The organism is Prevotella merdae (assembly GCF_900290275.1).
Classification (GTDB): Bacteria; Bacteroidota; Bacteroidia; order Bacteroidales; family Bacteroidaceae; genus Prevotella; species Prevotella merdae.
Genome location: NZ_LT985323.1, coordinates 692,056 through 749,726 on the forward strand (window position 1 = coordinate 692,056; position 57,671 = coordinate 749,726).

Genomic DNA, 57,671 nt, shown 5'->3' on the forward strand with positions numbered 1-57,671 from the left:
TTCACCGTGGAGGACGGTGAGTTTGTAGCCATCATGGGACCGTCAGGTTGTGGCAAATCCACTTTGCTCAATATCTTTGGTTTGCTCGACAACCCTACATCGGGGAAATACTTCTTGGGCAATCATGAGGTTGCTGACTTGAAGGAAAACGAACGCACGGATGTGCGCAAGGGCGAAATAGGCTTTGTGTTCCAGAGCTTCAATCTGATTGACGAATTGACTGTTGAGGAGAACATCGAGCTTCCTCTTACTTACCTCAATATTCCGAAGGCTGAGTGCAAGGTAAAGGTGCAAGCCATCATGAAACGCATGGCCATCAGTCATCGTGCCAAACATTTCCCTCATCAGCTTTCGGGTGGTCAGCAGCAGCGAGTAGCCATTGCCCGTGCCGTGGTCTTTGGTCCGAAGCTCATCCTTGCCGATGAGCCTACTGGTAATCTTGACTCAAAGAATGGAGCTGAGGTAATGCATCTGCTTACTGAGCTAAACCACGAGGGCACCACCATCGTCATGGTAACGCATAATGAGCACGACGCCAAGATTGCCCATCGCATCATCCGATTGTTTGATGGACAAGTAGTGGAGGCGGATGGCAATCAGTAGTTATTTGACTAAGTCTAATATGGTTTTTATAAAATCGTGTGATAAGCCAATTATTTCCAGGATGTCATTCTCGGAAATTTCGTAGGCACAGTTGTAATCGGCTTTTTGCCTTAACTGGAACATACGGGCGAGGAAACTGCCATAAGAGATATCTACGATACCAGTCCTTACGAAGTGTAAACTAAATTGGGTGTTAATGCCGGCATGAGTGTGGGCGTTGACACCTTTTGCTATGAATAGAGCTTGTACGGCATGAAAACAGGCATAATAATAGCGATTGGCAGCTAAATCCCAATGCTTTAGTTCAACCATTTCATCTGCTTGGGTTAAAAAGCGCTTGGCTTTTTCTACTTGCAGACTGATTAATGTGTCTTTGTTGGCTTGATCCATAAATTTTATATTAAACTAATGCCGTCTCGATTTACATTCTCGTAAAAAGGAGTAAAATTATACGATTCCCATTCTTTCTTTGTGTAAAGAATAGGATTGATTTCTGTGCCGAGATCGCAACCTAACAAGACAAACGGGTAGCTTACTTTGTCATAATCTGTTTGCTCCAGTTTGTCTTTGTCTAAAAGGATAAGAATGTCCCAGTCTGAATCGTTGCGAGCGTCACCTCTCGCTCTTGATCCATACAATATAGCTTTGCTACCTGATGGAATAGCAGATTTAGCTATATCTTTTATCTTTAATATGGTCTTATCGTCTGTTGACATAAGCTTAATCTTTTATGATGGTAAAGATATGGTAAAAAAGCGAAAGAACAAAACTTTTCTTTGAAAAATTGGAAACTATCCTCGAAAAAGTGTAGCATTCTTTGATTTTAATCCTCGAAAATCATTACTTTTGCAACCATCTGTACCAAGCTTAATCATAAGCCCAACACAGATGACAAAACAACAAGACAAGATGAAGAAGGTTGTATTGTTTTTAGCTTTGATTTTGGCTCTGATTTATTGTCCAGTCAATGCAGCCAAAAGGATGACAAGCATAGAGCCGGTAGGTGAGATTCCTTTTACAATAGGTGACGACGGACGCATTTATGTCACAGCATTTGTGAATGGTTCCGACTCATTGAACTTCTTGGTTGACACAGGTGCTACAACCATAACTTTGAACACTAACTCCAGAAAACTGAAAGGATTAATACACGAGAAAGATACGGTTGATAATATGGGAACCACTGGCTTCAATAAAGTTACAGCGAGCCATGACAACTCGCTGACTATAGGAACCATACAATACAACAAGGCTGAATGTGTGAATATCCCTTTCTCTCAAGATATGTGGGACGGTGTGTTAGGACTTAACGGACTTAGTGCGTTCAACATCGAAATCAACTACGACAAGCATAAGATATACTGCTATCCCAAAGACAGTGCGTTGGTGTTGATGTCTGAATCCTATGTTGTTCTGCCATTCGTATATAAATATGGTGTACCGTTTATAAAGATACCTATTAAACTCAATGAATCAACATACCGACTGCAACTCGAAGTGGACATGGGTTCCGACCGCATTATCGATCTTAGCACTACGTTCGTGAATAGAAATCGTCTTCTTGGCACAAAGAAGCCGTTTGCCATATCACGCATAACAAGCTCCGACGGTGGCAGCGGTGAACTGAAGAATGCCTATTTTGACGAAGTAAGGGTTGGACAGTATGTTCTGCCCAAAATCCCAGGAGCTTTCTCCACTCTTAATTCTGGTATGCTGAACGAGAAAGATGTAGATGGAATGATAGGCAACAACTTCTTGAAACGTTTCAATATGCTGATAGATTTCAAGAGTAAAAAGATGTATCTACAGCCTAATAATTTGTTGTATACTCCTTTCTACGACTTTCTGGTGAAATAGAGTGAAGAGTAGAATTATCCTCATAAATTTATGTCAGAATGAATCTCCTAAGTATATGCTGTACTTGGGAGATTCTTGCGCTTTTTTGAGGCTTATCCTCGAAAAAGTGTTGTTTTTATTGGCTTTTATCATCGAAAAAGTGTTACTTTTGTTGGTTTTTATCCTCGAAAAAGTGTATCTTTGCAGTGTAAGTTATTAAATGTTAGACTTTTATGAAAAGAAAAATATATCAACAGCTTTTAAAGTGGAAGGAAAACAAAGATAGAAAGCCCTTGATGCTGCTTGGTGCAAGACAAGTTGGCAAGACTTGGATTATGCAACATTTTGGTGAACAAGAGTATAATAAGGTCGCATACGTCAACTGTGATGATGAGCCGAGAATGAAACAACTCTTTGATTTAGACTACGACATTAATCGAATATTGATGACTTTGCAGGCGATAACAGGTGTCAAGATTACTCCTGGCGATACTTTGATTATCTTGGATGAGATACAAGAGATTCCAAGAGGACTTCACAGTCTGAAATATTTCTGTGAAAAAGCACCTGAGTATCATGTGATGGTGGCTGGCTCTTTGCTTGGTGTAACATTGGGTAAGGGGGAGTCTTTCCCCGTGGGTAAGGTTGATATGCTTAATATGTTTCCTATGGATTATGAGGAGTTTCTTGAAGCTACAGGCAATGAGGGTTGGATAGATATCTTGCATTCCAAGGATTGGCCATTGATAGATATGATGATGCCCAAGATGGTGGAATTGTTGCGCCAATACTACTTTGTGGGAGGTATGCCAGGTGTAGTGAGCAACTTTGTGAGAAATGCAGACCTTCAACAAGTTCGCACTTTGCAGCGAGAGATATTGGATGCTTATGGGCGTGATATTTCCAAGCATACTTCGGAGAGTGAATCTGTAAGAATCCGTCAGTTGTTAAGCTCTCTTCCTGCTCAGTTGGCAAAGGAAAACAAGAAGTTTATATATGGCGCTATCCGTAAGGGAAGTAGGGCTAAGGACTTTGAGCTTGCCATTCAATGGCTTTTGGATGCAGGTATTATATATAAGGTAAACCGTATCAGGGAGCCAAAGATGCCACTTAAGTTTTATGAGGACTTTGATGCTTTTAAGCTATTTTTGTTGGATTGTGGGCTTTTGGCGTGTATGTCGGATGCCCCAATCGACCAGATGCTTGTAGGCGACAATGTGTTTACGGAGTTCAAGGGAATGTTTACGGAACAATATGTGATGCAGCAGCTCAAGGTCATTGGCTTTACTCCTTATTATTGGAGCAATAGCAAGACTCCTTCAGAAATAGATTTTGTCATTCAGAATGATAATAGAGTTATTCCAATTGAAGTAAAAGCAGAAGAGAATGTTCGTGCTCGTTCATTATCTCAGTTTGTGAAAGACAACACTGGATTGAAGGGCCTTCGTATTTCGATGAAAGGGTATGTTGACCAAGAATGGATGGAGAACATACCATTGGTTGGCATTGATGCTTACTTTGAATAAAGCAATTGTATCGTTAAGGGATGACGATGCGGAACGTGGTGATGCCTTGCGCTTTGTCTTGATGTAGCGAAAGGCTGCCTCCGCTTACTCGCATGATTTGGCGGGATAGGGAGAGACCGATGCCGCTTCCTTCGGGCTTTGTGGTGAAGAAAGGAATGAAGATGTGGGAGGCTATGTCGTCGGGGATTAGACCGGCGTTGTTGCTTACATCGATGATGACGGATTCCTGCTCGTTGGTGTAAGCGTGGAGGCGGATGAATGGTTTGGTTGTCGGGATGGATTGCAAGTCATTGAACGCCTCTACGGCATTCTTCAGAAGATTTGTCACTACGTGCGAGATAAGGCTCTCGTCGGCATAAGCCAATAGGTCCTTAGGCGTTACTTCTATTTTCACTTCATGATTGCAAAGCATTGCCATACGTTCGAGGAACGGCTCCACATAGAAGAGGGCAGGTTGAGGCTTAGGCACATGAGTGAAACGGCGATAGTTGTTGACGAAAGCCAAGAGTTCGGTTCCGGTCTTGTGAATGGTTTCCAAGCCTTGCTTCAATTTTGCTTGCTCTGCTGATAGCAATTCTACAGAAAAGTTGTTTGGAGAATGGAAATCTGCGGATGCACTATCTGCAGAAGGCAGTTCTTGACTCCCCAATTCTTTCAGTAGGGTCTCGCTGAGTGAAGTGACAGGTGTGATAGTGTTCATGATTTCATGAGTGAGCACACGAATCAACTTAATCCATGAGTCAACTTCTTGGTTGCTAAGTTCGTGGCTTACGTCGCTCAGGGCGATGATGCGCACATGCTTGTCCTTTAGCATGGCTTGCGTCTCATGCTTAGCCAGATGTTCGTCCTTTAGTTTTCCTTTTACTTGGTTCATGTGTGTGAGCACATCGGCGTCGAGCAATCGGAGGGCAGCTTGGTTGTGCTGCAAGATATTGTCGTGGCTGTCCACCACCATTATGCCAGTGTCCACAGCATTCAATATCTGCTCGTAATATTTCTCCCGCTCCATCTGCTCCTCCCTTGTATGCTGCAAGAATAGCTTGATGCGGTTAAGAGATTGGTGCAGAATCTTATCCTCCTTATTCCCCTTTTCTGTGGGAAAGTTGAAGGAGAAGTCGCCATTGTCAATGGCATCAAAAAGGAAGCGCACCTTCTTGATGTTGCGGCGATAGTGGCGGTAGAGGCGAACATAGCCCACCACTGCCACGAGCAAAAGCACAATTATTATAACCTTATTAATATCCATACCCTAAAAAGCTATAGGATTCTTCACTTTTCACTCTTCACTTTTCCCTTTTCACTCTTCCCTTTTCACTTTTCACTTTAAATCCCGTATCGCTTGATCTTATTATAAAGCGTCTGTCGGGAAATGCCCAGTCTTGCTGCCACCACCGACAGATTGCCCTCGCATTCCTTGATTGTTTTCTCTATCATGCGACTTTCCATCTCGTCGAGCGTCTGCACCTCTTCCAATGGTTTCTCCCTTCTCATTTGGTTGCCACCGTCGATATCCTCAGCCGAAATCATTCCACTATCCGACAATATCACGGCTTTCTCAATGGCGTGCTGAAGCTCTCGGATATTGCCATACCAAGGCAAACTGATGAGTTTCCTCTCTGCCTCATCCGAAAAGCGTAAGTTTGTCTTATTATACATGTCGCCATATTGACGAAGGAAACGGTTGGCGAGCGGCACGATGTCAGCCTTTCGCTGTCTGAGGGCTGGCAGTTCAAGGTGTATGGTGTTGATGCGATAGAGCAAATCCTCTCTGAATTCGCCGTCGTTCACCATCTGCTGCAGATTGCGGTTGGTGGCACATACCAGTCGAACATTTATAGGAATCTGCGTCGACCCACCCACTCTTACTATGCTTCTACGTTGCAGGGCTGTGAGGAGTTTTGCCTGAAGACTATACGAAAGGTTGCCTATCTCGTCCAAAAATATTGTGCTACCATCAGCCAACTCAAACTTGCCCGGTTTGTCCACCTTGGCATCCGTGAATGCTCCCTTAACATGACCGAAGAGTTCGCTTTCGAACAATGTTTCTGTAATAGCTCCCATATCCACTGGCAGCATCTTTTTCTCACTACGTGCAGACAAGCGGTGTATCTCGTTAGCCAATACCTCTTTGCCCGTACCGTTTTCGCCCGTTATAAGGATGTTGGCATCTGTTGCAGCAACCTTTTCCACAATGTTTCTTAAATTGTTCATAACTTCGCTGTCGCCCCAGTACATCGTGCTATTCGAATCTTTTCCACTATGCTTAACCATAGCTTTGTCCGCAGCTTTATTCCTGTCTCTTGCCTCCAACAATGTACTGATCATCTTCTCGTTGTCGAAAGGCTTGACTATAAAGTCGGCTGCTCCTTCCTTGATGCCCGTTACGGCAAGCTGTATGTCGGCATAAGCGGTGAAGAGCACCACCTCGGTCTTCGGACTAAGGCTCTTGATTTCTCTAAGCCAATACAATCCCTCATTGCCAGAATTGATGCCACTCGAAAAGTTCATGTCGAGCAAAACCACGTCGGGATGTTCCTCCCTCAGTTTGGCTGGTATGGAGTTTGGGTTGGCTATGGTGATGATATTGGCGAATATAGAGTCGAGCAGCATTCTTACCGTAGTGAGAATGTTGCGGTTGTCGTCAACAATAAGTATCGTTCCTTGTTTCTTTATCATGGTAACAAAGCTACAAAATATCATCGAAAAAAAACTGCGATTGTCAAATAATTAGACAAAAAAATGCTACATATCCCTTTCTGCAACTTTCTGGTAAGCAAAAAGTCGGCTTCCTTTATCCTAAGACCATAACATCCAGAAACTTTATAGCCATACATGACATCTTTTTTGAACTTGTATTAAGGCATCGTTTCAATAGTCTTAATATAGCTTGGATAATGTATACATCCAATCTTTGATCGCTATCAAATGTATCTATGCTTGCTATCAAACGAACTTTTGATTGCTGTCAAATGTATCTATGCTTACTGTCAAACGAACTTTTGATTGCTGTCAAACATCGGTAAAAAGCGAGGGGTATATACAAAAAAAAAGGACGACACGAATCACTCGCACCGGCCTCTCAAAGAATAATGTTAACGAATGTTGGTTTTGGACTAAAGCAAAGCCTTAGAAACCGTTTACACGGTAAAGGCCAACATTGCGATAGTTTCAAAATCTAATAACATAATCTTTACCTTAAAATCTATCAAACTACTAACCTAATGAAAAAACATTGCATTCTCTCGAACACGTTGCAAAGATAATAATTTGTGTACGACCACGCAAAAAATCTGCAAGTTTTTTTTGTTGTTTAACAATAATTTGACATAAATCAATAGTACATCACGGCTTTTAATGCCTAAAAACAATAGGAGGTATGGTCTCCGAAGCGTACCACTCAAGCAGCATGCTATCAATACTATAGCAATTTGAGTGGTACGGTTCGGAGACCGTACCTCCTATTATAAAACCATACGCTACGCCTTACTTCTTAACAACTTTCTTGGCTGTAGCTTTTTTCTTGGCAGGTGTAAGTTTCTTTGCAGGCACAACTTTCTTGGTCTGAGCCTTAGTCTCAGCAGTCTCGGTCTTTGCCTTCTTCTCTACCTTAACCACCTCAACTGTGAAGATAAGTGTTGAGTAAGGCTTGATTTGTCCAGCCTTGCGCGAGCCATAAGCAATGTCCTGAGGGATATAGAGTTCCCATTTACTGCCCTCAGGCATCATGCAGAGAGCCTCTGTCCAACCCTTAATAACTTGGTTAGGACGGAATGTAGTGGTGTTAGGATTGCGCTTGTAGCTGCTGTCAAACTCGTTGCCATCGATAGTATGGCCAGCATAACGTACTGTTACCTCGTCGTCCTTCTCGGCTACAGCGCCCTTGCCCTCAACAAGCACCTTATACTGCAAGCCCGAAGGCAATGTCTTTACGCCCGGCTTTGTGGCATTCTGCTTAAGCCAAGCCTCGTTTTCGGCCTTGTAAGCCTCCTCTGCCTGCTGCTTGGCAACCTGCATGGTGCTTTCAAAGTAATGGTTTGCTGCCTCGTTCTTCATCACTGTTGTGTCGCCAAGCACAGCGTCTACAAAGCCACGGTTGAAGGTAACGCTGTCGAGGGCAAACTTGGTGTCCTTAACGTCGTTGCTAACGTTGGGGTAGATGCGTGTCTCGAGCATCTGGGCTATCTGCAAGCCAGCGTTGTGGGCGACAAACTGCTTGTCGCCACTACGCTCTATACCTTCCTTCAAGCCGTTAACAAACGACTGGATATTGGTAGAGTCGACACCAAACTGCTGCTTAACATAGTCCATAAGGCCACGTGTGGTGAACATACCAGCTGCATAGCTAAGCGAGTCGTTCTGGCTTATAAGCTTTACAGGAGCCTGCTGCTCGGTCTGCGCTTTCTTCTTATCCTTCTTATCTTTCTTTCCTGGGGTTACAGCAAACGCCGATGTAGCAAATACGGCGAGTGCAACAATCAATAGTTTCTTCATATTGTTTATTAAATTATATAAAACAGGGCGGCCTTTGTGAGGTCGCCCTTATGGTTTAAGCTGATTACTTGCCACCTACACTGATAAGTTCGATCTTGAATACCAGTGGAGAGTAAGGCTTGATCTGTCCCTGCTCACGGTCGCCATAAGCAAGTTCCTGTGGGATATATACTTCCCAAACCGAACCTGCAGGCATATGAACAAGAGCCTCTGTCCAACCCTTAATTACCTGGTTGGCACGCAATGTAACAGGCTGTCCGTTCTTGTAGCTGCTGTCGAATACAGTACCATCGATAAGGCGTCCCTCATAGTTTACCTTAACAACAGATGTGTCCTTAGGCATCTGGCCGGCACCTTCCTTGATAACCTTGTACTGAACACCTGAAGGCAAGGTCTTAACACCCGGCTTCTTGGCGTTGGCAGCCATCCATGCCTCGCCCTTCTTCTTGAGCGGACCGTACTGCTCCTCCATGTTCTTAGCCTTGATAGACATCATCTTCATCTGAGCTACCTGACCTGCTTGCTCTACAGTCATAAGGCCCTTCTTGCCCTTAACACCCTGAATAAAGCCAGCCATGAAGTTCTTAAGCGAGATTGTCTTTGTAGAATCCTCGCCGAAGAGTTCGTGGTTGATGCCCTTAACCATACGGTTGCTAATCTGCTGACCAATCTGGATACCCATATAGTAGGCAGCCTTCTTCTTGTCATCACCTGCATTGGCGCCCTCGTTAAGACCCTTGATAAAGGCATCCATATAAGTGGTGTCAATTTCCATCTGTGCAAGATACTGCTTCAGACCCTGAGTCTGAGCCATACCCATTGCATACGACAGAGTGTCTACGTCGTTCTTAAGGTTCGGCTTTGATGAAGTCGAATTGCCGCAAGATGCAACGATGCTTGCAGCAGCGATAGCCATAGCGGCTACGAATGTGAATTTCTTCATTTGTTTATAAATTGTTGTGTTTTTTGTTTCTCCTTTTATACGACTTAAAGGCTACTAACCTTTTAGAGCACCTTGATAAGCTCAACGTCGAACACGAGTGCTGCAAATGGAGGAATGGCCTGACCTGCGCCACGCTCGCCATAAGCAAGCTGGTAAGGTATGAAGAAGCGATACTTGGCACCCTCAGACATAAGCTGTACACCCTCTGTCCATCCTGCAATAACGCCGTTAAGTGGGAATGTAGCGCTCTCGCCACGCTTGTAGCTGCTGTCGAATACTGTACCGTCGATAAGACGACCCTCGTAGTGGCACTCAACAGTATCGGCTGCGGTAGGCTTCTTGCCTGTGCCCTCGTTGAGAACCTGATACATCAAACCTGAAGGCAATGTTACTACACCCTCCTCCATAGCCTTCTCGGCGAGCCAAGCCTCACCCTTGTCCTTGTTATCCTTATACTTCTCGGCTGCTGCGGCACGCTGCTTGGCCTCTTGCTGCTGGAAGAATTCTGTAACGATTGACTGCGCTTCCTGGTCGGTTACCTGCAAGTCATTGCCTGCGATAATGTCCTTTATAGCCTGTGCAAAATCATCAATATTGAGGTCTTCGGCTCCCATCTGTGAGAGCTGACGGCCAATGCCCAGACCCAAAGCGTAACTAAGTTTGTCCATAATTTTCTTCTATGTGTATTATTTTGTTTTTATTAATTTCGTGCAAATTTACTACTTTTCCCGGATATATGGCTTATATTCAGCATTTTTTGCAGTTTTTATTTCTTTGCAATATCAGCAAACTTCTGCATCCATTTTCCGCCTATCATACATGCTATACCTATGACAACGAACGGTATGCTGAGCAACTGGCCCATATCGAGAGGCAACGATGCCTCGAATGCTTCCTGTATCTCCTTGGTGTACTCTATGAAGAAACGCGCTATGAAGATGTAGGTAAGGCAAAGCCCGAAGAAGAATCCCGTACCAACACGCTGGGGCTTGCTTCTATACAAAGCCCAACCTATGAAGAACAGCAATGCGTAGGCTATAGCCTCGTAGAGTTGTCCTGGATGGCGTGGCATGCCGTCAACCTGCTGAAAGATAAAGGCCCAAGGCACATCAGTAACCTTGCCTATTATCTCAGAGTTCATAAGGTTGCCCAGTCGGATAAAGCATGCCGTAATCGGTGTGGCAATGGCAATATTGTCGAGTACCTGCCATATGTTCATTTTGGTACGGCGAACGTACAGCCATAATGCAAGCATCAGTCCTAACGTACCACCATGCGATGCAAGTCCGCGATAACCGGTAAATCGCCATCCACCACTTGGCAGAAAATCGATTGGTAGGAATATTTCCACAAAATGTTTCCACGACGAGAGGAATAGATCGGGCTGATAGAAAAGACAGTGTCCAAGACGTGCTCCTGCCAATATGCCTATAAAGCAATAGATAAAGAGCGGATCGAAGAGCGTGTCCTTTACTTGCTGCTCACGATACAGACGGTGCACTATGATGTAGGCGAGAGCCAAGCCTATGAGCCAACACAGCGAATACCAATGTATGGCAAAAGGGCCTAACGACAATGCCGTGTTGCTTGGATCCCATACGATGTAATTTAGTAGATTCATATTGGTTTACACCCTCCTACTGTGTCCGTATTGTTATACATTAAAGCGGAAGTGCATGATGTCGCCGTCCTGCACAACGTAATCCTTACCCTCGATAGATAGCTTGCCTGCCTCACGAACAGCAGCCTCTGAGCCGTACTGGATATAATCGTCGTACTTGATAACCTCGGCACGGATAAAGCCCTTCTCGAAGTCGGTGTGTATTACACCAGCACACTGCGGAGCCTTCCATCCCTTGTGATAGGTCCAAGCCTTAACCTCCATCTCGCCTGCTGTAATGAATGTCTCAAGATTAAGCAAGCTGTAGGCCTTCTTGATAAGGCGGTTTACGCCACTCTCTTCCAAGCCCAGCTCCTCAAGGAACATCTGCTTGTCCTCGTATGTCTCAAGCGACGCAATGTCTTCCTCGGTCTTAGCCGCGATAACAAGCATCTCGGCGCCCTCGCTTTTAGCTATCTCTGCAATCTGTTCAGAGTACTTGTTGCCGTTCTTGGCTGATGTCTCGTCTACATTGCAAACATATAGCACTGGCTTGGCTGTAAGTAGGAAGAGGTCGTGAGCATAGCGTTGTTCCTCCTTCGACTCAAACTCTACGGTGCGAGCGTTCTTGCCCTGCTCCAACACTTCCTTGTAAGCGTTGAGCACACTTACTGCTACTTTGGCGTCTTTGTTATTGCCGATAGCTGCTATCTTAGACTGCTTCTGAAGCTGACTCTCAACAGTCTCAAGGTCTTTAAGCTGAAGTTCGGTGTCGATAACCTCCTTGTCTTCTACCGGATTGACACTAGCACCACCCTCACGCACGATATTGTCGTCGTCAAAGCAGCGCAACACGTGGATAATAGCATCTGTCTCGCGTATGTTACCAAGGAACTTGTTGCCAAGTCCCTCACCCTTAGAGGCACCCTTAACAAGTCCGGCAATGTCGACAATCTCGCAAGTAGCTGGAACAATACGGCCAGGATGAACTATCTCGGCGAGCTTGGTAAGGCGCTCGTCGGGCACTGTGATTACGCCTACATTAGGCTCAATTGTACAGAAGGGGAAGTTGGCTGCCTGCGCCTTAGCGTTAGAAAGGCAGTTGAAGAGAGTAGACTTGCCCACATTGGGAAGTCCTACAATACCACATTTTAATGACATGTCTTTATTTTGTTATTTCTTGTTTTCTTTGTTTATATCTTGTGAGGGGGTGCCTAATACAAGGAGGATTGTTGCCTGTAACCTTGAGGGGTGATAACTGATACAAGGTGCAAAGTTACTGCTTTATATTTAAATAAGTGAATTTATTATCAATAAAACGAATCCCCACTGTCGCCGTAGGCGGCGTAGGATGGAGTTTGAGGGGATCAATACCCTTTTCACTTTTCACTTTTCACTTTTCCCTTTTCACTTTTCCCTTACCTCTTCCTTATCACCGTCAGTCCATCTCTCAGCGGTATTATCACCTGTTCCACCCTATCATCTTGCGCCACATGATCGTTAAAACGGCGTATTCCCTGGGTTTGTTGGTCATGATCGTAGGCGGGATCGGTTACATGACCGTCCCACAGAGTGTTATCGGCAAGTATGAATCCGCCTGGTCGCATAAGCTTAAGCACCATCTCGTAAGTCTCGACATATGTGCGCTTGTCGCCATCAACAAATGCCATATCAAACTCTACACCAAGCTTAGGAGCCTCAATATTGGCATCACCAATGCGAAACTCAATATGTTCGGCTACAGGCGAGCCCTCAAGCCAAGGACGGGTAAAGTCTTCCATCTCGTCGTTTATCTCAAACGTCCATATCTTACCAACAACATTATTATCGCCAGACTCCTTTGCACCATCGGTCCTCTTGCCTTGTTGGCCCGTGCTCTTTGCAATCTCAGCCAATCCTTCAGCCATACATATAGCACTATAGCCAGAGAATGTGCCCACTTCAAGGATGTTCTTTGGACGTATCATCTCGACAAACATCTTGAGCAGACGGCCTTGTAAATGGCCCGACGCCATACGTCCGTGTATGGTGTGTATATTGGTGGCACGGTAGAGACGATATAGATAATCGCCCTCAGGAGCCGAATGGGAAAGTACGTATTTCTCTAATTCTTCGGTCATAATAATATGGGTTACTGTCTGTTTAAGATTGCCTCGAGTGCGAGTCGGTAAGAGTCCATACCAAATCCGCATATCACGCCAAAGCAAGCGCACGATATCATTGATTTATGACGGAACTCCTCGCGCTTGTGCACATTACTTATATGCACCTCGATAACGGGAGCCTTGAGCGAACGGATGCAATCCTGTAGCGCTATGCTGGTATGTGTATAAGCCCCTGCATTAAGAATGATGCCGTCGTAGCCAAAGCCTATCTCTTGCATCTTGTCGATAAGACATCCCTCAATGTTGCTCTGATAATAGTCTATCTGAACATGGGGATACTGCGCACGCAATGTCTTAAGATAGTCGTCGAATGTACTGTTGCCATAAATGCCTGGCTCACGAGTGCCGAGCAGATTAAGATTGGGGCCGTTGATTATCTGTATTTTCATTATCATTTTTTGTTTTTATTGTAATTTATTACCAACCAGACGTGGCACCTCCACCACCAGTAGAGCCACCACCAAAGCTTCCACCAAAGCTTCCGCCACCTCCAAAGCTTCCACCTCGTCTACCACTACCAAGCATTGAGCCTAATATAGCGGCGTTGGCCATAGCATTGCCAGAGTCGTCGATGTTCTCATCTTTAGTAACCATATGACCGCAATGCTTGCAAATATAAGTAGTTCGGCGAATCCTTCTGCCACCTCTACCGTTCTTTCCGGTAGACAAGCGCAATATCTGCGAGTTTACCTTCTGCAAAGCACCCTTCTTATGGCACTTTGGACAACGCTGTTGTACGCCCATAAGATATATGCACAGCAATGTAATGGCTACCATAGTGCCAAGAGCAACAATGACTCCTAACAGTCCATCATCCTCATCATCGGTATTTTCTGGCTCCATCGAGCCGTCGAGCACCTTGGCAGCCGCCCTTACTCCGTCTACCATACCACCATTCCAATCACCTTGCTTAAAGTGCGGTATCATCTGCTGCATCTGAATGCGCTTCGACATAGCATCGGTCATAGTTCCCTCTATGCCGTAGCCTGTGGTAAAGCGCACCTTACGCTGGTCCATTACAAAGAGTATTAGCAGTCCATTGTCCGACTTTTTCTTGCCTATTCCCCATGTGCGGAACAGCTCGTGGGCAAAGTCGAATATATCAGCTTCACCGATAGAGGGCAACATAACAACCGCAGTCTCTATACCGGTCGACTTCTCCAGTCTGCCCAATATGGCATTGATTGAGTCGCGAGCTATGGGAGATAGTATATCTGTTGGGTCGCTAACATACTGACGCGCGTCTGTAAGGCGCACGTTAGGCACGTCGCCAACGGTGTATTGTTTGGCATCAGCGGCATTTGCCTGCACAGCCATAAATAGAAACAGTAGGCAGGACAAAATCCTTATAGCTATATGCGAGCCGTGCTTATGCCCTGCCCTATTGTTGTTTTTCAATAATCCAACGTTATTAGTCATAGCTCAAAAGTTGCTTTATCATAGCTTAAAGTCAAGCTCTTAGAACTCTACCTTGGGAGCCTTCTCGGCACCAGCCTCAGCCTCGAAGTAGTTCTTCTTCTCAAACCCGAACATACCAGCGAGTATACTCTTAGGAAAACGACGTATAGCCACATTATACTCCTTGGCTGCATCGTTGAAGTCCTTACGAGCCACATTGATGCGATTCTCGGTGCCTTCGAGCTGCGACTGCAGTTCAAGGAAGTTCTGGTTTGCCTTAAGGTCAGGATAATTCTCGGTAATGGCAAGTAGCTTGCCAAGAGCTGTAGTTACATCACCTTGCGCCTTTTGATATTGTGCAAGCTGCTGAGGAGTGCAGTTTGAAGGGTCTATCTTTACCTGAGTGGCTTGCGAACGAGCTGCCATTACAGCCTCAAGAGTCTCGCTCTCGTGCTTGGCATAACCTTTAACGGTGCTCACGAGGTTAGGTATAAGGTCGCTACGGCGCTGATACTGTGTCTCAACGTTAGCCCACTTGTTGTCTACAGCCTCGTCTTGACCAACCAGTCCGTTATAACCACTAACTCCCCAAAATAAAATAACAAGCACTACTGCGCCAGCTATAAGCCAGCCTAAATTCTTAGGTTTCTTCATAATTATTGTTTTCTTTTTTTATAGTTATTGCTCCTTTTGTTTGTATACAAGTACAAATATAGTAATATTACTACAACAAACGTCAACTTTTTGAGGTTTTTCACTCACATTCTTCTATTTTGACCAATTGTAGGTCGGTCTATCTAAAAAACAACTCATTAGTTTGCCACATTGTTAAATAAGCAGTAACTTTGCATATAAGAAATAATTTAAAGACATCAATCATGCAAGAAACAAGACAAAACCGTATAGCACGCCTTCTGCAGAAGGAGCTAAGCCTTATTTTCCAAAGTCAGACACGCGCCATGCACGGTGTTATGGTAAGCGTTACACGCTGCCGTGTATCACCCGACTTGAGCATATGCACAGCCTACCTCAGTATATTCCCCTCGGAGAAAGCTGACGAACTGATAAAGAACGTAACAGCCAACGAGAAGACTATACGTTACGAATTGGGCACACGTGTACGCAATCAGCTGCGTATCATACCCGAACTTAGATTCTTCATCGACGACTCTCTCGACTACATTGACCGCATTGACGAGCTATTGAAGAAATAAACGGGGCACGATGAACTTTCCTTTTTACATAGCACGACGGTACATCTTCTCAAAGAAGTCGACCAATGCCATAAACGTTATATCAGCCATTTCGGTTGTCGGAGTGGCTGTTGCGACAATGGCATTGGTTATTGTGCTAAGTGTGTTCAACGGATTCCACGACCTCGTAGCGTCGTTCTTTACCAACTTCGACCCTCAAATTGAGATTGTACCTACAAGTGGAAAGACGGCACCTGCCGATGATCCAGTACTTACAAAGATTAGACAGTTGCCCGATGTAGCTGTTGCCACAGACGTTGTCGAAGACCAAGCCCTTGCCATCTACGGCAGACAGCAGCAAATGGTAACGGTTATGGGAGTGCAGAACAACTTCCAAGAACTTACCAACATTAGCGATATATTATATGGTGACGGCGAGTTTACGTTGCAAGCCGCCAACCTATTCTATGCCATTCCGGGTATACGCCTGGCTCAAGACCTAGGTATGAATGCCCGATTTGATGGATATCTCAAACTGTATGCACCTGTAAGACGCGGTCAACTTACGGAGTTTGCCGATCCAAGCGAAGGATTTGTTGTCGACTCACTTATATCACCTGGTGTGGTGTATGCCGTAAACCAGGCAAAGTACGACCGTAACCGACTAATATGCTCGGTAGATTTCGCACGTCGCCTGTTCGATCAAGATGGTATGCTGTCGTCGTTGCAAATAAGGCTGAAGCCTGGAACCAACCTCAACGATACCAAGAAGGAAATGCAAGATATAGTAGGCAACCGCTTCAGGGTGCTTGACCGATTTGAGCAGCAAGCCGATACCTTCAACATTATGCAGATAGAAAAGGTGCTGGCTTACGTATTCCTTACATTCATACTGATGGTGGCATGCTTCAACATAATATCATCATTGTCTATGCTCATAATCGACAAGAAAGACGATGCAATGACACTACGTAACCTCGGAGCTACCGACTCGCAGATAAGACGCATATTCCTGTTTGAAGGACGTATTATTTCGGCTGCAGGAGCTGTTGTAGGCATATTGTTGGGACTGTTGCTATGCTGGTTGCAACAAGAGTTTGGATTCGTACACATGGGCGACAGCGCTGGCTCGTTTGTCGTAAATGCCTACCCCGTTAGTGTTCACTATGATGATGTGGCTATAGTGTTTGTCACTGTGTTGCTCATAGGCTGGGCAGCAGCGTGGATTCCAACACGTAACCTAAAAGTACAAAGATGAAAAAGAACATAATATTCGACCTTGGCTGTGTGCTCGTAGGTCTAAATGCCGAGCGCTGCATCAAGGCTTTCAAGGAGATAGGATGCGGGGCCATTGCTACTTATGTGGAGGAGCACCGCACCGAAGACCTATTTCTTGACACCGAACTGGGATACATAAGTCAAGCCGAATTCTGCGATGAGGTGCGCCGCCTGTCTAACTCAACAACAAGCGATGACGACATTGTTTGGGCATGGAACCAACTGCTTACAGGCATTCCTGTAGAGAAGTTGCAACTGATAGAACGCCTTAAAACGGCTGGACACCGCATCTTTCTGCTGTCCAACACCAATGTTATGCACTGGAACTATTGCCGCGACAACCACTTTACGATAGACGGAAAGACTGCCGACTTCTACTTCGACGGCATATTTCTGTCGTATGAGATGCACCTTAAAAAGCCTGATAGTGCCATATTCCAGCAAACTCTACTGAATGCAGGAATCGAAGCCAAGGAAACTCTATTTATAGACGATCTGAAAGAAAACTGCGAAGCAGCCGAGGCTTTAGGCATAACAACGCTGCACGAGACAACTGGTTTTGACTGGTGCCGAAACAAGAATCTATGGACAACAATATAACCAAGGATGCTTTCTGCGCCACAATAGGCTTCTTCGATGGCGTTCATCGTGGACATCAGTTTGTTATAAACCGACTGAAGGAGATTGCCAAAGGCAGAAGGATGAAGTCGATGATTATAACCTTCGACCAACATCCTCGTCAAGTTGTGCATGCCGACTATGTGCCGCAGCTTATTACATCTACCGACAATAAACTGCAACTGCTCGAAGACACAGGAGTAGACCATGTTGAGGTGTTGCATTTTGATATGCAGATGGCACAACTATCCGCCAAGGATTTTATGCAACATGTGCTACACGACCGTCTTGGTGTGCGATGTCTGCTCATTGGCTATGACAATCGCTTTGGACACAACCGTGCAGAAGGTTTCGACGATTATGCTGCCTACGGCAAGAAAATGGGCATCGACGTACTGCTCAATACCCCAATAGATATAGACGGTATGCGCGTATCGTCATCACTTGTACGCCGTTTGCTTGTCACGGGCGATGTGTCTGAGGCTTGCCAATGCTTAGGACGTCCATTTCGTATAATAGGAAATGTTGTCCACGGATTTGAGGAAGGTCGTAAGATGGGATTCCCTACCGCAAACATCGTTCCTATTTGCACAGAACAGCTTATACCGCAAACTGGCGCTTACGCCGTAAGCGTAAGTATAGATGGAGGCGGGAACATGCCTGCAATGATGAATATAGGCAACAATCCTACTTTTCAACGCAACTGCCAGACACTCGAAGCACACATCATAGGGTTTGATGGCGATATCTACGGACACCAAATAAGCGTGGACTTTATACAGCGATTGCGTGGCGAAAAGCGATTTGACAGTATTGACAAACTTATGCTACAACTACATAAGGATCTCAATGCCACTAAAGATATATTCAGGAACAATGGAATAGAACTTGCCAAAGGCAAATAAAAACAACTCAATATATGAAGAAAGCTATTATCGACTCTTTTATGTATGTACTCATCCTTGCCGCAATACAGATTGTAGTGGGTACTGTAACAAAGTTTATTAGCCAGACTGCCGACGTAACACCAATGGTAACAACATTATGTTCTGTTATCAGCAGCGTTCTCACCATAGCTCTATTTGCCTGGCGCAAGTGGACACCGATGAGTGGTCAATACATCAACCAGCGTCCATGGTTCACACAGTTTTGGGTAATATGCCTTGCATTAGGAAGTGCTTTGCCTATGACTTTCTTCACAGAGCAGGTAGGATTAGAGTTGCCACCAGACTATACAAAGCTGTTTAAGGGTATGATAAACAGCGATCTCGGATTTCTTGCGCTTGCTATTCTTGCACCTATAGCCGAAGAAATGGTGTTCCGCGGAGCCATACTGCGCCGATTGCTTGATGCATTTGACAAACGCTGGCATTGGGCTGCGATAGTTATAACGGCAGCACTATTCGGTATTGTACATCTTAATATGGCACAGGGTATAAATGCTTTCGTTATGGGTCTGTTGCTTGGATGGATGTATATGCGCACACGTAGCATTGTGCCTGGCATCATATTCCACTTTGCCAACAACACTATGGCGTTCTTCTTGTACCGCCTCTTTCCCAATGCAGCCGACAAAACACTTGTAGAGTTCTATGGGGGCAATATGACTAATGTACTTATGGCCGTTGCCTTCTCGCTTATGATATTCGGTGCTGCACTGTACCAACTCAACTTCCGCCTACAGCCTAAAAGATAAAACATAAACCAACAATACTCTATTAAGGGACAATGCCAATGAATAATATAGGATTTAGGGACATAACCGTTGACTACGCCATACGCATGTGTGGAGGTACATATATCAACGGCGATATACTACTGATTGACGAAATGGCCAATCTACCATTGCCTAAGGAACCACGACGCATGCAATGTCTGCTTGTAGGAATGTGCCTTAAAGGTTCGGCACGCTACTTTGTAGACGCTGTGGAACACGTGGTGGAAACTGGTGACATTATTATAATTAATCAAGGACGTGTTACATACGACTGTACGATGACACCCGACTGTCGTGGCATTGGTGTAATCATTGACTACAACTTCTTTAAGGAAACGATAAAGAGTGTACACGAACTGTCGTCGTTATTCCTTTTTGCACGCAACCATCCCGTATTCCGTCTGCCAACAGAACGTGCCAACTTTATACGCGACACCTTCTTCCAAATTAAGGCAAAGATAAACGAACCCGATAACCACTTCCGTAGACAAATGGTACAGTCGCTGTTCCTTACTATGGTGTACGAGATGTGTAACGTTATCTATTCGGTGCAAGCAAAAAACGACGAATGCAACTCAAGAGCCGAAGAGATATTTACAAAGTTTCTGCTACTTGTAGAGGCCAACTTCCGCACCGAACGACGTGTGGGTTGGTACTCTGAACAATTGTGTATATCACCAAAATATCTATCAGAGACAGTGAAGATGGTATCCAAACGCACTCCAAGCGAATGGATAGACTCGTATGTAACAATGGAGCTACGTATGCTCTTCCGCAACACGCAGAAAAGTATAAAAGAAATTGCCCAAGAACTAAACTTCTCTAATCAGTCGTTCTTAGGCAAATACTTTAAAGAGCATGTGGGCATGTCGCCGTCAGAATATCGCCGTTCTTAACACGCTGGCGCACGCTCTCCATAATTTCAGTAAGCTCGTCTACGGTTGTAGCACGCAACATGGCTATACGAGTTTGACGAAAATCGGGTATTCCCTTGAATATCGGAGACGCCGCAATATGTCGACGTGTATGCAGAATGCCACGATACTCGTCAATGCGCTCCACATTGATACGTAGTTGTTCAAGCAGAATATCGAGCTTGCGGTCGAATGTAAGCGTAGGGTCAACTGGTTTTCCGTCAAGATAATCACGCATCTCCTTGAATATCCATGGACGTCCAAAGGTGGCACGTCCCACCATAACAGCATCCACACCATAACGCTCAAAGGCTTCCTTAGCTTGCTCGGGTGTACAGATATCGCCATTGCCGATAATAGGGATATGTATGCGTGGGTTGCGTTTAACCTCGCCTATCAATGTCCAGTCGGCATCGCCAGTATACATCTGCGCACGTGTTCTACCATGGATAGTTAGTGCCTGTATACCGCAATCTTGCAATTGTTCGGCAAGGTCGGTAATAACAAGGTTGTCCGAATTCCATCCAAGACGTGTCTTAACAGTAACTGGTGTATTAACAGCCTTTACTACCTCGCGGGTTATCTCAAGCAAGAGAGGTATATTCTGTAACATTCCAGCACCAGCTCCCTTACCTGCCACCTTCTTAACTGGACATCCAAAGTTTATGTCGATAACATCAGGATGTGCCTGCTCTACTATCTTGGCGGCCTCAACCATCGACTCTACATCCCTTCCGTATATCTGTATACCAACAGGGCGTTCCTCATCACTGATGTTAAGTTTCTTTAGTGTAGCGTTTACCGAGCGTACGAGTGCCTCGGCACTTACAAACTCAGTATACACCATTGATGCGCCGAAGCGTTTGCACAAGTGTCTGAAGCCTATGTCTGTTACGTCTTCCATTGGGGCGAGAAACAAAGGCTGCGGTCCAAATTCTATATTTCCTATCTTCATTATTGTTTTATTGTTTCGTTGGCTTGGGGTATATAGCCGTTAATTTTTCTATATATCGAGTTGTTTATGTCTTCTGTATCAAAGTTGACAAGTATGCCTATGTGCTTATTGCATATCTTCAGATAAGTCAATAGTTGCTTATGATGAACCGGCTCTATCTCCTTAACTGACTTGAGTTCTACAATAACAGAGTCTTCAACCAATATGTCAACACGCAGCTTTGAGTTTAGCTTTACACCGTTATAATATAATGGCACGTCCACTTGCTTCTCCACCTTAAGTCCGTCCCATTGCAGCTGATGGCAAAGCGCTTCTTCGTAGACCGACTCGAACAACCCAGGTCCAAAGTACTTATACACCTTAAATATTGCTCCGCGTATCTTATAGGTTATCTCATTCTCTTGCATAGGCTTGTCTCTATTTTATTGTTCTATTAATAATGTTATGGGGTATACCCTTCAGTTCTGTGAATTGCGTGGGAACTTACACTTCCTGATGTACCTCTTCTTGTGTGGTCCATGTTTTAGACCCTGGTTTTAGTTCCCACAGAACTCACAGAATACACAGAAGCCTACGGGCTTAAGCTTTTGGAATCCACAGAGCGTATAGACGCTACGCGTCATACGACAGAAATCACAGAAATGATTGCATACATTCCATAGAAAAGGAAGTGTTAGAATTGAATGCTATATTCCGTAGAAAAGTATGTGTATTAGAAGTGATGGATACATTCTAAATATACCCTTCAGTTCTGTGAATTCTCGCCTCGCGAAGCGTAGGCTATTCTGTGGATTCAAGTTCCTTAGTCCGTAGGCTTCTGTGTATTCTGTGAGTTCTGTGGGAACTAAAACCGGAACTGAAACCAGAACTAAAACCGAGACCTACACAAGAAGAACTATAACCGAGAACTACGCAAGCAGGAACTACTCAATGAACCCGAAGGCCCTATCATAGTCCTCGCTATTGCCCAGCTTGCCATTGATAAGGCAAACAAGCTCTACGACAGCACGCAGACACAGCCTGCCATCCGACTTGCGAAAGATATCCTGGTTGAACACATAACGCAAGCCCTCTTTGCGCACACCAAGCTTAGACACAAACACATCGTCACTACGCAGAGGTGTCTTGTATTGCAGATTCATACGTGCGACAACTGGGTCTACGCCCTGTTCGTGCAACTTGGCAAAACTTACACCAAGCGACATAAGGTACAGATGACGTGTATGCTCGGTGTAATGCAGATAGTTGGCATTGTTTACAATACCTTGGATATCGCACTCGTAATCTCGAACCTCCATTTCGGTTTCAAAAACATATTGTGGTTGCATTAGATGAATTATTGGTTTTAGTGATACATATTATAGATAGAATATGCCTTCCGGTCCCTCATTACAAAGTAGGTCAAGCACAGACATATTAGACTGAAAACCATGTCGTGAGGCATACACTTGATAATAAGGACGTGGGGCGAATAATGGGTCTGCTGCAGGATGCTTGGGACGTATAACATCACGTAAATCATCAGCACCTAGAAGTGCCGCATCGGCATAGCTGTCGGTAAGACTTATGTTTGGTCGAACGTCAAGCAACTCACACAACTTATCCACTATCTCCATATTAAAGTCGAATAGATACTTCCACTTTCGCTCAAAGAAAGGACGCAGATCGTCGGCATAATAGTCGAAGAATGGACTCTCGCCATAAGCCGACACAATGGCATTCCAATGCAGGTGTCGCCACTCTCCATGATCACTTATTCGTATATCACGCATCGGACACTTAGCTCCTTCAAAGCGCTCAATAGGCACCGTTAAAGCCTGTACGCCATTAGCTGTGGATATGACACAACGGTTACGGTAAGTCTGCTTACAGAAGTTGTCATTACGTTCAACGTACACCTTATTATATATATGCAACTTCTGCATCCATTGCACTGGCGGAAAATAAGCTGACGACAATATTGCCGTACTGCCAATGACATGTCCGTCTGTTGTGTGGAGAATACTATTGGTTGTTGATTCTGACATTGTTAATTAGTTACATAATAATATGAAACGCCCTGTAAGAGCAAAAGCTTTCTAATTCATTACTTTTTCCCTTACAGGGCGTATAGCTTATGGCTATTTCTTTTCCTTAATCTTTATTATGGCATACATCGCAACATGATGCAGCACCAATGCCACAACATTCAACAATATATAATACAGCCACTGCATCCAGTCGCTTTCTTGCCTCTCAATGTCGTAGCCTATAAGCGAGAACAGAATGCTCGCCACTATAAGCATACCAAGATACAGAAAAAAGTCTTGAAACTTGTGCTTATCTCTGTATCTTGAGATTTGCGATATTATTTTGCCTAACATAGAAATTAAGTATTAAAGTCATTATTTACTTGATATTGTCCACAAAGCGGAACAAACGACTCCAGCGTATGCCATTAAATCCGCTATGATCTGGATCATGACTCCACCAAATGAATATCGGCTTGCCTACTATATGGTCTTCAGGAACAAATCCCCAGTATCGCGAATCGAGCGAATTATGTCTGTTGTCACCCATCATCCAGTAGTAGTCCATCTTGAAGGTATACTTCTTTGCCTCCTTACCGTTGATGTATATCTTTCCGCCCTGCACCTTGAGGTCGTTGCCCTCGTAAACACGTATCGGACGCTCGTATATGGCAATGTTGTCCATAGTGAGGTTGATGGTAGCACCCTTCTTCGGAATCCATATAGGTCCATAGTTGTCTCTTGTCCAACCCTTATATCCATTAAGCGGATAGATGTCCCACCATGTAGGATCGTTTACTGGTGTAACACTTTCCACTATGTCCTTGCGTGCACGCAGCGCCTTAACCGAAACATTGGTTAGAGGCAGATAACCTGCAGTGTTAAGACTGGCAATATCCTCCATAGAGATACCGAGTTCGTCAATAAACTCAAGAGGCAATTGTCCGCGCAGCTTCACGTAGTAAGAATACTGCACATTATCGGGCTCTTTGTTGGCACGTCCGTCTGTATAGACAATGTGGTTCTTTATTTGCAGAGTCTGACCAGGTAAACCAACACAACGCTTTACGTAATTCTCACGACGGTCTACCGGTCGTGTTATCACGTTGCCATACTCTTCAGGATTAGAGTTTATAATATTACGTCCCTCGGCATATATCTTCGCAAAGAAGTCGAGTCGCTGCTGGTACGACATACTATCCAAACTCGGCATCATGCCATTGTGCTGTTGTACATACTTACCCTCGCCCAGTCCATAGACAAGACGATAGAAGTCTTGTGCCTGATATTGCGGTGCCGAGCAAAGTGTATCACCAGCAGGATAGTTGAACACTACAATATCGTTCTGATCAACATGTCCCAATCCCTTTGCACGTTCATACTTCCACTGTGGCCACTCTATGTACGAAGGACATTCAAACACCGGCAATGTATGCTGTGTAAGGGGCAACGTAAGAGGAGTCTGTGGCTTGCGCGGTCCATAGCTAACCTTCGACACAAAGAGGTAATCGCCTGTCAAGAGCGACTTCTCCAAAGACGAAGATGGAATGACATAGTTCTGGAAGAAGAACAGATTGATAAAGTAGACAGCCACGAGTGCAAACACGATAGCGTCTACCCACGACATTATGAAACGTGTTGCGCCTTCTTTGTCGCGCCACCATTGCCACTTTATGCGCTTGGTTATGTAAACATCGAAGATAAACGGCAGGACAAGGAGTCCCCACCAACTCTCAATCCAGTAGAGAAAGAGTAGGTACAACACCGCTACGACGACAAACTTGGCCCACTGCACCTTAGGGTTGAGGGCCTTCTTTTCCTTATCGGTCATTGTAGTTGAATTGTTGTTATTAGAATTTAAAGAGATCGCTTGTTGTCAGCAGACCTGAGTGTTGCTGTGTGTATTCGGCTGCAAGCACTGCACCAAGAGCAAATCCCTTACGCGAATGAGCATCGTGAGTGATGTTTATACAATCGGCCTCACTGTCATATATAATAGAATGTATACCAGGAACCTCATCACGGCGAATGCTCTCAATGGCAAGCTGGTCGGCAGCTACATTATTGGTGCCTTCTACAGTACCGTCAGCAAGATGCTGCTCGCCCTTAACCCATGATGTCTTACGGTCAAGATCGTTCACAATCTCCTCTGCAAGAGTGATGGCTGTACCCGACGGAGCATCAAGCTTGTGGATATGATGTGTCTCCTCCATATGTACATCATACTGTGGGAACTGGTTCATAATTTTAGCCAAATAGCGGTTTACGGCAGAGAAGATAGCTACACCGATAGAGAAGTTAGATGCCCAAAACAATGTCTTGCCTTCTTCTGTACACATGCGGCGCACATCGTCGCCATGATCCTTCATCCAACCAGTAGAGCCACTTACTACCTTAACACCAGCCTTAAAGGCACGCAAATAGTTGCCATATGCTGCTGTAGGCGATGTAAATTCTATAGCAACGTCTGCTGATGCAAACTCTGGTGAATCGAAATCCTGCTGATTGTCAATGTCGATGATGCTAACAATTTTGTGGCCACGCTCTTTGCAGATAGACTCAATCATCTTGCCCATCTTGCCGTAGCCGATAAGTGCTATGTTCATTGTATTTAAAATTTTTGTCTGTTTATGCTTATGAATATCACTTGCAAAGTTAATTAAAAAGGTTGGTATACGTTAAAAAGCATAGCATTTTTAGACATTTATAATAAAATGTGGCATTAGTTGTTGGTATAAAACGGAAAAAGTGGTATTTTTGCTACCCGATTTTTAAGAAATCATTTACATTTGATAAAAACAATTATGAAAAGAGTTAAGTTTATTTTGGCACTTGCATTTCTCTGCATGTGCACTAGCAGTATTCAGGCACAAAGCATTAAGGACATTCTTGAGGGTGTGGTAAACACTGTTGTTGGCGACAAAGCTACAAACGCTAAATCTATAAAAGGCACATGGAAGTATAGCGGACCAGCTTGCGAATTTGAGAGCGACAACCTGCTTTCTAAGGCTGGCGGCACTGCCGTTACCAACAAAATAAAGAAAAGAGTAGCTCCTATTATGAAGACTCTCGGCATCAACGGCATTGTATATACATTCGACGGCGAAGGCAACTATACATCAAAGATTAAGAAGCACGAGACTAAGGGCACATACGTGTTCAATGAGAAAGACAAGACCATAACCTTTACACCGGCTATTGGTATGCCTTACACAGCATACGTCGTTACCCAAGGCTCGACAATGACTCTTACCTTCAATGCCGACAAGCTGATGAATACATTGAAGACCATATCAAACGCCACATCAAAACTTAGCACAACATCGGCTATTGTAAACAGCATTCTCGGCAGCTACAATGGCATGCGTATTGGTTTTGAGCTAAAGAAATAAAGAAATCTTTAAACAGTAACAAATGGAGCAGTTTCGACGTCGTTACATACGCTACCTAAAACTTGAGCGCAACTACACCGCCAACACTATAGAGGCGTATACCCACGACCTCGACTATCTGCTGAACTTTATGAGGTGCGAGAACCTGAGTGTCTATGACATCAGACTCTCGCACCTCGAAACATTTGCAGCCACTATTCACGAGTTTGGAGTGTCTGCCACAAGTCAGGCACGTATACTTAGTGGTATAAGGGCGTTCTTCCGCTTTCTTGTTCTCGACGGAGTATTGACCGACGACCCTGCAGAGCTGCTTGAGTCACCATCTATAGGCGAACATCTTCCTGAAGTATTGTCAACAGAAGAGGTTGACCGTATGGAGCGCGCAATAGATCTATCTAAATGGGAAGGACAACGCAACCGTGCCATAATAGAAGTACTGTTCTCGTGCGGTCTACGTGTATCCGAGCTTATAAACTTGCGCTTTAGCGACATATCTGTCAAGAATAAGTTTCTGCGCATAGTGGGCAAGGGCGACAAGGAACGTCTTGTACCAATATCTGATACCGCCTTAAACGAGATACAACTATGGCTGTTCGACCGCAACTTGATGAAAGTAAAACCAGGCGAGGACGACTATGTGTTCCTAAATAGGCGCGGTGCTCATCTCACCCGCACCATGATTCTTATTATGATAAAGAATGTTGCCAAAGATGCGGGCATCACCAAGACTGTATCGCCACACACGCTACGCCACTCGTTTGCCACTGCTCTACTGCAAGGCGGCGCCAACCTTCGTGCCATACAGGAAATGCTTGGACACGAGAATATCAAGACTACACAGATATACACCCACATCGACATCACCACATTGCGCGAAGAGATTCTCAACCATCATCCTCGAAATATGAAGAAAAACAAGGATTGATTAATGACCAAAACAAAAATAACGCCTATTACACTGGAGGGTATACTCCGTGTAATAGGCGTTAAGTATATATATCCTATCCTATTTATATGGCTTACTTCTGAAGCAAAGCCATAGTGTCCTTAGCAATCATCAACTCCTCATCGGTAGGAATCACACATACAGTAACCTTTGAATCGGGAGCTGAGATAATAGCCTCCTTGCCACGTACCTTGTTTGCCTCAGCATCCATCTTAACGCCAAGGAACTCAAGATCCGAGCAAGACTCAAGACGAGTACCAATCTGATTCTCTCCTACACCGGCTGTCCATACAATGATGTCTACACCACCCATAGCTGCGGCATAAGCGCCAATGTACTTCTTGATGCGGTAGTTGTACATCTTAAGAGCAAGCTGTGCACGCTCGTTGCCCTCGTTAGCAGCGCTCTCAATCTCACGCATATCCGAAGAAATGCCTGTGATACCGAGTACACCGCTCTCCTTATTAAGGAAGTCGGCCATTTCCTGAGGCTTTTTGCCAAGCTTCTCCATAAGGAATGTTACGGCAGAAGGATCGATATCGCCCGAACGGCTACCCATCATTACGCCGGCAAGCGGAGTGAGACCCATTGATGTGTCTACACACTTACCAAACTTAACGGCTGATACAGAAGCACCATTACCGATGTGACAGGTGATGATACGCTGTGTTTTGATGTCGCGACCGAGGAACTCGCACACACGCTGTGATACATAACGGTGGCTGGTTCCGTGGAAACCATAACGACGTACATGATACTTCTCGTACAGCTCATAAGGAATAGCGTAGAGATAAGCGTAATCTGGCATTGTGCTGTGGAATGCATTGTCGAACACACATACCTGAGGTGTATTAGGCATAAGTTTATCTACAGCACGCAAGCCCTTAAGGTGTCCTGCATTGTGTACTGGTGCCAGGTCGCAAAGACTTTCTATACCATCCTCTACCGACTTGTCTACTATAACGCTCTTCTCGAAGAGGTCGCCACCCTGCACAATACGATGACCTACAGCATCAATTTCGTCGAGGCTCTTGATAGCACCGAACTCAGGGTTGAGAAGACACTGGAATACGAAGTTAACGCCTTCCTTATGGTCAGGCATGTCGTGCATAATCTTCTTCTTCTCGCCGTTAGGCAGAGTTACTTTTATGAAAGCTTCGTCAAGACCGATACGCTCAACACCGCCAGCAGCGAGCACCGAGTTGTCGTCCATGTTATAGAGCTTATACTTGATGGAAGAACTTCCGCAGTTTAAAACTAATATTTTCATGAGTTTTGAATTTTGAATTTTGAATTTTGAATTGTTGCGACATAATGTCGCAATTATGAGTTATTGAGTTTTGAATTTTGAGTTGTTGGGTTTGTTGATTCTGAATTATTCTATTTATTATGATTAATCATTTATAAGATTTTGAACATGCAGTAGTCATCTTCTTTGTTATAGAGACAAGCATACGCTTCAACTCTTCACAATCATTATATATAGACTCGTACTGCTTATTGGTTATATACTGTGTCTTTTGCAACAGACGCAACCAATACAATGTTTCATTAGCTTCCTTAAGTGAAATATAAAGCTTAGCAACAAAATCATTCTTGCTTATTGCACATTGCGCTTCAGCCACATTAGCTCCTATACTGGTGCCACTTCGGAACATTTGGTCGGCAATTCTACGCTCATGTTTCTCTTCGTTTAGGAATCTGCACAACCCTACTATACGGATAGAGAAATTCATACATTTCTCCTCCAGTAGATTTCCGAATTCACTCATAGGCACGTTTTTTATCGTATATCAATTCAAATAGATTGATACTGGATTGATAAGTCAAAATTGATTAAGTCAAAATCGGCAAAGCCGACAACTCAAAACTCAAAACTCAAAATTCAAAGAAGTAAGCGCAAAGCGCTTACTTCTTTGAATCCATTGCCTGACAAGCTGTGATAGCTACCATGTAGTAGATATCGTCTACTGAGCAACCACGAGAAAGGTCGTTCACTGGACGGGCAATACCCTGGAGAATTGGACCAATAGCGATAGCATCGCCAAGACGCTGAACAAGCTTGTAGCTGATATTGCCAACCTCAAGGTTAGGAACAACAAGCACATTGGCATGACCAGCAATAAGGCTGCCTGGTGCCTTCTTCTCGCCTACAGCAGGAACAAGAGCTGCATCGGCCTGCAATTCACCATCGAGCTTAAGCTCAGGAGCCATCTCGTGTGCAAGACGTGTAGCCTCAACCACCTTGTCTACTACCTCATGCTTGGCTGAACCCTTTGTTGAGAAACTAAGCATAGCAACACGTGGGTTCTGAATACCAGCAACCGAACGGGCTGTCTGTGCAGTACATACAGCAATCTGAGCAAGCTGATCGGCTGTAGGAACCGGTGTTACGGCAACGTCGCCCATAACAATGATACCATCGTCGCCATATTGGTGCTCGTGTGTAAGCATAAGCATAGCACCGCTAACACATGTCACGCCAGGAGCACACTTGATAATCTGCAAAGCAGGACGCAGAGTATCGCCTGTTGTGCTTAATGCACCTGAGATCTGACCATCAGCACCCTCTGTCTTGATAATCATGCATCCAAGGTAGAGAGGATTCTTAACAAGCTCACGAGCCTGCTCGATAGTCATGCCCTTCTTCTTGCGAAGCTCGGCAAGAAGCTCTGCATACTCCTCGGCTTTGGGGTTATTAAGCGGATCGACGATAGTTGCCTTGTCGATGTTGTGGAGATCCCACTTTGCGGCAAGCTCTTTTAGTTCGTCGGGGTTGCCGATGAGGATGAGTTCGGCAATACTGTCGGCCAGTACGCGGTCGGCTGCTCTAAGTGTGCGCTCCTCAGTAGCTTCGGGGAGCACAATGCGTTGTTTGTCGCTCTTAGCGCGCGCAACGATGTGTTCAAGTAAATTCATATTAGTTTATAATATAATGTTGATTTGTTTCGTTTTGTCACATTGACTTTGCAAAATTAGTAAAAATAAATGAGCTACGTACCACGCAGCTCATTTATTTTTCAATTGATATATCGCAAGTTGCTAAAATCCTCGTTTTAGCACACAATCAGTCTATAAAATGCTCTCTGCCATGGCTTTTCCCAGAGCCTCGCAAGCCTTTCGTGTTTCTTCGCTAAGGCTTTGCTTTATCTCTGCTGGTTCGCCTACGAGTTCAAATTTTGCTGTTGTCTCGTTCCATTCCTTTATCTTCTTAACGGCCTGGCCTGCCCATGTGCACGAGCCGAATATTCCAAGCTTGCGACCCTTTATGTTGCGTCCGCCTATCTCGGATAACAGACTCTCCATCTGTGGATACAGACCATTGTTATAAGTTGGAGCACCAAGCACCATAGCGTTATACTTGAAGATATCGCTCAGTATATACGAGTGGTTGGTGCGCGACACGTCGTGCATAACTATATTCTTAACGCCTGCCTCGCTTGCAGCACGTGCTATAACCTCTGCAGCACGCTCGGTGTTGCCGTACATAGAACCATAGCAGATAACGAGTCCTGGCTCTGCATTATATAAGCTTAGGCGATTGTACTCGGCCATAACGCGCTCAATATACTCATGCCATACAGGTCCGTGTGTTGAGCATATATAGTCTATCTGCACACCAGATAGCTTTTTCAAAGCCTGCTGCACGGGTACACCATACTTGCCTACAATATTAGAATAATAGCGACGCATCTCGTCCCAATATATGTCACAGTTCATATGCGAGTCGACAAAGGCTCCATTCAGTGCGCCAAAGCATCCGAAGGCATCACCTGCAAACAGAGTATGCGTTGTTTGGTCGAGTGTAACCATTGTCTCTGGCCAGTGCACCATAGGTATTAGCACAAACTGCAGCTCGTGCTTACCCAGACTAAGCGTATCGCCATTCTTTACTTCCAATATCTCGCTTGCATCCTCGCCCACATGATAGTATCCGCGCATCATATCGAACGTCTTCTTGTTTCCAACAATACGTGCACCAGGATAATATTGCTTGATAAGAGCAAGCGAGCCACTATGGTCGGGTTCCATGTGATTCACAATGATATAATCGATTTGACGGTCGCCAATCACCTGACGAATATTGTCGAGATACTGCGGAAAGAAGTCGGCCTCAACAGTATCTACGAGTGCTATCTTCTCGTCGTTGATGATGTATGAGTTGTAGCTCACACCGTAAGGCAATGGCCACAGACCTTCGAATATATCCTTGTGTCGGTCGTTTACGCCAACGTAGTGGATGTTGGATGTAATTTCTGTATTCATAATTGTTTCAAGTTTTTTTATGATTTTGTACTTGTTCGTTTTTATACTTCAATGCTGTTACGTATTGGCTTCATTATTGTGCCACTCTATTCCTTGTTTTCAGGCTCTCGCCAAAATCCTTGGATATATAGTTGAATATGTCCTTGCAGCAATCGGCAGCAAACTCCATGGCACACTCTATCAGCTTATCCCATGTGCTCTCATCAAGTCCGCGCTCTATATCAGCCCTTGTTACACCATATTTAATAAGGCCATACACCAGTCCGGCATTAAAGTTGTCGCCGGCACCTATCGTACTAACAGTATGGATGTGCTCTACTGGATATTCCTTTTTAAAGCCACCGTCCGATAAAACAGTTACGGGCTGTGCACCGTCGGTATATACAAGGCGCTTGCAGTAGAACGATGTGTCTGCCCTATACACACGCTCAGCGGTGTCCTTATGATAAATCTCGTTGAAGTCGTCACGCGAACCTCTCACTATATCAGCATACTCAAGGTTCTCTATAAGATTAGGTGTAATCTTCATCACATCATTACGATGTGCAGGACGGAAGTTTACGTCGTAATAGATGATAGCGCCACGACTGCGTGCCAGCTCAAGCAATCCCAGTACTTGGTTGCGCATTGCCGGATTAACGGCATAAAACGAACCGAACACCACAATATCGTCGGCATTAATATCAGGATAGACAAAGTCGGCGTGGTTGATATTTGTGTCGCGGTAGAACACATAGTCGGCATTGTTGTCGCTGTCGAGAAAGGCTAACGATATTGGCGACTTGCTTTCCATACACACATTAATGCCCGATGTATCTACATTGTTGTCCTTAAGAAACTGGCGTACATGCTCGCCCACCCTATCATCGCCTGTCTCTGAAAGGAATGTAACATTCACACCGGCTCGTCCCAACGACACTATGCCATTGAATGTAGAGCCTCCTGGTACTGCTTCTGTAGGCTTGCCGTTCTTGAAGATAATGTCGAGCACGGTCTCTCCTATACCTATTACTTTTCGCATATCATTTATCTTGATTTTTCTTATCAGTTTTGACGGGTGCAAATATCTGAATTTTTCGTGAAAGAACAAAGAGTTAGGAGCGTTAATTTTTTGTGCAAAGCGAGCCTTGTACCGCCTGCATCACTCTAAGCCAGTTGCCACCCCATATCTTTGCCATATCCTCTTCAGAGAACTTATGGCGCAACAGTGCCTTGGTAAAGTTTATCAGCTCTGATGCATTGGCAAGTCCAGGCACACCACCATCGCCATCGAAGTCGGTACCCAAGCCTACATAATCGATGCCCATAATATCTACGGCATGGCACAAATGCCTTATTGCGTCGTCTATACAAGCCTTGCCATCGGTGCGTAGGAAACCGTTGTATATAGTTACCTGACATACACCTCCCTTTGCTGCAAGAGCCCGCATCTGGTCATCGGTAATGTTGCGCGGCACATCGCACAAAGCCTTGGTGTTGGAGTGAGAGCACACGATAGGTGTCTTAGATATCTCAAGAGCGTCATAGAAGGATCTCTCGCTGGCATGACTAAGGTCTACCATCAGTCCAAGCCTATTCATCTCGTGTATAACCTTCTCGCCAAACTGCGACACACCGCCATATGTATTAGCCGAGTTACGTGCCGAGTCGCATATCTGATTGTCTCCATTATGGCACAATGTGATATACACGATGCCACGTTTGGCAAAGTGCTCCACATTCGTCAAGTCATCTTCTATAGCCAGTCCGTTCTCAATACCAATCATAACCGACTTCTTTCCTGCCCGCTTGTTAGCTTCAAGCTCTGCCCTATTGCGAGCCAAAGCCACATAATCGGAATGTGCAAGCACCGTCTCGTCTATCTTGTCGAATATAAGATCGGCATAAGCACGCGGTCCATCCACATCAAACGGAGCTATGTCTACAAAGTGTTCGCCCTCTTTAGGCTGTGGCAGATAAGCCACCATAGTTACAGCATCCGTACCTCCATCGCGCATCTTATGCAAGTCGTAGCAGATGCGCGGGTCGCGATGGTCGAAATCAATATTTCTCGGAAAGAACATAGGTGTGTCGCAATGCGAGTCGATGGTAAGGTTGCGACTGTGAAAACGTCGTGCCTCTTTCATTATGCCCGCCTCGTCAACAAGCCATTTAAACAGCGGCTGACCATCCTTGCCTAACCATTCGGGATGCCATTGCACGCCCAAGATGGCCTTATGCTCGTTGCTCTCTACTGCCTCAATCACTTTATCGGCCGACATAGCCGATACACGCAGATGTTCGCCTACCTTGTCCACAGCCTGATGGTGGAACGAGTTGACAAACATTACGTCGTTGGGATATATATCTCTAAGCAGGCTACCCTCCTCTATGTGTATGCTGTGAGTAGGTTCCTCACGGTCGGCATCCTGCGAATGTTTAATCCTGTTGTCGGTCATAGGCAGATCTTGCTCGATATGTCCGTCAAGAGCAATGGCAAGAGTCTGCATACCACGACAAATGCCCAGTATAGGCAACTGTCTATGATATGCATATCGTGTAATCATAAGTTCGGGCAGGTCGCGTTCTCTATTTATATGATGCAATCCTGGTGCGGGCTCGTCGCCATGCCACAGAGGGTTGAAATCGGCACCTCCGGTAAGCAGCAAAGCATCTATCTGGTCGAGTGTAGACAATATAACGTCGTTATTGTTTACGGGTGGAATAAGCAACGGAGTGCCTCCCGCCTCCACTATCTGTCGATAGTAAGCCGATCGCAATGTGGCATCTATGCCCTCATAATTTGTAGTTATGCCCACAACTGGGCGATTTGGAATGCGTGGAGCATTGCAGTCAAGTTCGTTGAAATGTTCGTGTAGACAATATGATTCCATAATATATATGTATAAACCAAACGCCCTGTAAGGGCAAAAGCGTTTTTCTCAATGCTTTTGCTCTTACAAGGCGTCTTCATTGTTGTTACCTTCTCTAATTATTAGTCCTCTAAATCCTCGAGGTGTACTGGTATCTCTCGTTTGATGCTTTGGTCGAGCGAAATAAGTGTCTCAGTTGAGACAACGCCCGGAATCATCTGCATCTTGTTGTTGAGCAAGTCCATAAGCTGCTCGTTGTCGCGTGCGTATACCTTCAGAAGCATAGTGTAAGGACCGGTTGTGAAATGGCACTCCACAATCTCAGGAATATCCTGCAACTTCTCCACAACATCCTTGTACATGTTGCCACGCTCAAGATTCATGCCCACATATGTGCATGTGTTGTAGCCAATGCTCTTAGGATTAACGTCGAAACCGCTACCAGTTATCACACCACCTGCTATAAGGTGCTGCACACGCTGATGTATAGCTGCGCGAGACACACCACATTCGGCTGCCACGTCTTTAAATGGGATTCGTGCATTCTTAGAAAGAATGCTAAGAATCTTTTTGTCAAGTTTGTCTATCTTATCCATTTTTATTGTTGATTTTCTTTAAAGATTTGTTTTAAGATTACATTATGTCAGCAAATTTAGGCAATATATTTGACACAAACAACAATTTGCCCTATTTTTTTTGATTTTTTTGGCATTGTGGTATCATTATTTTGGTTTTTAAATGAATTGTGTGGCACTAAATCCACTTATTGCTACTTACAAAAATACTTATACACGCATAAGTATACATTATTGTTACTAAAATATTACAAATCTGTTTATAATTATACATTTTAACATTACCGCCCGTATAATTATACGATATTATGTGTATCTTTGCATGTCCCTATGATAATTTGTACAAGCAACCTATAATATAATACTTATCAGAATATAATACATCATCAGGATATGGCATACAGAAAGATAACAGCCGCCGAGGGTGCGGCAATGATTAATGACGGAGAAAACATCGGATTCAGCGGTTTTACACCTAATGGCGTGCCCAAGGCTGTAATTCGCGAATTGTCCAAACGTGCTATTGCAGAACACGATGCGGGTAAACCTTTTAAGGTAGGTATCCTCACCGGCGCATCGTCATGCCAAAGTTTGGAGGGCGACTTTGCTAATGCCAATGCCATTAAGTTCCGTGCTCCGTTCTCTACAAATGCCGATTTCCGCCGCCATGCCAATCTTGGCGAGATCGACTATGAAGATATGCACCTTGGACATATGGCAGAGCGATTGCGCCGCGGATTCTATGGCGACATCGACTGGGCTATTATCGAGGTGTCGGCAATTGAGGATGCGGGCGACAAGCTGCGAATATTCCTGACCTCAGCAGACGGCATAGTGCCCACAATTGTGCGCCTTGCCAAACGTGTTATACTTGAGCTAAACACCTTTCATGACCCACGTGTACGTTATCTGCACGACGAGTACGAGTGTGCCGAATATCCATATCGCCAGCCCATACCACTGTTGACAGTGGGCGGACGCATTGGTAAGGAGTATCTCGAACTTGACCCTTCCAAACTTGTAGGCGTGGTAGAATGCTGTATTCCAGAAGAAGCACGCTCGTTCAAGGCTGTAACACCCGAGACCGAAGCTATAGGCAACCATGTGGTAGATTTCTTCCTCAACGATATAAAGAAAGGACATATTCCGCCATCTATGTTCCCTATCCAAAGCGGTGTGGGTGTTACAGGCAACGCTGTTATGCGTGCCATAGGCAACAACGCTCAGCTGCCTAAGCTCGAGGTATTCTCGGAGGTTGTGCAGGATGCCATTATAGACATGATGCTTGAGGACAAGATTGCACATGCCTCGGTTGCTGCCATGACGGTGAGCAACGAGTGTCTGCGCAAGGTTTACGACAATATCGACTTCTTCAAGTCGCGCATAACGCTGCGCCCAAGCGAGCTTAGCAACTCGGCCGAACTTATCCATCGCTTTGGCGTAATAGCAATGAACACAGCCCTTGAATGCGACATCTACGGCAACGAGAATTCTTCGCACGTGTGCGGATCTAAGCTTATGAACGGTATAGGTGGATCGTGCGACTACGAGCGCAACGGTTCTATAAGCATATTCTACACGCCTTCCACTGCCAAGAACGGTTGTATAAGTGCCATTGTGCCACAGTGTTGCCACATCGACTCAACAGAACACGATGTAGACGTTATAATAACCGAGCAGGGTATTGCCGACCTTCGCGGCAAAGGTCCGGCACGTCGTGCAGAGGAAATAATAGAGAATTGCGCACATCCCGACTATCGTCCGCTTCTGCGCGAATATCAGCGCATTGCATCTAAAGGACACGAGCCTTGCGCATTGCGTGCGGCGTTTGCCTTCCACGACACTTTAGTGAACAAGGGAGACATGAGACTGACCGACTTTGGCGAGTATATGTAAAGACCAAATAACAAAAAAAGTGTCTAGTAAATCTGGAAAAGACAGTAATATATATTAAATGATAAAGTAATATATATTAAATGGCAAAGTAATATATATTAAATGGCAAAGTAATATATATTAAATGGCAAAGTAATATATATTCTCCCTTCCTCCGTGAAAGAGGGAAGGGAGAATATACCGTTCAGCCAATTGGCAGAACAGCTATAGCAATTCTGGCAATTCAAACAACTTGGTAGAGTTGCTGCCTTTTACAAGAATATATTTTCCATGTGGCTTGTCGGCTGCAATTGCCTCCTTAACCTGCTCCACATTGTCGAACAGACGGAACGACTGCGGTGTGTCACAATGCTCAAACTCGGCACCTACGAGCCAAACTGTCTCTATATCCAATGCTTTAAGCATATCCACAATTTTCTGATGCTCGTCGTGACTAACCTCTCCAAGCTCTTTCATATCACCAATAATCACCATTTTGTGCTCGGCCTTGATCTGGGCAAAGTTGTCTAATGCCGCAGCCATACTTGTTGGGTTGGCGTTGTAGGCATCTACTATAAGTCGGTTGTCCTTGGTCTGCTCAAACTGCGAGCGGTTGTTTGAAGGCACATATCCCGATAGAGCATGATTTATCTGCTGTGCGCTCACGCCGAAGTATAGGCCTATAGTGGCGGCAGCAAGCATATTTGCAATATTGTATGTTCCTATAAGATGGGTGTTCACACCGTACCATGTGGCGTCTGCCTCAGATTTCCACTCAAAGTTGAGTGTAGGCTCGCACCCCGTAACACGTCCTTGCACATACAGATTGTCGGCATCGGCACATCCATAGCGCACAAGGCGCAATCCGTTGGCAATACTGTTGAGATGAGGATTATCATTATCTATAAACACCGCGCGCTCTGGCTGCACGGGCGCATTATTGGTTGCAGAAGCAAAACGATTCTCTCTCATAAAGTCGTATAACTCGCCCTTGGTGCGAATAACACCCTCAAACGAGCCGAAACCTTGCAAATGGGCACGACCTACATTTGTAATTATTGCATAATCGGGCTCTACTATGTCTACCAAGGTCTTTATATCGCCAGGATGAGATGCTCCCATCTCCACCACAGCAACCTCATGCTCAGGTTTAAGGCGAAGCAACGTCTTAGGCACTCCAATATCGTTGTTGAAGTTGCCTGCTGTATATAGCACATTGTACTTTTCCTGAAGCACGGCAGCTGTAAGTTCCTTGGTTGTAGTCTTGCCGTTGGTTCCGGTTATGCCTATAATGCGGGTACCGAGAGTGCGACGATGCATCAATGCAAGTTGTTGCAAAGTATGCAGACAATCGTCAACGAGCAGACAGCGAGGGTCTGTGGCATACTCACTCTCGTCCACTATTGCATAGGCACAGCCTTTATCAAGGGCTACAGAAGCAAACTTATTGCCATTGAACGATGCGCCTTTAAGGGCGAAGAACAACGAGCCGGCAGGACAGTCGCGACTATCTGTAGTTACGACGGGATGCTCGGTGAAGATTTTGTATAATTCGGATATTTCCATATTACTTGGGTTTATTGTGTGCAAAGGTAGTTATTTTTATATACTTTTTATTTGGTCGTCTCGTTTTTTATTGCGTAATTTGCCATACGATTACAAATAAAAGAAACAAAATGAAATATACAATAAATGTAAGAGGCCAACTTGTAGACCTTTCGAGCCCAGTGGTAATGGGCATACTAAATGCTACACCCGACTCGTTCTACTCGGGTAGCCGCAAGCAGACAGAGACTGAGATAGCCGACCGTACCAACCAAATTATTGCCGAGGGCGGAAAGATAATAGATGTGGGAGCATTCTCTACACGTCCGGGCGCCGAAGTTGTAAGTGTGGAGGAAGAGACACAGCGTCTTAAGCGTGCACTTGCCATAGTACGACGCGAGCAACCCGACGCTATTGTATCGGTAGACACATATCGTCCATTGGTTGCACGCCAATGTGTGGAGGAGTTTGGTGCCGATATAATAAACGATGTGTCGGAAGGCGGACTGACAGGTATTGTGGGTCAAGAAATACACGAGGAAGGTGATATGTTTGAGACTGTGGCTGACTTGCGCGTACCTTATATATTAATGTCGGTGCAACCTACGCTTAAGAAGATGATGATAAACTTTGCCGCCGAGGTGCAACGCCTGCGCGACTTGGGTGCCAAAGATATAATACTCGACCCAGGCTACGGTTTCGGCAAGACACTTAATCAGAACTACGAGATACTAAACGAGGCAGAGCGTCTGCAAGAGCTCGAATTGCCCATCCTCGTAGGCATATCACGCAAGAGTATGATATACCGTCTTATCGGCGGCGACCCAACCACATCGCTCAACGGAACAACCATGCTCAACACCGTATCGCTGATGAAAGGTGCATCCATATTGCGTGTGCATGATGTGAAGGAGGCTGTGGAAGTGTGCCAGATGGCATGCAAACTCCAAGCACCAAATTCGTAACCCCCAAAAATCGTAACTCCTAATTCGTAATTCTTAACTCATCATATGTTTGACTTTGGAATAAAAGACATAATCGACGTTTTTCTCGTCGCCTTGATGCTTTACTACCTCTACCGACTGATGAAGGAGAGCCGTTCGCTCAACGTCTTCATCGGCATCATAGTATTTGTGCTGGTGTGGCTCTTTGTTAGTCAGGTGCTGGAGATGCGCTTGCTTGGAGCCATTATGGACAAGTTGGTTAGCGTAGGTGTAATAGGCCTTATCGTATTGTTTCAAGAAGAGATACGACGCTTTTTGTATTCGTTGGGCGCGCATCAGAGGTTCCAGTCCATTATGCGTTTCTTCTTCATGGGCAACAAGTCGAAGTCGACTGTAGACAAGGAGACTATCATGCCTATTGTTATGGCATGTATGGACATGTCGAGAGGCAAAGTGGGAGCGCTCATCGTAATAGAACGTGGCTTGCGACTTGACGACATCGTAGACACGGGCGACCTTATCGACGCACGCATTAACCAACGACTCATTGAGAACATATTCTTCAAGAACTCGCCATTGCACGATGGTGCCATGATTATTACTGGCAAGCGCATTCGGGCAGCTGGATGTATTCTGCCTGTATCGCACAACCATGACATACCTAAAGAATTAGGTCTGCGCCACCGTGCCGCGCTCGGCATCTCGCAAGATAGCGATTGTATTGCCATTGTTGTGTCTGAGGAGACCGGAGGTATTAGCGTTGCCATAAAGGGACAATTCCAATTGAGACTGTCGGCAGAGAAGCTGGAGAATATTTTGTCAAAGGAAATGAACTTCTAAATGTAAATACCCCAATCCGCTTTGGCGAATTGGGGTATGCCAATAAATGATAACGTATTCATCAGCCAACGATAACGTATTCATAAATCAAGGATGTTTCTTTTGACGAAAAAGCTGTTGATTTTATGATGACTCGTGCGTTAATAAGGATGGACAGAAAGTTAAATTGCTGTCTTTTTGTGTTATTATACCACAAATATACCAAACTATTTGGACTGCATATGCTTAATCCGCAATATTTTGCGTAACTTTGCACTCGAATTCAGGATTTTTATTTTACGAGAAGCTACCTGATGTCTTCGTTCAAGTTGTTTTGTCCTAACGACATCCTCTTGTTGCATGGCTGGGGAAGACTATGGAGTAGCGTCGGATATTATTTTGATTCACCCCTATCCACATTTTTAAAACAACATTTTAGATTGAAGACATTTGAAGAATTGGGCGTAAGCGAAGAGATTCGTCACGCCATCGAAGAGTTGGGCTTTGAACATCCAATGCCCGTACAGGAAGAAGTAATACCTTATTTGTTAGGCAATGGCAACGACGTAATTGCGCTTGCACAAACCGGAACTGGCAAGACTGCCGCCTTTGGTATACCTCTATTACAACGTACAGATCCTAATAGCCGCACCACTCAGGCTATTGTCATATCACCTACACGCGAGCTTTGTCTACAGATAGCCGACGACCTTAAGTCGTTTGCCAAGTATATCAAGGGCATCAACATCGTGGCTGTATATGGCGGAACATCAATCATCAACCAGATTCATGCACTTAAGCACGGTGCGCAAATTATCGTGGCCACTCCTGGACGCCTTATTGATCTTATGCATCGCGGCGCTGCCAAGCTTGACAATGTGCAGAACGTTGTGCTGGACGAGGCAGATGAGATGCTTAATATGGGATTCTCTGACAGCATTAACGAGATATTCGAGTCGGTTCCTACCGACCGTAACACGCTGCTCTTCTCTGCCACAATGAGCAAGGAGATTGAGAAGATAGCCAAGGGCTACCTGCACGATTATAAGGAGATTGTAGTTGGTTCGCGCAACGAGGGTGCCGAGAACGTTAACCACATATATTATATGGTCAATGCCAAGGACAAGTATCTTGCCCTTAAGCGCATTGTGGACTATTATCCACGCATATACGGCATCGTGTTCTGCCGCACAAAGGCTGAGACACAAGAGGTTGCCGACAAACTTATACGCGATGGCTATAATGCCGAACCGCTACATGGCGACCTATCGCAGCAACAACGCGATATTACTATGCAAAAGTTCCGCCAACATATCACACAATTGCTTGTTGCTACTGATGTTGCTGCACGTGGCTTGGATGTAGACGACCTGACACACGTTATCAACTATGGTATGCCTGGCGATACCGAAAGCTATACCCACCGTTCGGGCCGTACCGGACGTGCAGGAAAGAAGGGTACATCTATCTCTATTATACATACCAAGGAGAAGGGACGTGTGCGCGAGGTAGAAAAGATTATAGGCAAGCAGTTTGTTGACGGTACGCTGCCTACACCTCAAGAGATATGCTCTAAGCAGCTGTTCAAGGCAATAGACGAGATTGAGAAGGTGGACGTTGACGAGGACCAGATTGCCCCGTTCATGGAGGATATCAACCGCCACTTCGAGTTCTACGACAAGGAGGATATATTGAAGAAGATTGTGTCGTTGGAGTTTGGCAAGTTCCTCAACTATTATGCCAACGCTCCCGAGATTGTTAAGCCTTCTACATCACGCGACCGCTCTGACCGCAAGTCAGGTTCTGCAAAGCGCGAGAAGCGAGCTCCAGAGAGTGGATATCGCCGCCTATTTATCAATCTTGGTAAAGATGATGGTTTCTATCCAGGCGAGGTTATGCAGTTCATAAACCGTAATGTACACGGCCGTCAAGATGTAGGACACATCGATCTCTTAGCGCGTATATCGTATATAGAGGTACCTGAAGAGGATGCAGATAAAGTGATGCGCGCACTCAATGGCGCTTCTTATCGCAACCGCACCGTACGTTGCAACGACGCTGATGATACTAATGCTGCCGCTGGAGAAGGCAAGCGTGGTGGCTCGCGTCGCTCTGACCGTAACAGTGCAAAGCGATCTGATGACTACAAACGTTCAGCAAGACGTAATGATAACAGCGATTTTGCTCCATACGAAAAGCGATCTAAGCGTCGCAATGAGGACGAAGGACGCAACCGTTCGCAACGTGGCAAGCGTGGTGCATCAAGATATGAGAGTGGTAGACAAGACGATTGGCGCCAGTTTATCAATAATCCTGACATCAAGTTGGTAGGCGAAGAACCTGACTTCTCTGAAGAGGGATGGGCTCGCCGCAAGCCTAAAAAGAAGTAAGGGATAAGGCTCTTTATCGACGCAGATTAAAAGACCTGCGTATTAAACATATATTATACAAATAAGGCATTAACGCTTATTACACTTGAAAGAAACGTGTAATTGACGTTAATGCCTTATTTCGTATAATGGACTAAACTTCAGCCACAATATTATCGCTTCATTATCTTCTTCGTAACACAACCCTTATCGGTACGTACCTTCAGTACATACACACCTGGCTGCAAGTTTTGTGTATCGACAGAGGCATCGGCACCGCCGTTAGCCACAAGACTGCCGTCTACATTATATATACTGTACGAGAGTATGCGACCATTCAAAGTAGCATCAGATGCAATGTTGTCGATGCCTGTCTTGGTGCCAATGTTTATTAGGCGATAGTAATTGTCGCAACCACCAACAGCCTTTTCTACACCACTCTCCTTAGTCTCCACAATGAGCATATATGTACCCTCAGCCACGGAAGGCTTGTAGTTGAACGAAAGCTTTACATCCTCACCAGCCTTAAGAGACTTGCTTGCCATTGTAACAATCTCTCCACTCTTGTTGGTAAGCTGGCGTACACGCACGTATATAGTGCCCGTGAAATTCTTCTGAGCATGCAATGTAACACTGCCTGGCGTCTTCTCGCCTATGATAAGCCATGACGGCATCTGTGTGTCGGTAACGCTAAGACTAAGATCAGGATTTTCTTCCACAGTTATGTATGTAGGCGAGGTGTAGTTGTCGATAACAAGCTCCTTGCCATCAGCATCAACACCGCTGAACCAAACCTCGTATGTACCAGGATCGACCACCATTCGACGATAGAATTGCACATTTGCATCCTTGCCCTTGTCCAAGGTAACGTTAGTCTGTAGGAAAACAAAGTCGCGGTCGACATTGTTTACATCGCGCATATGAGCCACAATACCAGCAGTACCAGTCACGCCGTAGTTGCGCACATTAACAGCCATCAGCACATCATCACCTTGCAGGGCTTTCTTCTCTCCCTCCTTATTCTGCCATACCACTGGAGTTGTGGCACGCAGCACTGGCTTGTCAGAAGCAGAGACTATCTCCATACAAGCACGTCCTACAGCAGAATCATCAAATGGATAATCGGCAAAGCCCTTCTCATAAGCAGTCACCTCATATCTGCCAGGCTTCAGTTTCTCGTCTACATCAACAAGCAATTGCAACAATGCCTCGCTCTCATCATATACACTAACCGATGCAGACGACTCGCCATACATAGCAGGATTGTCAATAGACTGGAAACGTATCACTACATTCTTTAGTCGGATGTCTGTACTGTTGTTGCGTACATGTGCCGTAATAAGGGCCTTGCCTCCGGCATGCAAGGTGCCGTCAGACTTTAACTGTTCCAACAGAGTTACATTAGGCTTGATAGCATGTATACCAATAATTGTGCCCTTACCACCACTTACAGTCATGTCGGCATAACGTGGAAGTCCGCTGTAATGGCGCAATACTTGCCATGTATTGGCATCCTTAGCCTTGAAGGCAAAGCGCACCTCATAATTGCCATCTGCTAATCCGTCAACCTTTACTGGGATATCGCGCATTGTTACACTTGTTGTACCCGAATTGCCGTTCTTGTATGCAGCCACACTTACACTCTCCTCCTTAAGCACGCTAAGCACCTTTGCGTCCTTGGTTACTACAGCAGCCAATGTGCCGTTGAATGCCTCAGGAACAAGATTCTCAAGATATGTCATCAACGTGAATGTGTTGCCTGTAGGTATGATACTCAGACGTGTTGGTCCGTAGAGTGGCCATAAAGTATCATCGGTGCTTGTTGTAGGAGGCTGAATACCTATGACCATCTCTTGGTCGAGATTGTAACCACCGCTGCCGCCACCTTCGCCAAGATCGTCAGGATTAAGACGATTGATAAGGAAGAAACCATTGCTCTTGCCATACCATCCCCAATTGATGTGCACATAACCATTAGAGTCGTAGCCATCTGCCACAAAAGCATGACCGCCACTACCCGCATCGCTTGCTCCACCATAATATACTGGACGTCCGGCGTCAAGCTCATTGCGCATTATGTCCATCCATTCTGAAGTGGAATAGTAGCTACGCTTAAGCATTGTGGTACGCTTATCGTAGCCAAAGTAGTTCTTCAATGCAGCCGGCACGAGCATAGGCACAGCACCACTGCCAGCCTTTTCATACTCCATCTCAACTGCTACACCAAACTGGGCAGCAAGTGTAGCTACTGCTTTGGTTTGCGCTGGGGTGAACGATGTATCTCCTTTAGGATATGCCTCAAGCATATTAGCCCAATCGTATGTTGTAGAACCAAAGTCGGCAGAAAGTGTCATTCCCTTTGCGGTATAAGTTTTCTCGCCTGTTCCGTGCTTTGGATACTTCCAAAAACGCATAATCTGTGTAGCAGCAGTAGCCACACATCCCGTATAATAGTGTACCGTCTTGCCAGCATCGGTATATGTAGGACACTGGAGGTTGAATGGATAATCCTGTCCCCACTCTATCTTGTCAAGTAGAGGAGCCACCACAACATTGCTTTCGGCTTCAACCGATTGTGATTTGGCTACAAGATTAGGATTAGCCCAATAAGCCTCAACATATCGGGCATATTGTTGCATCCATTGGCGCACATTGTCAGGAGCATCGTCTATGGAGAATGTACCTTTATCCGAATAGCCAAGTACAGTGGCAAAGCGGTCCTCACCGCTGACAATGACGAAACCACCATTAGAGGCAGTTGAGTTGAACACATAGTAAGGCTGGACATCTGTGCCAGCAACATTCTTGGCTTTAGCAGCGTTGGTCTTTAAAAGACGAAAGGGCACAACAGCGTTGCGCCCTTTCTGCATGAAACTCTTTGCAATGCGTTCTGCCTCGGCACGATTTACTGGAGAGGCAGAAGCATTGTAAGTGGTAAGACCAAGCAGAAGAGCCATAAATAGTTTCTGCTTATTCATATTGTTCTTATTATTTTCTATGTTTTATTTTGCTACCTTATAAGCTTTGCCAGCCACCTTTACAATGACTACACGCTCTGCTGTATCGATAGTGTTTACACCTGCCTTAGCGGCAATATTGGCAATGAGGTTTCCACCAAGGCTGTATACTGCTACAGGAGCATCGGCTGACAATGTAACTACAACCTTGCCACCCTGAACTGCTACATTGGCTGATGCCTGAGCCGGAGCAAGGCTTATACTTGTTGCCGCATCGTATACTACATTTACAGTATTAGATGGAACAGAGTATATGTCTACAATCTCGCTGTCGCTTGATACAGTCTCGCCTACAGCCTCAACAACATAATAGTAAGCGTTGCTCTTGTTGGCAAGATCGGCATCGAATGTGCAACTTGTACCTTCAATTTTCTCCTTTGTCTCAACAAGTTGGGTATAGCTTTCGCCAGCGGCAAGCTTCTGTGCAACGACTATATTGTCGATGAAGAGTTTATTATTATTATTACCGCCATAAACAATCTCTACATACGACTCCTTCGTGCCCTTTGTAAACTCTACTGTATAGTCCTTGAAACCTTGCTCAAGTGTAACGGTCTTTGTCTCAACTGGAGTTTCGGTATTGCCGTCATAAAGATTGAATGTAACCTTGTATCCGGCATAATATCTACCGTATGCGCCTTCAGCCATATTAATGTTTACACTAAATGCACCATTAGCCAAAGCAAGATCGAGGGCAGGAGTGCGCACAAGACCATTGCCAGAGTATGGTGACAGAGCCAAATAGCCATTTGCAAAGGCAGGATACTCGGTATACCAACCTGGCGTATTGGTATAATCGTTGAGATAGCCTGAAATGATTCCAAACTCTATAGACTCAAGAGAACCTGCTGTAATCTTAGAGAAATCCTCGGTTATAACATTTACAGTTGCGTCTTCAGCAAGTGTCTTTGTACAATACAATGAGGCATTGTAGCTCTTAGCCTCGGCTACGGCTTCCCAGTTGGCTGTAAACGATGTAGCAGTAACATCAGTAGCAGGCAAAGCCTTAGGAGCAGCTATGCTCTCCAACACCTTAATAACCTTTATCTCCTTCGAATAGTCGGAAATATTGCCATTGGCATTGCGTGCACGTACCTGGAAATAGTAGGTAGTGTTAGCGTCAAGACCCGTAACCTTGCGTGTAATAGTTGTTTGATATGCCGATGAAGATTTTACCTCCTCATCATGCAATACATAGTTCTTGTCGCCATTTTCTGCCTTAGAATATACATCAAGCAGGTATACGCTTGCGGCTGCAGCCTTGTCCCACTTGGCTGTAAACGATGTGCCATCGGCCTGAGAAGGCTGCATAGCTTCAGGAACACCTACAAGCGAAGCTCCTGTCTCTGCCTTAATCTCATCTATTAAGTAGCCACCCATTATGGATGTTATTGTTATCTGCGTACTTGACTTGCCTCCATCAAGCACAATAGCAACATCTTTCCATCCATCGCCATCGATAAGAACATTCTTGGTTGTACTGTAACCAACCTTTACAGTGAAGTAAGAACCATAACTGTCCTTGCTCTTTACACGCATTGAAAGTTTGAAGATACCGCTGTTGGCAGAGAGATTGTAATAGCTTGTCTGCAATTTGCCACCGTCTTCAATAAGGAGTTTGCCGCCTGCCTCGTAAACCTTAGAACCATTCCAACCTATTGTTTTCTTGAGCTTGCCAGTATATCCAGAGATATCTGTCGTGCCTGGAGCATCCTCCGAACCTTCAGTAAAGGCATCGAAGTTCTCACTGAAAACTGTAGTGAGTTCGTCGTTATTGTCCTGAGCATAACTGAACAGAGCAAACACTGTGGCAAAAAGTGCCGATAAGAGTAGTCGTTTTGTCATATAATAAAGGGTTTAATTAAAAAAAATCGAAAGTAACACTTCGTATCACGTTATAAGCGAATAGGTTGCAAATATACAAAGAATATTCAAAACACCTATTATGTTTGTATTTTTTAATACTTAAAATAATATATATGTTTGAAATCGAAACATATATTGTTTGACGAGACAAGCATGATGAAAGAATAACCGATTATTTACAACCCTATAGACAGCCATAACAGCATAATATTCGATAAATTGACACACTACGGCAATGTTTATAGCGCGTTAATTTTCTGTTTCCAATTTATTGATGTACTTTTGCAAATTAATATATATACATCATTAATATACAGGCAAAACATCATAGACAATGGTACTATACTACATTTGGATAGCCTTCTTCCTCATAGCCTTCGTCATCGCAACGGTACGATTGGTGTTTATGGGCGATGTTGAGGTATTTCCGGCAATAATGAACTCTACATTCGATTCATCTAAGGCAGCATTCGAGATATCACTCGGACTTACTGGTGTGCTGTCTTTATGGCTCGGTATAATGAAGATAGGTGAGAAAGGAGGCGTGGTTAATGTATTGGCAAAGGTACTGTCGCCAGTATTCACACGTCTGTTTCCTGATATTCCGAAGGGACATCCAGTAACTGGTAGTATCTTCATGAATGTGGCTGCCAATATGCTTGGATTAGACAACGCTGCCACACCACTTGGTCTGAGGGCTATGGAGCAATTGCAAGAACTTAACACTAAGAAGGATACTGCAACAAACCCAATGATTATGTTCCTCGTGCTCAACACATCAGGACTAACATTGATACCTGTCTCCATAATGGTATATCGTGCACAGATGGGTGCAGCACAACCTACCGATATATTTGTACCAATATTGCTCGCAACATTCTTCTCTACATTGGCGGGCATTGTGGTTACATCTATATACCAACGCATTAATCTCTTAAACCGCACAATGCTCCTTACCTTAGGAGGTATGTCGGCTGTGGTGGCTGGTATTATATGGGGATTTGCACAGATGGACAAAGCACAGATGAATGTTGTCAGCACATCGGTGGCTAATATCTTACTGATGCTAATAATTGTGGTGTTTATCCTTGCTGGAATGAGGAAGAAGCTTAACGTGTACGACGCTTTTATAGAAGGAGCAAAAGAAGGATTCACAACTGCCGTGCGCATCATTCCCTATCTCGTGGCTATACTTGTGGGCATAGGTGTATTCAGAGCTTCGGGTGCTATGGATATGCTTATAGATGGCATTAAGTGGCTTGTATCTACCCTTGGCGGCAATACCGACTTTGTAGGAGCATTGCCTACAGCTTTTATGAAACCGCTTTCGGGCAGTGGTGCAAGAGGTATGATGGTAGACGCTATGACTACATATGGTGCCGACTCATTTGTAGGCAGACTGGCTTGCGTATTCCAAGGCTCTACCGATACTACATTCTATATCCTCGCTGTCTACTTTGGTAGTGTGGGCATAAGATACACACGCCATGCTGTAGCTTGCGGCTTGCTTGCCGACTTGGCAGGAATAGTGGCGGCGATAGCGATATGCTATATGTTCTTTTAAAGGTAAAAGAGTAAAAAGGGAAAAGAGTAAAAAGGGAAAGGGAAAAGGAATACAATAATACAATAAAAAAAGAATGGATGGGGAGGAGCGTTGTTTATGAATTGAGCAAGAATTTCGCATTGAGAATTATAAAACTATACATATATCTTAAAGAGGGGAAAAAAGAATATGTAATGTCTAAACAAATATACCGCTGCGGAACAAGTATAGGAGCCAATATTGCAGAAAGCCAGTTTGCCCAAAGTGATGCTGACTATATAAACAAATTAAGCATCGCTTTAAAAGAAGCTGCCGAAACTATATACTGACTTGAATTGCTTTACGAAACTGATTTAATATCGCCTAAACAATATGAGTCGATGCTTAATGATGCTAAGACCATAACTGGAACATTGGTGAATATCGTTAATAAAATAAAGAATAAAAATAATGTAAAATGAAAGTAAACCAAATAGAATTGTATAAAGATTGGCGAAAAAGAATGTATGGTAAACGTACAACCTAATCTTTTTACTTTTTTACTTCTTTACTTTTTTACTTTTAAACTATGGCAAATTTAAAATCTCTTGCAAAAGACACCGCCATTTACGGTCTTAGCAGTATAGCTGGCCGATTTATTAATTATCTGCTGGTGCCAATTCAAACGACAGCATTCGCCGCAAGTGGCGGACAATATGGTGTCGTAACCAACATCTATGCCTATACGGCATTGTTGCTTGTCATACTAACATACGGCATGGAGACAACATTCTTCCGCTACGTAAACAAGACAGAAGAGAATCCACAGACAGTATATTCTACTGTTCTTATCTCTGTAGGCTCAACAGCAGCTCTGTTCGTAGCACTCGTCTTCGCATTCTTGCCGCAGATAGCAACGTTCATGAAATATCCCGACCACGAGAGTTGGGTGGCTGTAATGTTTGTATGTGTAGCTATTGACGCCTTCAAATGTATACCATTTGCCTATCTGCGCTATCAAAAGAAGGCACTTAAATTTGCGGCCCTGCAGTTGGTAAACATCATACTCAACATTGTGCTCAACCTGATGTACCTAATTGTGCTGCCAGCCATGAAGCTTAATCCCTTCGGATTATACGACGAGCACTTTACGGTAGACGTAGGTATGGTGTTCTACATCAACCTTATATGTACAACAGTAGTGTTGCTGTGTTTCTGGCGTGAGCTTACAGGCTTCCGCTGGCGTTTCGACGTAAAACTATGGCGACGTATGCTGCGCTATGCATGGCCTTTGCTTGTATTAGGCATTGCAGGCATCTTGAACCAGACACTCGACAAGATTATATTCCCGTATCTATACAATGGAACCGACGAGAAGACACAGCTTGGCATATATGGCGCTGCTACCAAGATTGCAATGATTATGGCTATGATAACACAGGCATTCAGATACGCTTACGAGCCATTTGTCTTTGGCAAGGCTAAGGACAAGGACAACCGCGACACCTATGCCAAGGCTATGAAGTTCTTCATCATCTTCACCTTGTTGGCATTCCTCGTTGTCATTGCCTACCTCGACATTTTGCGTTTCATAATACCTAACGAGAGCTACTGGCCTGGTTTGCGTGTAGTGCCAATCGTTATGGCTGCCGAGATAATGATGGGCATATACTTCAACCTCTCATTCTGGTACAAGCTCATCGACAAGACAATATATGGCGCATGGTTCTCTGGAGTAGGATGCCTTGTTCTTGTACTTGTCAACGTGTTGTTTGTACCTAAGTACAGCTATATGGCTTGCGCTTGGGGAGGTGTAGCAGGCTATGGCACCGCCATGGTTCTATCCTACCTTGTAGGTCAGAAGAAGTACCCTATCAACTATCCACTTAAGTCGATAATGGTATATGTGGCTATAACAGCCATCTTCTACGTATGCATGAACCTTGCCAACGAACATCTACCGCAGTTATGGGCCTTAGCCGTAAACACTCTGCTGATACTGATGTTCATAGGACATATCGTGTATCACGACCTGCCAATAAAGAAACTATTAAAGAAAGTGTAATCAATAACAATATAAATAAAAACAATGAACAAAAAGAATCTACTTCTCGCAGCCGCCATGTTGTTGCCTGGTGCTGCCGCTCATGCCGATGAAGGCATGTGGACTCTCTACAACTTGCCACAGGCAGTGTACGAGCAAATGAAATCGTACGGATTCTCGGCTCCTTACGACAAGCTCTACAAGGGCGACGATGCCATTATGAAGTCGGTTGTCAACTTCTCTGGCTATTGCTCAGGTGTTGTTGTATCGCCAGACGGACTTGTATTTACCAACCATCACTGTGGCTTTGAGGCTATACGTTCACATTCTACTGTAGAGCACGACTATATGCTCAACGGCTTCTATGCCAAGACATACGCAGAGGAGTTGCCTAACGACGGTATGTTCGTAAGCTTTATGGTGGAGCAGAAGGACATCACTGCCGAACTGGAGAAGCGTGGCATTAAGGAGATGAACAACGAGCAGAGAGAGAAGTTGCTCGATCAGGTAGAGAACGAGATGATAAAAGAGGTACATGCCAAGGACCCAAGTCTTGACCTCGAAATCAAGCCGTTCTACGAGGGCAATAAGTATTATGCCACTACCTACCGTACATTCAACGACTTGCGTCTTGTATTTACCGTACCTAAGTCAATGGGTAAGTTTGGTGGCGAGACCGATAACTGGATGTGGCCACGCCAGACTTGCGACTACTCTGTATTCCGTATCTATGCCGATCCAAAGACAAATGGACCTGCCGCATACTCTAAGGACAACGTACCTTACCGTCCACAACATTGGACAAAGGTATCGTTAGACGGATACAAGGAAGGCGACTTTGCCATGACTATAGGTTATCCTGGTTCTACCGAACGCTACCTTTCAAGCTATGGTATACGTCAGATGCGCGACGCTGAGAACGCTCCTCGAGCTCAGGTGCGTGGCGTTAAGCAGGATGTTATGATTAAGCATATGCGTGCCGATGAGGGCGTACGCATCAAGTACGATTCTAAGTATGCCCAGAGTTCCAACTATTGGAAGAACTCTCTTGGTATGAACAAGTGTATCGACTCTGTTGGCATAATCCGTCAGAAGGCCGACTTTGAGGACCGCATCATGACATACCAGAAGTGGACAGGATACCTCAAAGGCAAACTCGACTTCGACAAGATGGCTCAGCTTTATGCAAAACAGTTTGACGTTACAAAGGACTTTACCGCTCTGCGCGAATCGTTCTACCGCACATCAGAGTTTAACTCACGTGCAATACGTCTTGCATCAATGGTTCCTGCAAAGAACAGCAAAGCTGCAAAGAAGGGCAAGAACACCTTTACTTTCGAGAATAACAGCAACGAGTGGGACGAGGCTCTTGACAAGGATGTACAAGCTGTACTTATCGACAACTTCCGCAAGTATGTACCTGCCGACCAGCTTCCTGCTTTCTACAAGACAATTGAGGAGAAATTTGGTGGCGACTCGCACAAGTATGTTGACTGGCTGTATGCTACATCTATCGTGATGAAGAGCGGCAAGAAGATAACACTTACAGAGAAAGCTCTCGCCAAAGATCCAGGTTATCAGTATGGCAAACAGCTCAACGAGATGATGAAAAAATGTCGCGAACAGCTTATGCCTCTACGCGATTCTATATCTGAGCAGGAGCGCTATCTATGCGATGCAAAGATTCGTATGGAGCAAGAATTGCCACACTACTCAGATGCCAACTTCACTATGCGTCTTTCATATGGTCAGGTAGGCGGTTATCTTCTCGGAGGCAATCCTTCAGGCTATTACACAGATGCTTCATCGCTCGTTCGCAAGATGGAATCGGGTGAGAAGGGCAAGATTGATTATCAGGCAGAGCCTATCATGAAGCAGCTTCTCTCTTCTAACGACTTTGGCAAGTACACCGACAAGGGTACTGGCAAGTTGCATCTCTGCTTCCTAACAAGCAACGATATCACTGGTGGCAACTCTGGATCTCCTATGTTCGACGGAAATGGCAACCTTATAGGTCTTGCCTTTGATGGTAACTGGGACTCGCTATCAGGCGACATCTGGTTTGACAAGCGTCTTGCCCGCACCATAGGTGTGGATATCCGCTACATGCTATACCTTATGGACAAGTGGGGCCATGCCGACCGCCTGCTTAAGGAACTGGGCGTTAAGTAACGCATAACACACATTTAATATTCTGTTCGTATAATGGGCGTATAGTTTCTTAAGAAATTAGCGTCTATTATACGAACACTTAAGAATTAACGTCAACGAAATGAAGAAGCTATTATTCTTTTTATCCGTCTTAATCATCACCCCAATCCTCGCCTCAGCGCAGAACACCAGCGACCACAACTTTAGTGTTGCCAAGAATCTCGACGTGTTCAACGCCATATACCGTAATCTCGACCTTATGTATGTGGACACGCTCGATGCCGACAAAGCTGTGGGCACTGCCATTCGTGCAATGCTCGGTTCGTTAGACCCTTATACCGAGTATTATCCTGAAGACAAGGTTGGTGAATATAAGCAGATGATGACGGGCAAGTATGCCGGCATTGGTTCTGTTATCAGCTATAGTTTTACCCGAAAGCGCGTCGTTATCAACGAGCCTTATGAGGGTATGCCGGCTGCAGAAGCTGGACTAAAAAAGGGCGACATCATACTTAGTATTGACGGCGAGTCGATGGAAGACAAGACCACCGCATATGTAAGCGACCACCTGCGTGGCGATGCCGGAACTACTATGGTATTGAAGATACAACGCCCTTCTACTGGCAAGAAACTCACTTTCAAGGTTCAGCGACGTGCCATACAAATGCCATACATACCCTATTACGGTATGCAACCCGACAATATAGGCTACATAGGATATAACCAATATGTTGAAGGCAGCGCCAAGGATGTGCGCCGTGCTTTTATCGACCTGCGTAATAAAGGTATGAAGGGACTGGTGCTCGACCTACGCAACAACGGCGGTGGGTCTGTACAAGAGGCCATTCAGATTCTGAACATGTTCATACCTAAAGGAAAGCAACTGCTTGAGATGCGTGGCAAGGTTAAGGAGTCGCGTCAGGTGTTCAACACTACCGTCGAACCTATCGACACCGTTATGCCTATCGTAGTACTTGTGAACGATGGAACAGCAAGCGCCAGCGAAATAACAAGTGGTGCATTGCAAGACCTCGACCGTGCCGTGATACTTGGAACACGTACCTATGGCAAAGGATTGGTACAGGTGCCTAATGTACCTCTGCCTTACAACGGCAAGCTTAAACTTACAACGGCCAAATACTATATTCCATCAGGACGCTGCATACAAGCTCGCTCTTACAAACATACCGACAACGGATATGTGGCAAAAGAAGTTGCCGACTCGCTTACACACGAATTCCGTACTGCAGCAGGTCGCATAGTGCGCGATGGTGGTGGAATAAAGCCTGATATGGAGGTGCAACCCGACTCGCTGCCTAACATTGCCTTCTATCTCTCAAGAGTAGACACTACCGACATTCTCTTGAACTACGAGATAGACTATATTGCCAAGCATCCTACTATTGCCAAGCCTTCAGAGTTTGAACTATCCGACCAGGACTACGAACAATTCAAGGATCTGGTTATAAAGAGTGGATTCACATACGACCAGGTTAGCGAGAAGTATCTCAAGGACCTTGAGAAGCTTGCACGTTTTGAGGGATATTACGACGATGCCAAGGATGAGTTTGAGGCATTATCAAAGAAGCTGAAGCACAACATAGCCAAAGATCTCGACTATCCATACAACAAGCAGAAGATTAAGGAAATGATTGCTGCCGACATCCTTTCTGCCTACTACTTTGAGCGTGGATCGATAGAAAACGCTCTACGTACAGACAAACAGATGGCTGAGGCTGTAAAACTTCTTAAGAACGAAGCCGAATACCGCAAGCTGCTTGAGCCTAACAAGGAAGATACTAAGACATCGAAGGCGGAAGATAAGCAAGGCAAAGCAGACAAGAAGCAGGGCAAAAACAAGAAGAAGTAAAGCTTTCATCAATAATAAAACTGATTATATGAAGTTCTTAGACAAAAACCTTTCACTCTTGATAGTCGTCATAGTAGCAATGCTTATGCTGCTGCCGTTCCTCGGTCTGAGCGACTTCAACACCAAAGGCGAGCCGCGTGAAGCTGTAGTGGCACTGTCAATGCTTAAGGACGGCAATTGGATTTTGCCCGTAAACAACGGCATGGATATTCCATATAAGCCACCATTCTTCCACTACTGCATAGCCGTGCTGTCGCTATTGACTGGAGGAGTGAACGAGTATACATCGCGTCTGCCATCGGCATTATCGCTAATAGCAATGACTATATGCTGCTTCTGCTTCTACCGCAAACGTATGTCTACCAACGTAGCCGTAGCTTCGGCATTGCTGTTGCTAACATCGTTTGAGGTACATCGTGCCGGAACAAACTGCCGTGTGGATATGATGCTTACAGCATTCACCGTCGGTGCATTGCTGCTGCTCTATCGCTGGTGGGAACATGGAAGCCACGGAGTGCCCGTATTGGCTGTACTATGCATGAGTTGTGCAACCTTGACAAAGGGACCTGTAGGCTTTATTCTGCCTTGCTTTGTTATGGGCGTGTTTATGTTGCTGCGTGGCGAGCACTTCTGGAAAACCTTCTTCAAGTTTGTATGTTTCGGACTTTTGTCGTGCATTCTGCCCCTAATGTGGTATGTTGCGGCATGGATAGAAGGCGGACAACACTTCCTCGACCTTGTATACGAGGAGAACATAGGCCGTATGACAGGCTCAATGAGCTACGAGTCGCACGAGCACTCATTCCCATACAACTTCTTCACGCTGTCTACTGGTTGGTTGCCTTGGACTTTATTGCTGTTCTTCTCGTTATTTGCCAAACCCTGGAAGGGACAGAAGTGTAGAAAGACGGGAGAGAAGCTGCGCATCCGCATTATGCAGATACCACCCGTAAAACTCTTCACATGGCTATCGTTCCTACTCGTATTGTTCTTCTACTGTCTGCCGTCAAGCAAGCGCAGCGTATATCTGTTGCCGTGCTATCCATTTATGGCTGTGCTCATTGCCCAGTACATAGAATGGCTGTGGAACTCTAACCGACGCGGAGTGCTACGTACATATGTATGCGTAATAGCCTCGATTGGCGTTATCATAACATTGGTTTATGGTGCATTACGCTTTGGACTTGTGCCCGATACTATTTTCCACGGCAAGCATGCAGCCCAGAATTTAGCCATGTTGCACGCTTTGCGCGACACCCAGTTAGGCTTTTTGCCATTCATATTGATGCTATTGCCTCTTATAACAGCAGCCGACAGCATATACTTGGCATTCGGCAAGCACACCCGCGACAAGAAGCACATAATGGCCTACTGTCTGTTTATGCCACTTGTTGTGCTGATGATGGCACTCGACGGAATATATCAGCCCACGGTACTCAACACCAAGTCGTTGCGTCCAATGGCCGAATACATACAGCAAACATTCCCAAATGAGCCGTTATACCAATTTGTTAACGACCCGATGATGCACTTCTTCGGTGCCGACTTCTATCTTGGTGACAAGCTCGACCAGTTTGAGAAGCCAGTAAGAACAATGGTTAACAACAAGGTTGTTGTAGAAAAGAAAACCCCAACGAAGGGAGTACTCGTTGTTTCGGAAGACGACTTCAAGGTACTTGCCGAACGTCATCCCGAATACAACTTTGTACATGTATCTACATCAAAGGGTCGTATCTCCGAACTGAAAGAAAATATTAGCTTCTATCGCTTTAGCGTAAAATAGCTAAAGAAACATAAGGGTGTGTAGCGACACACCCTTTTTACTTAACCTAAAAAAATAATTAAAAGTCTTGGCACAGTGCCCGAAATAACCTATCTTTGCAACTTATTAATATATAATATAATGTGTATAAGCGTTCTATATCATCATTTGCAGCCCTATACGGATAACTCAAAAAAACATACAGAACGTGCAAAAAAACAAGAATAAAACAAGCGCTTTAAATGTCAAAACTCAATCTTTTAATATTCGCAGCAGCTTGCTCGCTGCTTACATCGTGCTTTAAGGACGAACCCCTTAACGCCGAATGCGACATCGAAATGGCATATCTGCACGCCGACAACCCACTTGAAATGTTTGTCAAGCCTACAGACAGCATTGCCACAACCAATGAAGCTGCACGCACCGTGATATTCTCTGTGCGCAAAGGCACCGACCTTACTGCCCTTGCACCACAATTCCACATCACAGAAGGAGCAACCATATCGCCTGACAACGGCTCTACACACGACTTCTCGCAAGGTGGCGTAAGCTATACTGTTACATCTGAGGACGGCTCTTGGCAAAAGACATACAACGTGCGATTCGACGA

Annotated in this window: 52 protein-coding genes (2 of these 52 only partly in view); 22 read left to right on the plus strand and 30 right to left on the minus strand. The window is 44.9% G+C overall.

Going from position 1 to position 57,671, the window contains the following annotated elements; all coding sequences use genetic code 11:
• Nucleotides 1-603, plus strand: partial view of an ABC transporter ATP-binding protein gene (locus tag C9991_RS02770; protein ID WP_106811088.1) — the 3' portion only. Its footprint begins 75 nt before the window's first position; the window shows 603 of its 678 coding nt (coding positions 76-678); its start codon lies beyond the left edge, outside the window; the stop codon is at nucleotides 601-603.
• On the opposite strand, the gene C9991_RS02775 is transcribed toward C9991_RS02770, so the two are convergent.
• A complete protein-coding gene (locus C9991_RS02775; protein WP_106811089.1) occupies nucleotides 604-993 on the minus strand; it encodes a HEPN domain-containing protein in 390 nt (129 codons plus the stop codon).
• Between the two features lie 5 nt (nucleotides 994-998).
• Nucleotides 999-1,319, minus strand: coding sequence for a nucleotidyltransferase domain-containing protein (locus tag C9991_RS02780; RefSeq protein WP_022111204.1), 321 nt, complete (start codon nucleotides 1,317-1,319; stop codon nucleotides 999-1,001).
• Between the two features lie 172 nt (nucleotides 1,320-1,491).
• On the opposite strand from C9991_RS02780, the gene C9991_RS02785 reads away from it, so the two are divergent.
• Entirely contained in the window at nucleotides 1,492-2,460 is a 969-nt protein-coding gene (locus tag C9991_RS02785) for an aspartyl protease family protein (RefSeq protein ID WP_106811090.1), read from the plus strand.
• A 212-nt stretch (nucleotides 2,461-2,672) separates the two neighbouring features.
• On the plus strand, nucleotides 2,673-3,965 hold the full coding sequence (locus tag C9991_RS02790) for an ATP-binding protein (RefSeq protein WP_106811091.1): 1,293 nt from the start codon (nucleotides 2,673-2,675) through the stop codon (nucleotides 3,963-3,965).
• Between the two features lie 13 nt (nucleotides 3,966-3,978).
• Here C9991_RS02790 and C9991_RS02795 read toward each other — a convergent pair whose 3' ends face one another.
• The 11 genes from C9991_RS02795 to C9991_RS02845 all read right to left on the minus strand — a co-directional run bounded on the left by C9991_RS02795 (nucleotide 3,979) and on the right by C9991_RS02845 (nucleotide 15,216).
• Complete coding sequence (locus C9991_RS02795; RefSeq protein ID WP_106811092.1) at nucleotides 3,979-5,211, minus strand: sensor histidine kinase; 1,233 nt, start codon at nucleotides 5,209-5,211, stop codon at nucleotides 3,979-3,981.
• 77 nt (nucleotides 5,212-5,288) lie between these two features.
• Nucleotides 5,289-6,641 (minus strand): sigma-54-dependent transcriptional regulator, encoded by a 1,353-nt coding sequence (locus tag C9991_RS02800; protein ID WP_106811093.1) that lies wholly within the window; start codon nucleotides 6,639-6,641, stop codon nucleotides 5,289-5,291.
• Between the two features lie 807 nt (nucleotides 6,642-7,448).
• Entirely contained in the window at nucleotides 7,449-8,456 is a 1,008-nt protein-coding gene (gene bamJ / locus C9991_RS02805) for a BamJ family beta-barrel-assembly machinery protein (RefSeq protein ID WP_106811094.1), read from the minus strand.
• Between the two features lie 64 nt (nucleotides 8,457-8,520).
• Nucleotides 8,521-9,399 carry a BamJ family beta-barrel-assembly machinery protein gene (bamJ, locus tag C9991_RS02810; protein ID WP_106811095.1) on the minus strand — a complete coding sequence of 293 codons (879 nt, stop codon included), beginning with the start codon at nucleotides 9,397-9,399 and terminating at the stop codon, nucleotides 8,521-8,523.
• Nucleotides 9,400-9,461: 62 nt separating this feature from the next.
• Nucleotides 9,462-10,067 (minus strand): BamJ family beta-barrel-assembly machinery protein, encoded by a 606-nt coding sequence (bamJ, locus tag C9991_RS02815; RefSeq protein WP_106811096.1) that lies wholly within the window; start codon nucleotides 10,065-10,067, stop codon nucleotides 9,462-9,464.
• Between the two features lie 98 nt (nucleotides 10,068-10,165).
• On the minus strand, nucleotides 10,166-11,020 hold the full coding sequence (gene lgt, locus C9991_RS02820) for a prolipoprotein diacylglyceryl transferase (RefSeq protein ID WP_106811097.1): 855 nt from the start codon (nucleotides 11,018-11,020) through the stop codon (nucleotides 10,166-10,168).
• Nucleotides 11,021-11,053: 33 nt separating this feature from the next.
• The gene (gene ychF / locus C9991_RS02825) at nucleotides 11,054-12,160 is read right to left on the minus strand and encodes a redox-regulated ATPase YchF (RefSeq protein ID WP_106811098.1); all 1,107 of its coding nucleotides are present in this window, start codon (nucleotides 12,158-12,160) and stop codon (nucleotides 11,054-11,056) included.
• Between the two features lie 257 nt (nucleotides 12,161-12,417).
• A complete protein-coding gene (locus C9991_RS02830; RefSeq protein ID WP_198643735.1) occupies nucleotides 12,418-13,119 on the minus strand; it encodes an O-methyltransferase in 702 nt (233 codons plus the stop codon).
• 11 nt (nucleotides 13,120-13,130) lie between these two features.
• Nucleotides 13,131-13,553 (minus strand): type II 3-dehydroquinate dehydratase, encoded by a 423-nt coding sequence (gene aroQ, locus C9991_RS02835; protein ID WP_106811099.1) that lies wholly within the window; start codon nucleotides 13,551-13,553, stop codon nucleotides 13,131-13,133.
• A 28-nt stretch (nucleotides 13,554-13,581) separates the two neighbouring features.
• Nucleotides 13,582-14,583, minus strand: a complete 1,002-nt coding sequence (locus C9991_RS02840) for a TPM domain-containing protein (protein ID WP_106811100.1) — start codon at nucleotides 14,581-14,583, stop codon at nucleotides 13,582-13,584.
• Nucleotides 14,584-14,622: 39 nt separating this feature from the next.
• Nucleotides 14,623-15,216 (minus strand): LemA family protein, encoded by a 594-nt coding sequence (locus tag C9991_RS02845; RefSeq protein ID WP_106811101.1) that lies wholly within the window; start codon nucleotides 15,214-15,216, stop codon nucleotides 14,623-14,625.
• Nucleotides 15,217-15,440: 224 nt separating this feature from the next.
• Between C9991_RS02845 and rbfA the strand changes: the two genes are divergently transcribed.
• From rbfA to C9991_RS02875, 6 genes are read left to right on the plus strand one after another with little or no spacing between them, the layout of a single operon-like run.
• Entirely contained in the window at nucleotides 15,441-15,776 is a 336-nt protein-coding gene (gene rbfA / locus C9991_RS02850) for a 30S ribosome-binding factor RbfA (protein ID WP_106811102.1), read from the plus strand.
• Between the two features lie 10 nt (nucleotides 15,777-15,786).
• A complete protein-coding gene (locus C9991_RS02855) occupies nucleotides 15,787-17,013 on the plus strand; it encodes an FtsX-like permease family protein (protein WP_106811103.1) in 1,227 nt (408 codons plus the stop codon).
• On the plus strand, nucleotides 17,010-17,633 hold the full coding sequence (locus C9991_RS02860; RefSeq protein ID WP_106811104.1) for an HAD family hydrolase: 624 nt from the start codon (nucleotides 17,010-17,012) through the stop codon (nucleotides 17,631-17,633). Before C9991_RS02855 ends, C9991_RS02860 begins: the two co-directional genes overlap by 4 nt.
• Complete coding sequence (locus C9991_RS02865; RefSeq protein WP_106811105.1) at nucleotides 17,618-18,556, plus strand: bifunctional riboflavin kinase/FAD synthetase; 939 nt, start codon at nucleotides 17,618-17,620, stop codon at nucleotides 18,554-18,556. Before C9991_RS02860 ends, C9991_RS02865 begins: the two co-directional genes overlap by 16 nt.
• Nucleotides 18,557-18,570: 14 nt before the next feature.
• Nucleotides 18,571-19,347: a CPBP family intramembrane glutamic endopeptidase gene (locus C9991_RS02870; protein ID WP_106811106.1), complete on the plus strand. Its 777-nt coding sequence runs from the start codon at nucleotides 18,571-18,573 to the stop codon at nucleotides 19,345-19,347.
• Between the two features lie 38 nt (nucleotides 19,348-19,385).
• Nucleotides 19,386-20,264, plus strand: a complete 879-nt coding sequence (locus C9991_RS02875; protein ID WP_106811107.1) for a helix-turn-helix domain-containing protein — start codon at nucleotides 19,386-19,388, stop codon at nucleotides 20,262-20,264.
• Here C9991_RS02875 and dusB read toward each other — a convergent pair.
• The 7 genes from dusB to dapB form a co-directional block, all read right to left on the minus strand.
• A complete protein-coding gene (gene dusB / locus C9991_RS02880) occupies nucleotides 20,218-21,237 on the minus strand; it encodes a tRNA dihydrouridine synthase DusB (protein ID WP_106811108.1) in 1,020 nt (339 codons plus the stop codon). The two genes, C9991_RS02875 and dusB, sit on opposite strands and share 47 nt — an antisense overlap.
• Entirely contained in the window at nucleotides 21,237-21,644 is a 408-nt protein-coding gene (locus C9991_RS02885) for a GxxExxY protein (RefSeq protein WP_106811109.1), read from the minus strand. The genes dusB and C9991_RS02885 overlap by 1 nt, the downstream gene beginning before the upstream one ends.
• Nucleotides 21,645-22,160: 516 nt before the next feature.
• Complete coding sequence (locus C9991_RS02890; RefSeq protein WP_232823227.1) at nucleotides 22,161-22,535, minus strand: acyl-CoA thioesterase; 375 nt, start codon at nucleotides 22,533-22,535, stop codon at nucleotides 22,161-22,163.
• Between the two features lie 60 nt (nucleotides 22,536-22,595).
• Nucleotides 22,596-23,264, minus strand: a complete 669-nt coding sequence (locus C9991_RS02895) for a WbqC family protein (protein WP_106811111.1) — start codon at nucleotides 23,262-23,264, stop codon at nucleotides 22,596-22,598.
• A gap of 93 nt (nucleotides 23,265-23,357) precedes the next feature.
• Nucleotides 23,358-23,600: a hypothetical protein gene (locus tag C9991_RS16595; protein WP_157949341.1), complete on the minus strand. Its 243-nt coding sequence runs from the start codon at nucleotides 23,598-23,600 to the stop codon at nucleotides 23,358-23,360.
• 25 nt (nucleotides 23,601-23,625) lie between these two features.
• The gene (gene lepB / locus C9991_RS02900; protein ID WP_106811112.1) at nucleotides 23,626-25,077 is read right to left on the minus strand and encodes a signal peptidase I; all 1,452 of its coding nucleotides are present in this window, start codon (nucleotides 25,075-25,077) and stop codon (nucleotides 23,626-23,628) included.
• A gap of 19 nt (nucleotides 25,078-25,096) precedes the next feature.
• The gene (dapB, locus tag C9991_RS02905; RefSeq protein WP_106811113.1) at nucleotides 25,097-25,852 is read right to left on the minus strand and encodes a 4-hydroxy-tetrahydrodipicolinate reductase; all 756 of its coding nucleotides are present in this window, start codon (nucleotides 25,850-25,852) and stop codon (nucleotides 25,097-25,099) included.
• A 198-nt stretch (nucleotides 25,853-26,050) separates the two neighbouring features.
• Here dapB and C9991_RS02910 point away from each other — a divergent pair, with 198 nt between their 5' ends.
• Both C9991_RS02910 and xerA read left to right on the plus strand, forming a co-directional pair.
• Nucleotides 26,051-26,638 carry a DUF4923 family protein gene (locus C9991_RS02910; protein ID WP_106811114.1) on the plus strand — a complete coding sequence of 196 codons (588 nt, stop codon included), beginning with the start codon at nucleotides 26,051-26,053 and terminating at the stop codon, nucleotides 26,636-26,638.
• A 22-nt stretch (nucleotides 26,639-26,660) separates the two neighbouring features.
• Entirely contained in the window at nucleotides 26,661-27,563 is a 903-nt protein-coding gene (gene xerA, locus C9991_RS02915; RefSeq protein WP_106811115.1) for a site-specific tyrosine recombinase/integron integrase, read from the plus strand.
• Between the two features lie 94 nt (nucleotides 27,564-27,657).
• On the opposite strand, the gene C9991_RS02920 is transcribed toward xerA, so the two are convergent.
• The 7 genes from C9991_RS02920 to C9991_RS02950 all read right to left on the minus strand — a co-directional run bounded on the left by C9991_RS02920 (nucleotide 27,658) and on the right by C9991_RS02950 (nucleotide 35,298).
• Nucleotides 27,658-28,854 (minus strand): acetate kinase, encoded by a 1,197-nt coding sequence (locus C9991_RS02920; protein WP_106811116.1) that lies wholly within the window; start codon nucleotides 28,852-28,854, stop codon nucleotides 27,658-27,660.
• A 127-nt stretch (nucleotides 28,855-28,981) separates the two neighbouring features.
• Entirely contained in the window at nucleotides 28,982-29,356 is a 375-nt protein-coding gene (locus C9991_RS02925; protein WP_106811117.1) for a four helix bundle protein, read from the minus strand.
• Between the two features lie 136 nt (nucleotides 29,357-29,492).
• Nucleotides 29,493-30,503 (minus strand): phosphate acetyltransferase, encoded by a 1,011-nt coding sequence (pta, locus tag C9991_RS02930; RefSeq protein ID WP_106811118.1) that lies wholly within the window; start codon nucleotides 30,501-30,503, stop codon nucleotides 29,493-29,495.
• Between the two features lie 153 nt (nucleotides 30,504-30,656).
• The gene (locus C9991_RS02935) at nucleotides 30,657-31,850 is read right to left on the minus strand and encodes an FprA family A-type flavoprotein (RefSeq protein WP_106811119.1); all 1,194 of its coding nucleotides are present in this window, start codon (nucleotides 31,848-31,850) and stop codon (nucleotides 30,657-30,659) included.
• Nucleotides 31,851-31,923: 73 nt separating this feature from the next.
• Nucleotides 31,924-32,871 carry a carbohydrate kinase family protein gene (locus C9991_RS02940; RefSeq protein ID WP_106811730.1) on the minus strand — a complete coding sequence of 316 codons (948 nt, stop codon included), beginning with the start codon at nucleotides 32,869-32,871 and terminating at the stop codon, nucleotides 31,924-31,926.
• Between the two features lie 82 nt (nucleotides 32,872-32,953).
• Nucleotides 32,954-34,723: a membrane dipeptidase gene (locus C9991_RS02945; RefSeq protein WP_106811120.1), complete on the minus strand. Its 1,770-nt coding sequence runs from the start codon at nucleotides 34,721-34,723 to the stop codon at nucleotides 32,954-32,956.
• Between the two features lie 101 nt (nucleotides 34,724-34,824).
• A complete protein-coding gene (locus tag C9991_RS02950; protein ID WP_106811121.1) occupies nucleotides 34,825-35,298 on the minus strand; it encodes an Lrp/AsnC family transcriptional regulator in 474 nt (157 codons plus the stop codon).
• A 357-nt stretch (nucleotides 35,299-35,655) separates the two neighbouring features.
• Here C9991_RS02950 and C9991_RS02955 point away from each other — a divergent pair, with 357 nt between their 5' ends.
• Nucleotides 35,656-37,173 (plus strand): butyryl-CoA:acetate CoA transferase, encoded by a 1,518-nt coding sequence (locus C9991_RS02955; protein WP_484256660.1) that lies wholly within the window; start codon nucleotides 35,656-35,658, stop codon nucleotides 37,171-37,173.
• Nucleotides 37,174-37,377: 204 nt separating this feature from the next.
• Here C9991_RS02955 and C9991_RS02960 read toward each other — a convergent pair whose 3' ends face one another.
• Nucleotides 37,378-38,718 carry a UDP-N-acetylmuramoyl-tripeptide--D-alanyl-D-alanine ligase gene (locus C9991_RS02960; protein WP_106811123.1) on the minus strand — a complete coding sequence of 447 codons (1,341 nt, stop codon included), beginning with the start codon at nucleotides 38,716-38,718 and terminating at the stop codon, nucleotides 37,378-37,380.
• 110 nt (nucleotides 38,719-38,828) lie between these two features.
• Here C9991_RS02960 and folP point away from each other — a divergent pair, with 110 nt between their 5' ends.
• The 3 genes from folP (at nucleotide 38,829) to C9991_RS02975 (ending at nucleotide 42,850) form a co-directional block, all read left to right on the plus strand.
• Nucleotides 38,829-39,662, plus strand: coding sequence for a dihydropteroate synthase (folP, locus tag C9991_RS02965; RefSeq protein WP_106811124.1), 834 nt, complete (start codon nucleotides 38,829-38,831; stop codon nucleotides 39,660-39,662).
• A gap of 45 nt (nucleotides 39,663-39,707) precedes the next feature.
• Nucleotides 39,708-40,481: a diadenylate cyclase CdaA gene (gene cdaA / locus C9991_RS02970; RefSeq protein WP_106811125.1), complete on the plus strand. Its 774-nt coding sequence runs from the start codon at nucleotides 39,708-39,710 to the stop codon at nucleotides 40,479-40,481.
• A 419-nt stretch (nucleotides 40,482-40,900) separates the two neighbouring features.
• Nucleotides 40,901-42,850 (plus strand): DEAD/DEAH box helicase, encoded by a 1,950-nt coding sequence (locus C9991_RS02975; protein WP_106811126.1) that lies wholly within the window; start codon nucleotides 40,901-40,903, stop codon nucleotides 42,848-42,850.
• A gap of 152 nt (nucleotides 42,851-43,002) precedes the next feature.
• Here C9991_RS02975 and C9991_RS02980 read toward each other — a convergent pair whose 3' ends face one another.
• Entirely contained in the window at nucleotides 43,003-45,807 is a 2,805-nt protein-coding gene (locus C9991_RS02980; protein ID WP_106811127.1) for a C10 family peptidase, read from the minus strand.
• A gap of 24 nt (nucleotides 45,808-45,831) precedes the next feature.
• Nucleotides 45,832-47,691 (minus strand): fibronectin type III domain-containing protein, encoded by a 1,860-nt coding sequence (locus tag C9991_RS02985; RefSeq protein WP_106811128.1) that lies wholly within the window; start codon nucleotides 47,689-47,691, stop codon nucleotides 45,832-45,834.
• A gap of 355 nt (nucleotides 47,692-48,046) precedes the next feature.
• On the opposite strand from C9991_RS02985, the gene C9991_RS02990 reads away from it, so the two are divergent.
• From C9991_RS02990 to C9991_RS03020, 7 genes are all read left to right on the plus strand, one after another.
• Complete coding sequence (locus C9991_RS02990) at nucleotides 48,047-49,276, plus strand: nucleoside recognition domain-containing protein (protein WP_106811129.1); 1,230 nt, start codon at nucleotides 48,047-48,049, stop codon at nucleotides 49,274-49,276.
• A 77-nt stretch (nucleotides 49,277-49,353) separates the two neighbouring features.
• The gene (locus tag C9991_RS16960; RefSeq protein ID WP_106811130.1) at nucleotides 49,354-49,584 is read left to right on the plus strand and encodes a four helix bundle protein; all 231 of its coding nucleotides are present in this window, start codon (nucleotides 49,354-49,356) and stop codon (nucleotides 49,582-49,584) included.
• Between the two features lie 239 nt (nucleotides 49,585-49,823).
• Nucleotides 49,824-51,299 carry a lipopolysaccharide biosynthesis protein gene (locus C9991_RS03000; RefSeq protein ID WP_106811131.1) on the plus strand — a complete coding sequence of 492 codons (1,476 nt, stop codon included), beginning with the start codon at nucleotides 49,824-49,826 and terminating at the stop codon, nucleotides 51,297-51,299.
• Between the two features lie 24 nt (nucleotides 51,300-51,323).
• Nucleotides 51,324-53,450: a S46 family peptidase gene (locus C9991_RS03005; RefSeq protein WP_106811132.1), complete on the plus strand. Its 2,127-nt coding sequence runs from the start codon at nucleotides 51,324-51,326 to the stop codon at nucleotides 53,448-53,450.
• Nucleotides 53,451-53,550: 100 nt separating this feature from the next.
• On the plus strand, nucleotides 53,551-55,299 hold the full coding sequence (locus C9991_RS03010; protein WP_106811133.1) for a S41 family peptidase: 1,749 nt from the start codon (nucleotides 53,551-53,553) through the stop codon (nucleotides 55,297-55,299).
• Nucleotides 55,300-55,327: 28 nt separating this feature from the next.
• Complete coding sequence (locus C9991_RS03015) at nucleotides 55,328-57,082, plus strand: ArnT family glycosyltransferase (RefSeq protein ID WP_106811134.1); 1,755 nt, start codon at nucleotides 55,328-55,330, stop codon at nucleotides 57,080-57,082.
• 221 nt (nucleotides 57,083-57,303) lie between these two features.
• Nucleotides 57,304-57,671, plus strand: the 5' end (the start) of a protein-coding gene (locus C9991_RS03020; RefSeq protein ID WP_106811135.1) for a PCMD domain-containing protein. The gene runs 775 nt beyond the window's last position; only the first 368 of its 1,143 coding nucleotides appear in the window; it begins with the start codon at nucleotides 57,304-57,306; the stop codon falls past the right edge of the window.

What these genes read in the sequence shown, in the direction of transcription:
- lgt (WP_106811097.1), bottom strand. Translation starts at nt 11,020, where the DNA reads ATGAATCTACTAAATTACATCGTATGGGATCCAAGCAACACGGCATTG.
- C9991_RS02855 (WP_106811103.1), top strand. Translation starts at nt 15,787, where the DNA reads ATGAACTTTCCTTTTTACATAGCACGACGGTACATCTTCTCAAAGAAG.
- C9991_RS02845 (WP_106811101.1), bottom strand. Translation starts at nt 15,216, where the DNA reads ATGAAGAAACCTAAGAATTTAGGCTGGCTTATAGCTGGCGCAGTAGTG.
- C9991_RS02960 (WP_106811123.1), bottom strand. Translation starts at nt 38,718, where the DNA reads ATGGAAATATCCGAATTATACAAAATCTTCACCGAGCATCCCGTCGTA.
- C9991_RS02800 (WP_106811093.1), bottom strand. Translation starts at nt 6,641, where the DNA reads ATGATAAAGAAACAAGGAACGATACTTATTGTTGACGACAACCGCAAC.
- dapB (WP_106811113.1), bottom strand. Translation starts at nt 25,852, where the DNA reads ATGAACATAGCACTTATCGGCTACGGCAAGATGGGCAAGATGATTGAG.
- C9991_RS02980 (WP_106811127.1), bottom strand. Translation starts at nt 45,807, where the DNA reads ATGAATAAGCAGAAACTATTTATGGCTCTTCTGCTTGGTCTTACCACT.
- C9991_RS02890 (WP_232823227.1), bottom strand. Translation starts at nt 22,535, where the DNA reads ATGGAGGTTCGAGATTACGAGTGCGATATCCAAGGTATTGTAAACAAT.
- C9991_RS02925 (WP_106811117.1), bottom strand. Translation starts at nt 29,356, where the DNA reads ATGAGTGAATTCGGAAATCTACTGGAGGAGAAATGTATGAATTTCTCT.
- C9991_RS02885 (WP_106811109.1), bottom strand. Translation starts at nt 21,644, where the DNA reads ATGCAAGAGAATGAGATAACCTATAAGATACGCGGAGCAATATTTAAG.
- ychF (WP_106811098.1), bottom strand. Translation starts at nt 12,160, where the DNA reads ATGTCATTAAAATGTGGTATTGTAGGACTTCCCAATGTGGGCAAGTCT.
- C9991_RS02910 (WP_106811114.1), top strand. Translation starts at nt 26,051, where the DNA reads ATGAAAAGAGTTAAGTTTATTTTGGCACTTGCATTTCTCTGCATGTGC.
- C9991_RS02785 (WP_106811090.1), top strand. Translation starts at nt 1,492, where the DNA reads ATGACAAAACAACAAGACAAGATGAAGAAGGTTGTATTGTTTTTAGCT.
- C9991_RS02860 (WP_106811104.1), top strand. Translation starts at nt 17,010, where the DNA reads ATGAAAAAGAACATAATATTCGACCTTGGCTGTGTGCTCGTAGGTCTA.
- C9991_RS02865 (WP_106811105.1), top strand. Translation starts at nt 17,618, where the DNA reads ATGGACAACAATATAACCAAGGATGCTTTCTGCGCCACAATAGGCTTC.
- C9991_RS16595 (WP_157949341.1), bottom strand. Translation starts at nt 23,600, where the DNA reads ATGTTAGGCAAAATAATATCGCAAATCTCAAGATACAGAGATAAGCAC.
- C9991_RS02935 (WP_106811119.1), bottom strand. Translation starts at nt 31,850, where the DNA reads ATGAATACAGAAATTACATCCAACATCCACTACGTTGGCGTAAACGAC.
- C9991_RS02790 (WP_106811091.1), top strand. Translation starts at nt 2,673, where the DNA reads ATGAAAAGAAAAATATATCAACAGCTTTTAAAGTGGAAGGAAAACAAA.
- C9991_RS02840 (WP_106811100.1), bottom strand. Translation starts at nt 14,583, where the DNA reads ATGACTAATAACGTTGGATTATTGAAAAACAACAATAGGGCAGGGCAT.
- pta (WP_106811118.1), bottom strand. Translation starts at nt 30,503, where the DNA reads ATGAATTTACTTGAACACATCGTTGCGCGCGCTAAGAGCGACAAACAA.
- C9991_RS02775 (WP_106811089.1), bottom strand. Translation starts at nt 993, where the DNA reads ATGGATCAAGCCAACAAAGACACATTAATCAGTCTGCAAGTAGAAAAA.
- folP (WP_106811124.1), top strand. Translation starts at nt 38,829, where the DNA reads ATGAAATATACAATAAATGTAAGAGGCCAACTTGTAGACCTTTCGAGC.
- bamJ (WP_106811096.1), bottom strand. Translation starts at nt 10,067, where the DNA reads ATGGACAAACTTAGTTACGCTTTGGGTCTGGGCATTGGCCGTCAGCTC.
- bamJ (WP_106811094.1), bottom strand. Translation starts at nt 8,456, where the DNA reads ATGAAGAAACTATTGATTGTTGCACTCGCCGTATTTGCTACATCGGCG.
- bamJ (WP_106811095.1), bottom strand. Translation starts at nt 9,399, where the DNA reads ATGAAGAAATTCACATTCGTAGCCGCTATGGCTATCGCTGCTGCAAGC.
- C9991_RS02945 (WP_106811120.1), bottom strand. Translation starts at nt 34,723, where the DNA reads ATGGAATCATATTGTCTACACGAACATTTCAACGAACTTGACTGCAAT.
- C9991_RS03000 (WP_106811131.1), top strand. Translation starts at nt 49,824, where the DNA reads ATGGCAAATTTAAAATCTCTTGCAAAAGACACCGCCATTTACGGTCTT.
- C9991_RS03010 (WP_106811133.1), top strand. Translation starts at nt 53,551, where the DNA reads ATGAAGAAGCTATTATTCTTTTTATCCGTCTTAATCATCACCCCAATC.
- lepB (WP_106811112.1), bottom strand. Translation starts at nt 25,077, where the DNA reads ATGACCGATAAGGAAAAGAAGGCCCTCAACCCTAAGGTGCAGTGGGCC.
- C9991_RS03005 (WP_106811132.1), top strand. Translation starts at nt 51,324, where the DNA reads ATGAACAAAAAGAATCTACTTCTCGCAGCCGCCATGTTGTTGCCTGGT.
- C9991_RS02875 (WP_106811107.1), top strand. Translation starts at nt 19,386, where the DNA reads ATGAATAATATAGGATTTAGGGACATAACCGTTGACTACGCCATACGC.
- C9991_RS16960 (WP_106811130.1), top strand. Translation starts at nt 49,354, where the DNA reads ATGGGGAGGAGCGTTGTTTATGAATTGAGCAAGAATTTCGCATTGAGA.
- C9991_RS02950 (WP_106811121.1), bottom strand. Translation starts at nt 35,298, where the DNA reads ATGGATAAGATAGACAAACTTGACAAAAAGATTCTTAGCATTCTTTCT.
- dusB (WP_106811108.1), bottom strand. Translation starts at nt 21,237, where the DNA reads ATGAAGATAGGAAATATAGAATTTGGACCGCAGCCTTTGTTTCTCGCC.
- C9991_RS02985 (WP_106811128.1), bottom strand. Translation starts at nt 47,691, where the DNA reads ATGACAAAACGACTACTCTTATCGGCACTTTTTGCCACAGTGTTTGCT.
- C9991_RS02870 (WP_106811106.1), top strand. Translation starts at nt 18,571, where the DNA reads ATGAAGAAAGCTATTATCGACTCTTTTATGTATGTACTCATCCTTGCC.
- C9991_RS02830 (WP_198643735.1), bottom strand. Translation starts at nt 13,119, where the DNA reads ATGACCGAAGAATTAGAGAAATACGTACTTTCCCATTCGGCTCCTGAG.
- C9991_RS03015 (WP_106811134.1), top strand. Translation starts at nt 55,328, where the DNA reads ATGAAGTTCTTAGACAAAAACCTTTCACTCTTGATAGTCGTCATAGTA.
- xerA (WP_106811115.1), top strand. Translation starts at nt 26,661, where the DNA reads ATGGAGCAGTTTCGACGTCGTTACATACGCTACCTAAAACTTGAGCGC.
- cdaA (WP_106811125.1), top strand. Translation starts at nt 39,708, where the DNA reads ATGTTTGACTTTGGAATAAAAGACATAATCGACGTTTTTCTCGTCGCC.
- rbfA (WP_106811102.1), top strand. Translation starts at nt 15,441, where the DNA reads ATGCAAGAAACAAGACAAAACCGTATAGCACGCCTTCTGCAGAAGGAG.
- C9991_RS02780 (WP_022111204.1), bottom strand. Translation starts at nt 1,319, where the DNA reads ATGTCAACAGACGATAAGACCATATTAAAGATAAAAGATATAGCTAAA.
- C9991_RS02940 (WP_106811730.1), bottom strand. Translation starts at nt 32,871, where the DNA reads ATGCGAAAAGTAATAGGTATAGGAGAGACCGTGCTCGACATTATCTTC.
- C9991_RS02895 (WP_106811111.1), bottom strand. Translation starts at nt 23,264, where the DNA reads ATGTCAGAATCAACAACCAATAGTATTCTCCACACAACAGACGGACAT.
- aroQ (WP_106811099.1), bottom strand. Translation starts at nt 13,553, where the DNA reads ATGAAAATACAGATAATCAACGGCCCCAATCTTAATCTGCTCGGCACT.
- C9991_RS02920 (WP_106811116.1), bottom strand. Translation starts at nt 28,854, where the DNA reads ATGAAAATATTAGTTTTAAACTGCGGAAGTTCTTCCATCAAGTATAAG.
- C9991_RS02795 (WP_106811092.1), bottom strand. Translation starts at nt 5,211, where the DNA reads ATGGATATTAATAAGGTTATAATAATTGTGCTTTTGCTCGTGGCAGTG.
- C9991_RS02990 (WP_106811129.1), top strand. Translation starts at nt 48,047, where the DNA reads ATGGTACTATACTACATTTGGATAGCCTTCTTCCTCATAGCCTTCGTC.